Source organism: Phaeocystidibacter marisrubri, from assembly GCF_008933165.1.
Taxonomy (GTDB): Bacteria; Bacteroidota; Bacteroidia; order Flavobacteriales; family Schleiferiaceae; genus Phaeocystidibacter; species Phaeocystidibacter marisrubri.
In genome coordinates this window covers 1-57,671 of record NZ_WBVQ01000003.1, presented here as the reverse complement: position 1 = coordinate 57,671, position 57,671 = coordinate 1, and the positions used below count along the sequence as shown (strand labels likewise).

The following is a 57,671-nucleotide window of genomic DNA, read 5'->3' as shown; positions in this document are numbered from 1 at the left end:
ATTACCGAATCCATAAAACACGAAACGGGGAGAAAGAGATGCACATTTTTGTGGTCGAATCTGAAGACAATACCCAAGCGCGTTTGGGCATTCACTACGACGATGACTATAAAATGGGGGTACTTCTCAATGTAACCGTGAGAAATGCCTTAGTGAAGAACTCCAAATTTTCACTTGATTTTGTCTTGAGTGAAAATCCGAGAGGCGAATTGAGCTACATCTTTGAGCGCGGGTTTATTCCAGCCTTTGGATTCAAATCCGACTTCCATCAATTCAATGCCAACGTGTACGAAAACGGAAGTCCCATTTCTGAATACACCTACACCGATTTTGGAACCGAAATCTTCCTCCACTCTACACTTTGGGATCTCTACACGATCGGCGGCGGTGTTCGCTTTGAGAATATTGATATCAGTGAACCCATTTTGCGTTCGGAAATTCAAGAGTCAAATACGACATATCTCAACTACTTTGGGTTTATCGATTTCGATTCCTTCGACCGCACGTATAAGCCTACCTCTGGATTTCAACTCAATGGAGAATTCAAATTGATTTCGGAACAGATCGATTTCAAAACATACGCCGAACCCATCTCCATTCTTCACATACAATACGATCAAGCTTTCTGCTTCAGTGACCGTGTTGGGGCTAGAACTCGAATTTTGGGAGCCACCACCATTGGACCTAATGCTCCCTATCCCTATTCCATCTTTTTGGGAAGTATGGGGGAAAATTACACCCAACACATTTTTCCATTTGTGGGTTACCGATACATGGAACTATTCGGTAGAAATGCCCTCACCTTCCGTGCAGATGTTTGGTATGAAGCATTCCCGAATCACTTCTTTACGGCCATTGCCAACGTGGGAACATTGGAAGCGACCGTGGACGAGCTCTTCAACAGTAGTGTAATCTTGGACGGTTATGGCATTTCCTACGGCTACAAGAGTCCACTCGGCCCATTAGAAATCACGCTTTCCAAATCGTCCAACCACTCTAGAATAGACACCTACGTGCGTTTGGGGTTTTGGTTCTAAATTCCCTTTTTGAAGTAGTATCTTTCAGCTTCAAAATCACTCCGCATGAAAAGGGCATGTCTCATCTTCTCTCTGCTATTTTCAATTTGCACATTTGCTCAAGATCGTCCCAAAATAGGCATTGTACTGTCGGGTGGAGGGGCCAAGGGCTTTGCACACATTGGCGTTCTTGAAGTGCTAGATTCTTTAGGCATCCCCGTTGACGCTATTGGCGGAACCAGTATGGGCTCGATCATTGGCGGATTGTACGCCATTGGCCATACGCCAGAAGATCTATCGCAAATCGCCACGACCACAGAATGGGACTTCGTGACCAACCCTAGGCCAGAGAGAAAGTACCTCGCTCCTTACGAAAAGAATTCAGACGAACGCTATGTTCTCACTTTGGACGTCACTGAAGAAGGTCTACAAATACCAGGCGGTTTAAACCCTGGTGAACGAATCCTCAACATTCTCTCTAGGGAAACCATTGGATACCACGACCCGCTGGACTTCCGCAAAGACCTCCCTATTCCCTTTGTCTGCGTAGCTACGGAACTCAACACCGGACGGGAAAAGGTGATGTACGAGGGCATACTTCCTCTGTGCTTGCGCTCAAGCATGAGTATTCCCTCTCTCTTTAGTCCGTTCTATTATGACGATACCTACTTAATTGATGGAGGAACCGTCAACAACTTCCCCGCAGATCACCTGAGAGAATTAGGGGTTGACATCCTCATTGGCGTGGATGTTCAAACCACTTTCAAAGACTCCATTGCCGATCCTACCTTCTTAAAGGTTTTAGAGAAGACCGGGATGTACATGAACGCTTTCACCACCAAAGAGCGGGAGTCACTGTGCGATCTTATCCTAAACCCTGACATGAATGATTTCGGGGTCACCACCTTCGATAAAGCCGCTGAAATCATAGAATCCGGACGAAGGGTTGCAAGAGCCAATATGGACGAGTTGCTTCGCATTCGTGAGCTGTTGGGCGGACCACAGCCAAGGACTGTTCGCAGAAGGCTCCCCCCCAATAGAATTCGAATTGATGAAATTCGAGTAAAGGGCTTGGCTAACGCCTCGAGAAGAAATGTGATTGGTAACCTCGGGTTCAGCGAAGGTGATACGGTATCCTTTGACGATATCGAACAAGGCATGCTCAAAATCCATGGAACCAATCAATTCAGCTTGGCCAATTACCTCACCTATCCCTTCAATGGGAAAACGGTACTAGAAGTTCGAGTATTAGAGAAACCCTCCGGAGTAAAAGCTCGTGTAGGTATCAGATATGACAGTGATTTTGAAAGCGCCGCCCTGCTCAACCTAACCAGTAGAAACGAAATTTTCACCGGTTCCTACATGTCACTCGATCTTGGCATTAGTGCCAATCCACGCGCCAACATCGTGGTGATGAAAGACAATGGTGTACTACCCGGACTAGGGGGTGACTTCAGGTATTGGAATTATCAGAGTGACTTCCACTATGGAGGCGTAAATTTTGGCGAAATGCGCACCGAAGATATCCGAGCGCGACTCTTTCTCACCTCTTCTATCGCCAAATCTACCGCCATCAAACTCGGCGTAGCGTATCACAACACTTCCCAATACAGTGATGGTGCCTTTATTCAATCAATTTTTGGTGAAGTGCGACTCCGATCTGAAAACGTGGAGCTCTTCCTCAACTCTGAAATTGATATTCGAAATCGGAACACCTATGCAACCAAAGGGATATTGATGGAGTTGAACGTCATGTTCATCGGTTCCTTGAATGAGCTATACGGTGGACTTCCGTTTTCTACAGACATCAACTTTGAGAGCAACATTCCCCTTTCAAAAGACTGGACCTTTCGATCCAATTTGTACGGTTTGGTTAATATAGGTTCGTCTGAAATCACACCTCCTTACATCGTCAACTATGGAGGCGTTGGTAAAAATTACATCAACAACAATGTACCTCTTTACGGCTACTCCTTTGCCTATGGTAATTTTGGCTACGCCACCTCTACGTTTGATCCCGTATATGGGCTAAACTCGGCTATGGTAGGATTCGAGCTACAGTACGAGATTTTCAAAAACAACTTTGTTCTAGGAGGAATAAATGGAGCGGCAATTATTGACGACATCTATACACCGTTTGACAAGCAATCATCGTTGTTGCTTACGGGTTTTAAGTTTGAATATGGCATCAACACCTTCATTGGCCCTATCTCAGCTATCCTTCACAAATCTTTTGAATCTTCTGGAATGATGGCGTATCTGAACATAGGATATTGGTTCTAAAGCAGGGGAGCTACCAAGCGAGCAAAACTCTCGCTAACCCGTCTTCGCAAGACCCTTTTATCCCAACGTTCCAAAGTGATTTCTGAACACGACTCCAGGTCTTTCTTGAAGTCTGATTTGAGCGCTTTGGCCATTTCGTTATCGTACACAAAAGCGTTGATCTCAAAGTTGATATCGAACGAGCGATAGTCCATGTTCGATGTGCCCACCGTGCACAAACTTTCATCAACAACCATCGTTTTGGCGTGGATGAATCCCTTCTCATACAGATATACCTTCACACCTGCTTCGAGCATTTCCTTCACATAACTCATCATTGCCGCTTGAACCAGACGTGAATCCGATTTCTTTGGAAGGATGATTTTTACTTGAATACCACTTAATGCAGCAGTTTGCAAGGCAAAGAGTATTTCATCATTGGGAATAAAATACGGCGTAGTAATGAGGATTTCCCTCTGGGCCGTATTGATGGCCGTGAATATCGCCGAGAGAATATTGGCCCAATCCGAATCGGGTCCAGAAGCGGCAACTTGAACGAGAGTAATTTCATCCACCTCAATATCTGGGAAGTAATCAGGAGAAACCTGTGGCGCACTTTCATTCACAAAACGCCACATCAGCAAAAAGTGCATTTGTAGTGATTTCACTGCATCTCCTTCCAATCGAAGATGGGTATCACGCCAATAGCGTCCCTCCGATTTCACATTGGTGTAACGAGAAGACAAATTCACTCCCCCAGTAAACCCCACTTTACCATCCACTATCACCACCTTTCGGTGATCGCGGTAATTTGCTCTTGAGGTGAGCAGTGGAAAAAGTACAGGCATAAAGGGCTTCACTTCAATTCCCGCTTCACGCATGGGGCGCAAAAACCGTCGTTTGAGACTCATACTTCCCACATCGTCGTAGATGAAACGAACCTCTACACCAGACTTGGCCTTTTCGATCAGAGCATCGCGAAATTGACGTCCAACCCCATCGTCTTCTACAATGTAATACTCAATGTGAATGTGATGTTCAGCCTGTTCAATAGCTTCCAGTAGTGCCCCAAAAGTCTCTTCGCCATTACGCAGTAACCTCCATGTGTTTTGGGTTGTCAAAACAGCTCTATCACTGTTAAAAAGTGAATTCACCACCTTCCATTTGTCTTGTAGAAAATGCTTGGTCACCTCTTCGGCCGACTTGACCTGCGAGATATTCTCAAGTTCCCACGTTCGAATGTGTTCATTGTCTCGGATGCCCTTTCTCGAAAAGAGCTTTCGCTTGCGATGGTTCTGTCCGAATAGAAAGTAAATAATCAATCCTCCTATCGGAATGAGATACAGCACCATAATGAAACCCATTGTCTTCATCGGGTTTCGGTTCTCCATCAAAATCCCAATGGCAACCGTTGTGACGAAGAGATAATAGCCCAGTACCAAAAGAGAGTCCCATGTCATAGCAGAAAGATAGCGAGTTTTCAGTCCAAATGCTGGGAGGATACAAGGGTTTTCCGAAATTCGGGGAATGTTGAAGAAGAGCATCCTAAATTCTCTTGCCAAATGGAAAGCGAAATTGAAGCCCGACCCCTATTCAGGTCAGGATACCAAACAGCGCTTTGAAACCATCTTCGCTCAAAATGATTGGAAAGATGCTGAAAGCATTTCAGGTCCTGGCTCTAATTCAGAACAGACGAAAGAGGTCATTTCTACGGTTGAAAATGTCATTGAAACCTATGGCATTTCTTCGCTCCTAGATGTGCCCTGTGGTGATTTTGGCTGGATGAGCAAAGTCGATCTCAAAGGCGCCCGCTACACTGGAGGCGACATTGTTGATGAACTCATTGAGACCAATAAAGTTCGATATGCCGATCGAAAAGAGGTGCAGTTTGAAGCTATTGACCTCATTACTGATACGTTGCCCAAAGCGGACTTGCTTTTGGTTCGCGATTGTTTGGTGCATCTCCATTCCGATTTAATTCACTCGGCACTCAACAACATTAAACGTTCTGGCATTCGCTATGTATTGATGACGACCTTCACTGAACGGAAATACAATACCGATATTCACACTGGCGATTGGCGTCCTCTCAACCTTCAAATCGAACCGTTTAACCTCCCTCCTCCTCTTGCGATTTTCAATGAAAACTGCACGGAAAACAACGGAGCTTACCGCGATAAGTGCCTTGCGTTATGGGATGTAAAAACACTTTGAATGAAACCTTTCAAGACCATTCCGTTCACCCCCTTAGAGCTAGATGTTGCGACACTTTCTTCCCGCGTAGAAGCTCATCGAAAGATGATGGATGCTCGGAGGAGCGTACGACACATGAGCGACCAAACCGTCCCTCAAGACGTGATAGAAAACCTGATTCGCGTTGGGAGTTCCGCACCTTCTGGTGCCCATAAACAACCGTGGCATTTCGTGGCAATTTCTGATCCCAATGTGAAAGCTCAAATCCGTGCTGCAGCTGAAGAGGAAGAAAAAGCCTTTTACAGCGAAAGAGCCCCACAGGAATGGCTGGAGGACTTGGCTCCGCTCGGAACCGATTGGGAAAAAGAGTTTCTCACCACAGCTCCTTGGCTCATAGTGGTCTTTAAAAAAGTGTACGACCATCATCCAGATGGCAGAAAGAAGAACTACTACGTACAGGAAAGCGTAGGCATCGCGTGTGGATTTCTCCTGCAAGCAATTCACAATGCGGGATTGGTGAGCCTCACCCACACCCCAAGCCCCATGAACTTCCTATCCGAAATACTCCATCGTCCAGAAAATGAAAAGCCCTTTCTGCTTATTCCAGTGGGGTATCCAGCTAAAGATGCTGAAGTCCCGGACATACACAGAAAGGACCTTTCAGAAGTCAGTACGTTTATTTAATCACTCCACGGTGATCTTCAAAGATTGCTCGCCCATTCGAACGATGTAAAGACCTGCCGGCAAATCAGCCACACGGATTAGAAGCTGGCCATTGTTCCATTGACTTTTTGTGAGATGTGCCACTCGGGCGCCTGACATGTTAATCACATCCACATCCGCTGGACTGTCTGTCATCAATCGCAACTCCTCCTTTGCTGGGTTTGGAAATGCAATGAAGACACTCGCATCACTCCATTCGCCCGTAGAAATATCTTCAGATCGATTGAAATACGGTTGTCCCATATTTCCATCTACAACGGAGTATTCGTACATCGGCGAATTCAACCTGTGCGTGTAGAACGAATAGGTTTCAAAGCGGATGGTATCATTCTGAGTGAACCCAAATTGTTGAGCCAAAATGGGATCCATCGGAGCGCCATTCATCATCACTGAATCCACTCGAACACGGCTTGAATGTACCATAAGGACCTGAGCACTTCTACCTGTAGGAAGAATCATGTTCCCCCAACCGACTACCGTATCGTGAGAAAAAACATCCTGTCGCAAAGAAATCTGCTCATCATACCATCCTACAGATTCGATGGTAATCTCCATAGGAATCCAAATGTGGAAAGAACCCGACCAATTGCTTCCCATGCTGAGGGGAAATTGTAGATGAGGGAAGGCATAATGTTGAGCCGTATCCAAAGTGTAAAGAGAGTCGGCTCCATCGCCTGTCATAGCTGCCAAGCTGTATCCCTTGCCAACAATCTCGAATCCATCTTCATAGAAGCCGTTTGCATCCTTGCTGTAATAGGAAAAGAAATCGGTAAGAATGAGTCCTCCACCCAAATCAACCGGATTCTCAGATTGCGCCATTGAGGTTGGGAAATTAGAACTCGTCACTGCGTCGTACGACAATTCTATATTGGCTCCCGAGAACACTCCGGACAAATCCCATGTTGCATTAGTACCAGGAGCAAGAGTAGACGCTCCTGCAGCTACCACTTTCAAGTGTGCGGTATCTGGATATACTGGAATTGAATAATCCGAGCTATTGATTGTAATTTGAGCGGATAACCCGGTTACGGTTAACATCGCTAAGCTAGTTAAGGCAGTTTTCATGTGGATTGGTTTTGTTAATTCCATGATTCAAAGGTTAAAAGATCAATTCGAAATACCTTAGACATTATAGTGAACAGCCTTTCTAACAGAGTGAATGTGGAATTCACATTGATGAATAGAAATCATTAAAAGATCTAATCATGTCGTTGCAGACCCTCAAGTTAAGCAATAAGAATCTAGTTCAAACCAACAGCTTTATCAATGGACGTTGGAAAAGCTCCGTCAATACTTTCCCCATCACCAACCCAGCAACGGGTGAAACCCTAGCTGAAGTTGCCGACGTGGGCGTTGAGGAAGCTGAACTAGCCGTACAAGCTGCTCATGCGGCCCTATCTGGTTGGAGTGGACGCTCAGCGCAAGAGCGACAAAAAACCATGGAGAAATGGCATTCGCTCATCCTTCAGAATTCCTCCGATTTGGCTCAACTCATGACCGCCGAAATGGGAAAACCCATTGTTGAAAGCAGAGGCGAAGTGCAGTATGGAGCTTCCTTTATCAAGTGGTTTGGCGAAGAGGGTAAACGAGTTTATGGCGATATCATTCCATCCCCTAAATCCGATAGGAAGATTGTAACCCTCAAACAACCCATTGGTGTTTGTGTGGCAATCACACCATGGAATTTTCCATTGGCCATGATTACTAGAAAAATTGCACCCGCCCTGGCAGCAGGATGCACCGTAGTGATTAAACCCGCGGAAGACACTCCGCTTACCGCGCTTGCTCTCGCTGAATTATCTCGAGAAGCAGGTTTTCCTGATGGAGTGATCAACATCATTACCTGCTCCAAAGCAGAAAGTGTGGGCACCCACTTGACCACTCATCCATTAGTGCGAAAAATATCCTTCACGGGATCTACCGAGGTGGGGCGTATACTTATGAAAAACGCTGCAGAAAACATTGCCAAGATTAGCTTGGAGCTAGGTGGGAACGCCCCTTTCATTGTGTTTGACGATGCAGATATTCCCAGCGCTGTTGAAGGAGCCATTGCCTCGAAATACAGGAATGCTGGTCAAACCTGTGTTTGTGCCAACCGGATCCTGGTACAGTCGGGTGTGTACGACGCCTTTATAGAAGCCTTTACTGAAAAAGTTCGTGCATTGAATGTGGGAAACGGAATGGATGAAGGCGTTCAAATTGGTCCACTAATCAATGCTGCAGGAATTGAAAAAGTAGAATCGCTTTTAGCCGACGCCACCTCCAAAGGTGCCAAAGTGACCACAGGAGGAAGTCGAAACTCATCGGGTGATTTGTTCTTTCAACCTACCGTAATTGAAGGGGTAAAAGAGGATATGAAAATGAGTTCTGAAGAGATTTTTGGTCCTGTATCTCCGATCTACAAATTTGAAACCGAGGAAGAAGCCATAGAGATGGCGAACAACACCATCTACGGTCTTGCCTCTTACTTCTACGCCAGGGACATTGGAAGAATTTGGCGCGTTTCCGAAGCTTTGGAGTACGGTATGGTAGGTGTAAACACCGGACTTATTTCAACAGAAGTTGCTCCATTTGGAGGCATCAAGCAAAGTGGAATGGGACGAGAGGGTTCAAAGTACGGCATTGAAGACTACATTGAGGTGAAGTATGTAGCCATGGACTACTAAAAGCTCCACTTTACACGTCCAAATATCGTCGTGTTGAACAGGGCAGGATTGTCCTCCGCATCTCGAGCCGTGAACATCTGAGCGAGAATCATAGCGTCCCAGTTATTCGATATGCTGTAAGTGACACCCGGCACCACTGCAGCTTGGTCAAAATTGTGCGACTGGAACCACGAGAAGTTCAGCGCCCAAAGCGACGTTAGATTGTAACTAGCGGTGAGCATCAAGGTATGTCGGTAAGGAAAAATATTTTTGCTAGACAGTCGCGTGTTTCTCAGGGCTAGTTGCTCAATCAATGTGGGGTTCAGGCTGCCCAAACCATTGTACAAGTACGATAACGAGGCATAGATCCCATTCCCAAACATGTAATCTCCGCCAATGGTCGCAGTGAAATTACTTTCACTTTCAACCTCATCGGTGCTGATATATTGAGCGAATTCTCCCTTGAAGCCCACACCACCGATAGCCCCTGCCCATCCACCGCCAATCACTACGTCGTGGTAGGTATATCCCACCAAAACCTGATAATCATACAATCGATAATTACTCTTGTACAAAGCTGCCAACGTACTTTCTTCCAACCCATTTGTAGAGGGTGAATAGGCCAGTGAAACCGATGAATATCCATCCCCTAAATTGTACTGGAAGTTCACGGCATCCGTACCGGGACGCTCTTCGTAGTCAAAATCAAAGTAATTGTATTGATTGAAGATATCGTTGGGATTAAACACATTGTGAATACCCCAATTGATACGCTGTCTACCCACTGTTAACGCGATGCGATTCGTTTCATAATGGAAGAACAATCGATCAATTTCAGAGAGAAAGACAACATCTCCATCGTCGTTCCAAACGTGCTTCAAATCCACCAATCCCGGATCTGAATCTACACTTTCACGAAAGCCCACCACCGAAGATTGGTAACCGTAAAAGATTCTATTTCTAACCCCCATTTCAACCGACCACCACGGGGGACCTGCGCTGTACTGGGTTCCGAACGAAAAATTCAGTCGGTTATGAATCAGGTGATCATCATATGAGGCGGGAATCGCATCTTGCAAAAAGGGAGGGATCAAGCCCTTGTTCACCCAAGTTTGAGATGGGAGATACTTGAGATATCCGCCTACAGTAAACTCCCTTTGTGCGAATGCACTAACCCCCATGAGGATGAGAAGTATGGAAAGTGACTTTTTCATTTTAATTCGACAATCCAAATCGCCCTAAGAACTTGCTCTTTGGCATGTTGATACGATATCCAATATTCACTCGTACATAAGTGTGAATATTGTTGAATAGATCACCATTGATGGGTTTTGTAAGCATATATCCGTTGGCTGACACACCTCCAAACCAGCGATCTGCGTGGTAGGACAACATGGCTCTACCTTCTACCATTCCACCGAGCTCCAGCTCAATGTTATTCCGAACATCGTTCACCTCTTCAACCACCCCTACCGAGGTGGCAATCCCCGGAGCCAGCATCAAGCCCAAAGACCACCGTTCAGAGAAGACGAATGAATACGTATATCCGATATTGATTCCGGTGGTGAGGGTTTCGTAGCCTGTTACATTCCGTAAATCATAGAAGAAAACTTCCGCGTCATCGGGAACAATAACCGTATCTGAAAATATGTGATCGTATCCCGCAGAGAGACCTAGTATCCAGCTTCCGGCCGACTTCTTCTGAGCCTGACTTTGCCATAACAGCGCGCGATGAGAATACGTCTCCTCGTTGAATCCATAATACGCATTTGCATAAAAAGTGCGCGATTGCAGTCCAGGAACCAAAGGCAGTGTAGCATTGTCATCAAACCAATTGGGGTTGAAAACTTCGGGATTGGAAATGTGATATCCTGAGTAGTGTTCATAGAACCCACGAATCCACCAGTGATCTCCGGTGTACCCAAGCGCCAATCCGAAGTTATCGGTCTCTCCTTTGATAGGGTCCGTGTAGTTAAAATGCCCCAATGGCGTGGTGAACCACACGTTGAGCCACTTGTAACTAAACATCAAACCGAAGGTGGGAAAACCGTTGTTTGTAGCCAGCCGCAACACGTTACCATAGCTACTAAAAGCCGCGAGATTATTGGCTTTTTGTTCCATCGCAAGGCTTAAATTCCCAAACTGCCGAAAGTCGCGCACATAGTTTGTGTCCTGTTGTGAGTACAAGAACAAACTAGAGAGCGTGAGGACAATCGACAGGAGGAATCTGGTCATTTAAGATCGTGTTTCGTCGTTAATGACTTTACCGTCTTCCAAAGTTATCACTCTTCTTGCCTTATCAATGACCCGTTGATCATGCGTTGCAAACAAAAACGTAATGTTCTCTTTTGCATTGAGTTCTGCCATGATATCCAACAAATTAGACGTAGAATGACTGTCCAAGTTAGCTGTAGGCTCATCGGCAATTACAAAGGTTGGTCGACTTGCTAAGGCTCTAGCTACAGCAACCCGTTGTTGTTGTCCTCCGGACAATGCGGAAGGCTTATCTCCTTCTCTCCCCTCCAAACCGACAGCACTCAGTAGTTCTTTCGCCCGCTTTGACCTTTCGGCCTTAGGAATTCCCTGCAACTGCATAATGAAGGAAGTATTCTCTTCAGCGGTTAAGACCGGAAGCAAATTGTAGGCTTGAAAAACGAAGCCGATGTGCTTCAATCGGAAATCGATCAGTGCATTCTCCGAAAGGTCGTTGATCACCTCTCCTGAAACCACAACTTGGCCACTAGTTGGCTGATCTAGTCCACCAATCATATTGAGCAAGGTCGTTTTACCACATCCAGAGGGACCTACAATGGCTGTAAACTCTCCTTGTGAAATCTTCAAACTCACACCGTCAACCGCATTCACAGCAACCGCGTCTGCATCGTATGTTTTGTGCAAATCTATCAGCTCTACAACCGTATTCGACTGACTCATAATCCAATGATATTAAGGGATTCTTCTACTTTCTTGGGAAGGGTAAATCGGTACCCGAGATATAGTCTGTTGTAACTGTTGAAATTGGAAACGGGACTTACTTCCGCACCTGCGGCAAACGATGAATATCCGATACTGGAAACCCCGAAATACCATTGGTCTCCATTGTAACCTACAATAAATCGGCCCTCTGTAAGGAACACGGCCCGAGTGGGTAAGTCCACATAGTCGTCTTCAGATTCATCAAAGGCATTGCTCCAATTCATCCCCAATCCAGGGGTGAGACCTATGTGCAGGAACCACTTGCGGCTATCACTCAACACAAAGGTGTATTGGTAACCCACATTCGCCGCAATGGAGCGACTACTCACTTCCCTCCAATTGGAGGCTTGTTCAAAATTCGGTTTCTGAATAGCCGGAATGAAGGCGCTATCACCAATAGCGCTTCCATACGAATACGTTCCTCCTGCCACCCAAGATCCGGCGCTCTTCTCTTGACGTTCCAACTGCCACAAACTGGCCATGCTCGAGTAATTCTCGTCATTGAAAACCCAATTCCAAGAGGCGTAATAGCGTACCGAACTGATATCGGGTCTGTACGGATATCCACCTGTACTATCTAGGTAATTGAAATCGATGAAATCAGGGTTGGTAAGATGATAGCCACTGTAAATCTCAAAGAAGTTTCGGAAATACCACTTGGGCATGGTAAAACCAAAGCCAATTCCAAAATTCTCCGTGTGACCATATACTTCATCCGAACCTTTTGAGCTCAGTCGTTTGGTAAATTCAAACGTCAGCCATTTATAATCTACACCAAAGCCAAAGCCGGTAATATCTGCCGTGCTGTATTCCAAACTCTGATCCGTCGAACTGGTAAAATCGAAAGATTCACTTTTGGTATTCAAGACGGAAGTCACCACCAACTTATCTCGAAAAGAAACAATATGATCTCTTTGTCCAACTGCCACTAGCGGCAGAAACAGAACTACGAAAACTACAACCCTCATACGCTTCGAATAGCTTCAACAGGATTCAACTTCAACGCTTTAAAAGCCGGATATAAAGAAGCCAAAAGCGTCATAACAACCACCATAAGAGCAATGCCAAAGTAATAATCCGGCACGGGAACAGGGTACACAATACTATCCATACCATAGGCATTCAAGCCCTCACCCACACTGCTCAAATCCATACCCGTAGAAGCCGTTGAAACAATGGTCAGGTGCCCCAACAGAATCCCAACCGGGGCTCCAACGGTACCAAGAAACAGTGTTTCCAATACAATCATTCCAAAGGTTCTACGCTTATTCATTCCAATGGCCATCAACATTCCCAGTTCGCGCTTGCGCTCTAAGATCGCCATCAACATCGTATTCAAGATACCAAAGGTGATGGCGAAAAGAATGATGCCAATGAAAATGTACAGACTCACAGCCATCATATCATCCGCGTACCCCAATTCGGGTGAAACCTCTTGCCAAGATTCCACTTCCAAATCTGGAAATTCCGCGCTTAACTTCTCCGCCCATTCTCGCGACGACTCTTTGTCGGCCAATTTGTAAATAATCTCATGAGCCACCCCTTCCTGCGCTTCAATATCTCGAGTTAAATCAGAGCGTAGAACCTGTACTGTACTCTTGTCGTACGCACTGGAAACCGTCTTGAACATCCCTGCGATATAGTATCGGCTACCCGCGCTATATCCATCAACATTCTGGAAATCGAACGTGATCCAATCTCCCAATTGCAGTTTCAATTTTTCCGCCAATGCAGTTCCAACATAGGCATAACTCACGCGTTCTGACGGTGGGAAATACTCTCCTTCCACCAAGCGTGTATTCAAATCACAAACCAATGTATCTCGAGCGGGATCAATCCCAGAAATCATCACTCCAGCAGAGCCTCTGGCGGAGGAAGCCATTCCTGTGATATTGAGTCTAGAAGTATGCGCAACATAATCTGGAATCTGTTTACTCGCTTCTTCAACTTCCTTCAAATTGGGGATAAACAAATTGACAAGTGGCTCTTCCGACCAGCCATTGGGGTGTACTTGAGCGTAACCGAGATAGGTAGAAAGGGCACTATCCGTTCTTTGCTCATTCATCCCCAAACTAAAGCCACTTAGAAAAATACCGGCCCAAATTCCAACGGCCATTGCAAGAACCACAACTGCACTTCTCACCTTACTTCGCCACAGATTTCTCCAGGCAATAACGATGGTCATTTTTAGCGTATTCATAGCAGAAAGATTAAGAGCGCATGGCGGTTACCGGTTTTAATCTCGATATGACAATAAGTCCGTAGCAACTGATCAACAATGTGAGGAAAAGTAAGCCCATACTGTGAACCAGAGGGATGGACCAATCTATACTGGATTGCATCGCTGCATCCATCCCCATATCCCTCATTGCATCCATGGCCTTTCCGGTTAGTTGAATGGGGTGATTGTGGTAATAGACACCGATAGGTCGGGTAATGACAATGGCAGCAACGCTTCCCAAAAGTGCCATGAAGAAGGCCTCCATGAAAGCAACCACCATCAATTGCCGCCTGCGCATACCAAGTCCAATCAACATCCCGTATTCACGCTTTCTTTCGGCGGCAAGCATGATAAAGGTTCCCAACAAACTAAAAGAAATCACAATGTATAAGATCCCTGCCATCAATATTCCTCCGGCAGAATCAGCTTGAATGGTTTGCACGAGTTCGGGCATCATTTCTCGCCAGTTCATCACCTCATAAACCGATGTATCCACCTTTGACCGTATGGCCTCCGTGAGCTCGGTGAGGTCCTCGTCAGGGGCAATATCGATAGCCAAAGCAGTGATTCGATGATCGGCCGCGTAGATATACTGGCTCATGGCCAAATCCATGAAAACCGTACCCTTGTTCAGGATGGGGTTAGAAAGAGTGGCGATTCCAGTAACGGGTTGTAAGGCTGGTGCACTCTGCCCGTGATATCCCTGTCCGATGAAAACGATGGAATCACCTATTCCTACCTTTAGAAAATCGGCGAGTTCAGAGCCTATAATCACTCCATCTCCTGGATAGCCAAATCCTTCCGGAGTTTGATTTGAAAATACTCCCTTGTCAAAGTGCATCACCGATTCGCGATCGATATCAAAACCCTCCACCTGAACGGGGCGAGAATGAAGACCTTCGCTTGAGAGGCTAAAGCTGGACAAACGGGGAGAAACGCCTACTACCCCTGAAACGCCTTCCACGGTTTCGATGAGGGATTCATCCATTTCAAAGCTGTTGTCTAAAGTCTGCTCCTCCCAATATCCCTTCTTGTGAATTTGAATGAAGCCCTCGTGCGATCCCACCACATTGCGGACCATTAAATCATAGGTGCCCAATTGAAGCATGCGCATGCTAATCACCGCAAATCCGGCAAAGAAAACCGCAGAAGCTGTAATGATCGTGCGTCTTCTATTTCGCCACAAATTTCTCCAAGCCAATCGTAAATAGAGCATAGAAGGTGATTTAACGTACGCGTCTCATGTTCTGAACCGAAAAGAAATTCTCTGGAAAAGTCACATCAAAATCCAATTCGATGTACTTCAGCTCTGTGTAATATCCATCCTCCTCGTCAAGAGGAGTCATTCGCATCCTGGAAGGAAGCGTTCGTCCATCAAATTCAACGACATCAAAACCCTCCATGCGTTGAACCAACTCATCGCGCTGATCGTAAAACTCCGTTTGCCATTGAAGATTTTCATCCACCGTAATCCAGGAGACCAATTTTCCCCAAACTACAGGCGCCTCGGGTTTAGGCTTGCTTTCAATCACATAGCACTCTTTCCCCCTTATGGTTTCTCGGCGAAGTAAGGTATGCGTATAATCCACCACCAGTGAGGATTCTCGCACTAGATCATCATTGTTGAAGTCACTGCCCATCCAACTTTGCGCCATCATACTCGGCGGCATTTTCACCTGGCGATTGATGGTCGGAATGTAGTTCCAAATCTCTTTATCGCGCTTTAAGAACACCGTGCCCTTATCTCTAGCTGGAGCATTGATCAGCACAAGACTGGAATCGCTTCCCGCACTCCATGATGTGGCGGTAATCGTTCTCTCCCACGTTGGACGAACTATCTTTATTTCCATCACTCCTTTGCTGGTTGATCCCCGGAGTTTGTCCTCGCTTTTCTTCACGATTTCATCGGCCGACTGACCATAGGAGAAAACAGAAATGACGAGGACGAGCAAGGTCAATAGTCTTTTCATCTTTATTGAGTCTTGAGGTTATATTCTGATTTGAGGCGGTTCACCATTTTTTCGAGAGGGTAGTCTTCTTTCATGCTTAGCAAACCCAAAGCAATTCCATCAAACTTGGCACCGATGTACAGTACTTCAGCTTCTGGATCGTCGTATCCCAGCTCTTCAAAGAGAGGAATCATCAACTGCAACTTGTTGGAGCGAATTGCGGAGATGTGATCGTGCAAACTTTCCACCACATCCTCTTGAAGTGCAAGTTGAATAAGCAAACGCACCCATTCCGGATTTCCCTTTGTGAAGAGTATGCTGATATCAATCATCTTCAACAATCGATCGTGTGCGGATTCATCTTCGCCAAAAACATCCCACACTTCAGACGACTGCTCCATGAGATTATCGAAAACGGCAATGAGGACATCCACCTTATTGTCGAAGTGATGATAAATCAACCCCTTTGACACACCTGCTTCTTTCGCAATGGTCGCCATGCTCGTCTTGTCAAACCCATGCTTGGAAAACAATGGAAAAGCCGCATCCAAGATCGCTTTTCGGGATTGCGCTTTTATCGATTTATTCTGTTCTGGAGTCCGAGGCATTTTTAATTGACTTAACGGTCAGTCAAAAGTAAGACAAATTTCTAAACCTAGAATAATCACCCGGTTAAATTTTCATTTTGACCAGAGGGGCATACGTCGTGTTCAGAATAGAAAAAACGAAATCGTATGAACCAATGGGTGATGAATGTGGTTGAACATTGTACTTTTGTACAAAATAATTCAGCTATGTATCCAGAAGACCTCATCGCGCCAATGCGTCAGGAGCTTACCAGCATCGGATTTAACGAAGCTCGTACCGCCGCAGAGGTAGATCAATATCTCGCAAACGAAGGAACCACACTTGTTGTCATCAACTCTGTATGTGGTTGCGCTGCCGGAAGTGCTCGCCCTGCCGTTCGTATTGCACTAGAGAACACCGACAAAAAGCCAACTCAATTGGTTACTGCTTTTGCAGGAAACGATGTAGATGGCGTGAATAGAGCACGTGCTGCTATGGCACCATTCCCACCATCATCACCTTCTATGGCCTTGTTCAAGAACGGTGAATTGGTTCACATGATTGAGAGACATCACATTGAAGGAAGAACAGCCGACATGATTGCTGAGAACCTAAAAATGGCTTTCGACGAGCATTGCTAATCGGACAAATAAAAGCCTAGAGTTTCCTCTAGGCTTTTTTTGGCTCCAGACGCAAAGCGTGATTAGATAAAATACAAAAGCCCCCAGAGGAAGAACCTCTGGGGGCTTTTTAATGTAACCCTTGGTCTCTCTTGGCTTACTGAATCACAAATTTCGTTGTGTTCACTTCGCCAGACTCATTAGTGAGAACAAGCATGTATACGCCTCCGTTCAATTCAGCGCGATCGATAACGAGCTCTTGAGAAGCTCCGTTGTATGTACGCAATGTGCGACCAGCAAGATCCAATACACGTGCATTGTAAACTCCTTCTGGAAGAGCAACTACTGCGCGTTCTGTCATTGGATTTGGAGTAAGGAAGATGTTTTCTTTAGAGAACTCATCTACGCTGATGCCCCCATCAATACCATTACAAGTATTGAATTCGTAACGAACAATGCTATTGTTTCCGTCGGTTGGACGCGCGAAGTAACGGTTATCAGAGAATGAACCGTTGTCCACACCACAACCACCGATTGAAGAGAAGTCAGCCGACTCTTCCACGGCACCGCTACCACCTTGTGCGTCAGGAGTACCGTTGATAAACTTCCACTGAACATCAGCTGGACAGAAATTAGGAACCGTTACAGAGTAAACTCCGTCACCGTCGTTGTCTAACATTTCCAATGCATTGGTTTGCCAGTTGGTGAAATCACCTGCGATAAAGATCTTACCGTCACCAGCAGGAACTTCGTTGTTCATGTCCACTTCAAAAGTGATATCAGCCGCTGGTGGATTCGGCACACAAGTACCATAGGCAATAGAATTGTAACAACGAACCGGAAGTACGGTATCTGTACCGAACTCAATCACACGGTTGGAACCACCTTCTGAGGTTCCCCAGTTGCTATTGATACGACACTTGCCTTGGAATGAAGCCAATCCTGTAGCGTTATCTACTTGCACGTTCAAATCTGTGTACGTAATCGTGTAAATCAAGTCACCATCTGAATCGTCCAATGTATCACCAGCCCATGCATTTGGTTCGCCTGCAAAATCAACAATGTCAGTTGCAGGATCGAATGAACATACATTGCTCATGTCAATTTGGATAGTTACATCCAAAATAGCAGGAGTTGTTGTAGGACAAATACCTGGATTCGGGTTGTCATAACAAAAAGTATCCAATTGAACCGCAGCACCACTTACCGTGAACGTACGGTTTCCTGAAAAACCAGACTCCCATCCGCCAACACCGTTGAGGAACTTGTATTCGTAATTACCATCTGGAAGGTTTGCAGTGAATGTCCAAATGCCGTCCATATCTGGATCCGCCATATAAACAGCACTATCTGGATTAGACGAAGCGTCATTCCAATCCGTGTAAAGGCCCGATGCATCAGCTGATGCAAAGTTACCTGCAGCAATCACAGTATCCTGATTGGGATTTGCTGCGTTAAGATCTACGGCAAAGTTAACAGCGTAAGTCTGAGCACCTGCTCCGAGTGAACCGCCAACCAACAATGCCAATGCGTAAAGTTTCTTCATAGCTATTCTGTTGTAAGTGTACTTTTTACAATTACTGCTAATTTAAGAAAAAACCTTTCACACGTAACTTGTATTTGAGAAAGTTGACAGGTGTCAAAAGAATTCGTGTAATTTGGACACTTATTACATGACCTGTTATGCGCCGAATCACAACATTCATCATCCTTTTCGCCCTTTTCTCACAATTTGGCATGGCCCAAAATTTTTCTATCGAACGAATGGATCCCCCTTCTTGGCGACCCGATTCGGATGGAGATCGATTGGAAATATTGGTAAAAGGTATCGACTTGAATCATGTTCAAGATGTTATATCTGACAATAGGAATGTCACTATCGCATCGTTTTCACTGGCAGACAATCCGCATTATATCTTCATCCGAGTTAACGTAAGTCCCGTTTCCCAGGAACAAGATGTAACGTTCACATTTACAGGAGGTAGAATATCTGAGTCCGTAAAATGGACCGTTAAACCAAAGGAAGCACACCATCATGGTTTATCGGCCTCCGACTATCTCTACCTCATTACCGCCGACCGTTTCGCGAATGGAAACCCGAAGAACGACGTGGTGGCGAGCATGAACGAAGACTCCATTGCCCGTTCAGAACCCTATGCACGTCATGGCGGAGACGTTGAAGGCATAACAGATCATCTTGATTACATTCAGAGTTTGGGTATCACAGGCCTTTGGATTAGTCCACTTGTGGAAAACAACGAGTATCAATCGTCTTATCACGGTTATGCCATCACCGATCATTACCAGCTAGATCCCCGAAATGGAACTAATGAAGAATACCGAGACTTGATCGATGAACTTCACGATAGAGATATGAAGATTGTAATGGACATGGTTTACAATCACTTTGGAGATCAGCATTACCTATTTCGCGACCCACCTTCTACATCCTGGTTCAACCAATGGAAAGAATATACGGGAACCAACTATAGAGCAACCGCTCTGATGGATCCATATGCATCCGACTTTGACCAAAAGAAGATGAGCGACGGCTGGTTTGACCATCACATGCCCGATGTGAATCAGCGCGACCCTCACATGGCTACCTGGCTTATTCAAAACAGCATTTGGTGGATTGATGAGTTTCATATTGATGCTTTCCGAATTGACACCTATGCTTATCCCGATCAAAAATTCATGGCGATCCTAGATAGCACCTTGCTTCATCGCTATCCTGATTTCTTCATTTTCGCTGAAACATGGGTCCATCACGAACCCACACAATACTGGTTTGTGCGTGATAATGTTGATCGCGCCTTCAATTCACACCTTCAAAGCGTAACGGACTTCCAACTCTACTTTGCCATCAAAGAAGCACTGACATCCGATCCGGGATGGAGTTCAGGCATTGCGAAAATGTACTACGTATTGGCCCACGACTACCTCTATTCTGACCCCAACCGATTGGTAACTTTTGTCGATAACCACGACGAGGGGCGCTTCTTCGGAATGATTGGTGAAGACATACGCAAGTACAAGATGGGTATAGGATTTATGCTAACTACCCGCGGTATTCCTTGCCTTTACTACGGCACAGAAATCTTGATGAAAGAAACCGATGGTCACGGTAAAATGCGTCAGGATTTTCCGGGTGGCTGGAAAGAAGATACGATCAACAAATTTGAAGTAGATAACCTGAGTGATCTAGAGCGAGAGGCTTTTGAATTCACGCAACACTTGGGTCAACTGCGAAGAGACGTTCCTGCTCTTTCTGTCGGCACCTTAAAACAGTGGGCTGTTACAGATGATGTATACGCCTACACTCGTCAGGCAGATGATAGAACTTTTATCATCTTGATGAATGGCGGAAGCAAAGAACGCGTGATTGACTTTGGCAAGTACGATGAAGTCCTTTGGGGTCACCGCCAATTTGAAGTGCACGGATCAACGGATTTCCCTACAGGCGAAGTCATCCATTTGGAGAACTCATTCAAACTCCTTCCCTACACCATTCACATTCTAGAAGTAAGCAATGAGCCATTTGAATGATGCTTAAAGCTAAATTCCTCAACTTTGCGGTGTGAAGAGAATTCTAACAAACGGCCCTGCATTAATTACAGCTGGAATTTGTGTTCTACTTATCCTCCCTCTATTGGTGATGGATGGTATGTTCATGGACGCTGTCATCTATTCTGCGGTAGGTAGAAACCTAGCCGAGGGCACAGGCACTTTTTGGTTCCCCTATTTTTCGGAAGCGCACATGGCAAGCCCGACTTTCCATGAGCACCCGCCATTGGCCTTTGGCTTTATGGCATTGTTCTACAAACTGTTTGGTTCCGGAATTCACACGGAACGCATCTACACTGGAGTTACGTTCATCATCACTGCCGTTCTTATTGTAAAATTTTGGCGGATGATTTGGCCAACGCATTACAAAATGGCTTGGCTTCCCGTGCTTCTTTGGGTCATCACTCCCTTGGTGATGTGGTCTTTCCGCAACAACATGCTCGAGAACACCATGGGCTTATTTGTGTTAGGTGGAACGATGGCAGCCTACAGAGGATTCAAGGCTGACACTCGACATTTCTACTGGGCCGCTTGGGCAGGACTCCTTGTAGTTTGCGGCTTCATGGTGAAAGGTTTACCTGCACTTTTTGTGTGGACTACACCGGTTGCCTTCGCTCTTGCTGAAAGAAAGAATTTTTGGAAGAGCATTCTTCAAGTTGTGATTATGATGGTAGTTGCGGGCATTGCAACCTTTGCCCTTTACATGTACGAACCCGCTCGAGAAAGTTTGGACATCTACCTCTTTGAGCGGACTGCCAACCGTCTGAATAGCGTTGGAACCACCGACAACTCCTTCACAATTGTAAAAGTCCTTCTGGAGAACCTCATCGTACCATTTGGACTTACAATTCTGGTGGGCACAATCTTCTCTCGTATCAACAAAGAGAGATTGCAATGGAGTCCAAGTATCTCCGCCTTGCTCTTTATGGGACTTGCTGGAAGTGTTCCCTTCATGCTCACTACGTATCAATACGGTCACTATCTCGTTCCAGTCATTCCTTTCTTTGCACTGGCCTTTGCAAGTATGCTGCGTCCGATCATCGAAAAGACAACCAGCAAATGGCGCAGGAATGTGGTTCTTCAAATCTCTGGATGGGTGCTTATCGGGGTGGGGATTGGAATCTCTGTTTATACGGCTGGGAAAGTTGGTCGAGACAGCGATCAACTGCACGATGTGCGCATTCTACGCGACAATCTTGAGTCGGGTACCATTCTTGAAACAGACGCGGCCACCAATTCTTACTGGTCATTTAAAGCTTACCTAGAGCGTTACGCTCATATTCGACTATCAGATAGAATTCAGTCGACCGAATCAGCCTATCAACTCGTGCCAAAAGGCGCTGCACCCAACAGTGCGCACCCCATTCAGTCCGACATCAGTGTTCAGTTGATTGAATTTGATCTGTACGAAGCAGATCATGGGGAATGACATTGCTGTTTGCAAACGATTGTATTCGGTTAAAAATGGCTTATCAGGTGAAAATCTGGTAGATTGGCATCACGGGGAGGTGGGCAAATTATTTTTACCCACGAAGCATCCCACAGCATTATTCGCCTTTTTTCAAGCAGACATTTTACGGACAATTCTGCATTCGCCGAAGAACGCGGCTTAGCGCTTTAAACTTCACGAAGAACTAGACCATTGGTCGTTATTTTGTCCAATAAAAAAAGCGACGAATTCCCTCGTCGCCTTTCCTTCATTTCGCAAAGTTTACTCAACCAAAGGTTCATTTGGATGGCTGAATAAGGGTTCACGTATACGCAGGGTAAATAGAGCTGCCAGAACCATGAATACTCCTCCAAACATCAAGTAATTGATGCTGTAGTCATTGAAGAAGGAATGAATAATCGGGCCTCCGATAAATCCATTGATGATTTGAGGAATCACAATGAAGAAGTTGAATATTCCCATGTACACCCCCATCTTATTGGCAGGTAATGAATCTATCAACAGAGCGTAAGGCATCGCCAAAATACTTGCCCAAGCAATCCCCACTCCTATCATGCTTACCCATAAGTAGTCTGCATTGTGAACAAATAAAAGACTGATCAATCCAACGCCGCCCAACATCAGAGACGCAAAGTGTACAAACTTTCTACTCGTCGCCTTGGCGAGTGGATTCAAGAGAAAGGCAAAAATGAGTGCTATAAAATTGTAGATCCCGAACATCACTCCAGTTTGATCCCCTGCGGTTTGATGTTCCTTCGCCAGGCTCTTTAGCTTACTTATTAGTTCGAGCCCTTCAATACTTCCATGTTCCATTACTGCTGAAGTAAGAGCACTTCCAACAACGATATCATCTCCCTTGTCTATGGAGCTTTGAACCAATTCATATCTTTCTTCAAGTATACCCTTAAAGAGTTCAGGTTTCGAATCTTTAAGCTGAACCACTTCTTCCCAAATCTTCGATTCATCCATCAATATTCCTTGACTTACAAACGATGAAATGGAACTGTTAATGAAGTACCTATCTTCCGAACTCGGATTCAAATTGACCAATCCTTCTACCGCCTTGTGATAACTTTTGAGCTTGTCCTTATCAAATGAAGATGTATCAACCTCCAACAAGCGTTCTTTCAAATCCATATAATCGGCAGCCCCTAATTCTACATCGTACACATTCTGTGCGATAGAATTGGTCGTATAAACCCACATGGTAAACAATCCGAACCATGAAAAGAATTGAACGAGAGCAAGTCGCCTCATTCTCAATGGCATCTTAAGCGTGTCTCTAAAGATGTCAGCAAACATGTTGGTCTTTTCTTTCTTCTCTGTAGTTCCCTGAAATTTCGCAAAATCTTCAGGCGGATACTCCTTAATCGTCACGATGGTATACAGAATGGTAGCAATTAAAATAATGGCGCCTACATAGAATGACCAGACCACATTTGGAGCTACAGAACCAGCAATAGGCTCATTGGATATACCGAAAACAGTGTTCAAAATCTTAGGAAGCAATGAACCCAGAATTGCCCCTACACTTATCAGAATAGTCTGAACACTAAACCCGAGAGTGCCTTGACGCTTTGGAAGCATATCACCAACTAGCGCCCTAAATGGCTCCATACTTATGTTAAAGCTGGCGTCCATGAGTGCTAGAAAAATCACTCCCATCCATAAGATCGCCGAAAGCCCTAAGAATTCAGTAGCCTTGAGTGATTCTCCGGCGAGGACATCTGAATTGGGAAGGAAGATGAGACCCAACGCTGCGAGTATCGCACCCACTAAAAAATAAGGCTTCCGTCGCCCAAGCTTCCCCCAAGTATTATCACCCATATGTCCAATAATCGGCTGGACGATCAGACCAGTGAACGGAGCAACTAACCAGAACATACTCAACTCGTGGACATCGGCACCAAAGTCAGTTAAAATCCTACTGGCATTTCCATTCTGTAGGCCAAAACCCATCTGAATTCCTAAGAATCCCATACTGAGGTTAATTACAGAGCCAAGTGAAAGGGAGGGCTTCTTCACTTTGGAAGAGTCAGCGTGCATAGGTTGATTCGCTGCCATTTCTTGTTGAATTAGGTTCTTACTCCGCCAACAAGCCTGCAAAAACTAGTTCTGCCGTTGCTGGGTTAGTTGCCAAGGGTATATTGTGAACATCGCATAAACGCATGAGCATTGCGATATCCGGCTCATGTGGATGCTTGTCTAAGGGATCTCGAAAGAAGAAGACTGCATCAATCTCGCCCACTGCCAATCGCGCGGCAATCTGCGCATCACCACCTCTAGGACCACTGAGCACTTTTTGTACGGTTAACCCCGCTTGCTCTACATGTCCACCTGTGGTGCCCGTAGCCACCAAGGCAATGTCAGCTCTCTTGAATAAAGTGAGATTGTTTCGAAGAAAAGTGACCATATCCGCCTTCTTTCCATCGTGCGCTATTAAGGCAATGGTCCTCATTATTCTACTCCAGTTATCTGTGAAGAAAATACCATGTACTCATACGGACCTAGATCCATGGCTCCGGTAGATTCCAAGTTGAGTAGGTTTCCGGTAAACACTTCCTCATAGGTGTTGGTTTCGATGTTGCCATTGTAGGTGAAACTTGTAGGTACATTGGACAAGTTGATGAATACAATCACCGTATTGTCTCCTTTCTTACGAGTGAAGGCGTATACATTCGCATCGTTCGTGGTAGTGATTTTCTCCTGCTCTCCTCCATCGGGAGCGTTCCAAAGTGCAGGGTTAGCCGTTTTGGTTTTGATGGCGATGGCGTAGAAGGCCTCCAAATTTGGATTCTTCCAAGTGACAGTGTCTTTGTAGAAGAACTCTAGACGGTGATCAAGACCTGCTTCCTGACCACTGTAGATCAGCGGCATGCCATGCTCATAGGTAGCACACAATACAAAGAACGCCTTATGACCATCACCATAACGCTCGTAAACAGTACCATTCCAAGAGTTCTCATCGTGGTTGGTGGTAAAGAGCATTTTCATAGCATCGGCAGGATATGCCGTATCGAGATGACGTTTGTAATCGTCAAAGGTGGTTGCATAAGCTTTGCCCTTGGCCACTTCATTTGTGCGGTGATGGAAATCCCATCCATACGTCATGTCGAATACATCGTGCAAGTAAGGCTCATCCCACTCTGCCAACATGAAAATATCGTCTTTTACATCGTGTAATTGTGGAATGGCAGATTGCCAAAATTCATGTGGAACATATCCCGCAACGTCACAACGGAATCCATCAATATCAAATTGACTAATCCACCAACTCATCTCTTCCACCATGGCCTTGTGTAACCCTGGCTCGTCATAGTTTAAATCCGCCACATCAGTCCAATCCGTTAGCGTTCCGTCATTGTTTCTCGCTACACTGATGTCACCATTTTCATCGTGATTGTAAAACTCAGGGTGCTCTGATGCCCAATGGTGATCAAATGCGGTGTGATTGGCCACCCAATCTAGAATCACTTTCATCCCCAATTCATGGGCCTTATCTACCATGGCCTTGAAATCCGCTTCGGTTCCAAACTCTGGATTAACGGCGGTATAATCAGAGATAGAATAGTAACTACCCAAAGATTTACCGTTGTCTTTAGGATCCTTACGCCCTTGCATGCCAATTGGCTGCACAGGCATTATCCAAAGGATACCCACTCCCATTCTCGATATCCGATCTAGGTCTTGCGTGAAGGCAGCAATCGTCCCTTCTGGTGTATGCTGACGGATATTGACCTCGTAGATAGATGCGGTCGACTTCCAACCTATGTTAGATGCAAACTCGGATGAGGTTTCCGTCGAAGTAGACTTAGACTTATTATCGCATGCAACGAGTAAGGTTACCGCTGCCAAACCAGCAATGAAATGCTTCTTCATGGAGCAATTGTTTTAAGGATTAGGGCTGATGTTCCTCCCAATTGACCATCTATTGAGCGAGAACCGAACAGCGTGATGGCATTGGATGGGATGGATGGAAGATCAATAGGTTCTTTGCTTCTGTTTATGTAGATATCTATCTGAGTGTTCAAGTATCTACGAGTGATGTGTATGACTCTGTCGTCCATGGCTTCAATTTCCGCAGTACCGTATACCAATGCCATTTCGGAAGAACGAAGTCGCTCTAACTCGCTCACCCATTCCCGCAAACGCACTTCATCAGCATCCAAATCGTCAAACTTCATCAAACGGCGATTATCTGGATCATTCGCTCCGGGAGATCCGTATTCATCTCCGTAATAGATTACAGGAATTCCGGGAATGCTATGATTGAACACCTGTAGTAAGGCGAGTTTCTCATATCCTTCCTTCGAGGGTTTTCCAATGTGCCGCGTGTATCCCGCCAACTTCTGATCTTCACTGAGGGAAACGTCGCCGGAGGCAATGGAAATGAAGCGAGAGCGATCTTGATTGCCAGAAATGTAACCCATGGTGTTGTGCTGACCGTAGTAGTTCCAGCTGTTGTTCATTACATCTACAATCCGCTCGATTGGAATGGCTGAATCTGTTAGCACACCCACAATAGCATCGTAAGCGTTGAAATCGAATTGAGCGTCTAACATCCCCGTTGAAAGGTAGCTAGCAATGAGTTCTGGCGAACCGTAGGTTTCACCAATCTGGTAAATCTCTTTGCCGGTTACATCCGTCACGCGGTGCTTCACCTTCTTGGTTAACGTGCGCCAAAAGAGCAGATCGATGTGTTTGGTTGCATCGTGACGGAATCCGTCAAAGTCGTAGTCGGTAACCCAAGTGATGGCAGAATCGGTCATTGGGTCAACCACTTCCCACTTTCGCAAATCTAGCGTGGGCAGGTGATTGTCGAACCAAGTAGTGAGTCTGTGATCGTCCCATCTCTCTGTATTCAAACTTCCGTCGGGCAAATACAAGCTGGTGGCCCAATCTGGATGTTGTTCGTAAAGGGGATGATTTTGATGAATGTGATTGGCTACATAATCCAGCACTACATTGTAGCCTTTCGCATGTGCTTCATCCAATAGTTGATGAACGAGTTCAGGGTTGCCAAAATGCGAATCAATGAGCGTATTACTGGTTGGCCAATATCCGTGATAAGCCGAAAACTTAGTGGTCACACCCCCTTTATTCCATAGCCCCCACGCATCCCTTGGACCGCGAGTAATAGGCGACAACCAGATGGTGTTTACGCCTAATTGATCGAAATAACCCTCGCGCAATTTTTGGAGAATTCCTGCAATATCGCCTCCTCTAAAGTCGGCTTGTGGCAATACTTCTCGACTGTTGATGGGATCGTCATTGGTCGAATCTCCATTGGCGAATCGATCGACCATCATAAAGTACATACGTGCTGAATTCCAATCGCCCCTATCGAGCTTCGCCGCATCCATAATGGGCTTGCCATCTAACAATGGCACTCTCAATTCACGGGTCCAACCCGCTTCATTGGCTGAGAAAAAGCGCAGAGTAGAACGCCCAGCTGTTTTGGCAGCAACCGGAATATTCACGGCAATCTTTTCCTCTTCATAGGAGATGCTTTCCTCTGGTAGTCTATAATTCTCCCAAAGAACAATCAGCTTTTGATCAGGACCTAGATTGTTTTCTAGGTTGATTACTCCTTCTTCTAAATCTCCAGCTGTTTGCAATTCAACGGGCATTTCTCCTTTGGGCTTCACTTCAATAATGGAATTGAAGCCCCCCATACCATTACTTACTCGATCGGCCGTTGGATTCTCATATTCCGTTTCGTTGTGGAAGAGCTTGTACTCGTGGATGCCAGGTTCTAGTTCAAGTACCGCTGTCCAAGAATCTCCTTTTAACACCATAGTATCTGCTGTGCGATTCCAGGCATTAAAGGTTCCAAAAAGAGTAGGAGCTGAATCGAACATATCGGCCGGAACGGAAATCTCCACCTCCATTCTGCGCGAACGATGCATGATGATATCATATCCAAATCCACCTGAATACAGGGTAATCACGGATTCCATCGGTAGATTCTTCTCTGGTTCTACGTATGAAAAACCGAGGGTGTCTGGCAGACTTACTCTAACTCCTTCTGGATACTTTACTGAATCCGCAGGCTTTCCGAGGTAATCGAATTCATTGATCTCCGCACCATCATTTCCAAGCTGAATAGCCGTTGCTAGTTTCGTAATTACCGGATTTTCCGGATAGCTCACGCTGGGTTCGTTTTGAGACTGACAAGCAATGAGCGGAATAAAAACGAGAAGGGCTAGATGCTTTTTCATGACGAGTTACTTCGTTAATTCGAGTTTGATTTCACCATTGGCCGCCACTCTGTGAACGTGCGGACCATAGTGGAACTCCGCTTCCACATCGGATACATTCTCCACTTTCAAGGTGGAGTGGGTGACATTCACTTTTAGCACAGCTCCACGCCAGCGCAACATAAAGTGAAGGGCTTTCCATCCTTCAGGAAGCAGCGGTTCAAACACCAACTTCTCCTTTATGATCTTCATTCCTCCAAATCCTTGCACTACCGACATCCAAGTTCCAGCCATACTGGTGATGTGTAGTCCTTCGTGAACCTCGCGGTTGTAATCGTCAAGATCGAGACGAGCAGTGCGGAGATACAGTTCATAAGCCTTTTCACCATAGCCAATTCGACTCGCTAAAATCACATGTACACAAGGCGAAAGCGAGCTCTCGTGAACCGTCATCGGTTCATAGAAATCGAAGTTTCTGCGAATGGTGGCCTTGTCGTATTGATGCTCGAAGAAGTACAATCCTTGCAATACATCTGCTTGCTTGATAAAGCATGAACGCAGAATTCTATCCCAGCTCCAATGCTGGTTAATCGGACGTTCTTCTACCGCGAGTGATGAAGCTGGACGCAAATCTTTGTCTAAAAATCCATCTTGCTGTAGGTAAACTTGCTGCTTGTCATCAAACGGAATGGCAATATTGGCAATGATTTCATGCCACTCTTTGGTCTCCGTTTCTTCGTCAAAATGAGTCTTTTCTACCAACTTGGCATAAGCGTCAGGATGGTTTTCCTTTAGCTCGTCAATGACCTCCAAGGTATACGCCATGGTCCATGTGGCCATTTTGTTGGTGTAGAAGTTATTGTTGACGTTGTTCTCGTATTCGTTGGGTCCTGTCACACCGAGCATCACGTACTTACCACGCGCTTCGCTCCAATTCACGCGCTGTGCCCAGAATCGGCTAATGGCCAAAAGAACTTCAAAGCCGTATTCGTGAAGATAATCGCGATCTAGTGTATGACGAACATAGTTGAAGATACCGTAAGCAATGGCGCCATTTCGGTGAATTTCTTCAAAGGTGATTTCCCACTCGTTGTGACACTCCTCCCCGTTCATTGTCACCATTGGATACAGAGCAGCTCCATTGGTAAAGCCCAATTTCTCTGCGTTCTCTATCGCTTTTTGAAGGTGATTGTAACGATAAATCAAGAGGTTTCTAGCCACAGATTGATCGGTTGTAGAGAGGTAGAATGGCAAACAATACGCTTCGGTATCCCAATAGGTAGACCCACCATATTTCTCTCCGGTAAACCCTTTTGGTCCGATGTTCAATCGAGGATCTACTCCGGTGAAGGTTTGGAAGAGATGGAAGATATTAAAGCGAATAGCCTGTTGTGCTGCAGGGTCGCCATCAATGATGATATCACTGGTAGACCACTTCTCCAACCATGCATTTGCGTGTTCTTCGTACAAGGCATCAAAACCATCGCGCATTGCTTCACTGGCCAATGTATCGGCAGCAAGTGCGAGGTCTTTGGTTTTGTAATTCATGCTCGACGTGATACCAGCATACTTGTAAATGGTATACGTCTTCCCTTGTTCTACACGGAGCTCAACAGTGTTTGAAACGAATTTCTCACGTTGATCCGTGTTCGGGTAAAGTGTAATGTGCTGATCGCCTTCTGCAACTTCGAATCGCATGGCGGCGCTCACCTGGAAATCGAGCTTCTTCGTTTTGGCGGTAACCGTGCCCTTTTGAGCCGCTACGCGTTCTTCAACGCTATCCCAAAACTTCTCTTCCCAGTTGGCGTCATGGTTTTCAACGTCAAAATCTAGGTAAGGAGTGACGACAACCGCCCCCTCAAAATTCACAGGAGTAAAGGAATACGCAATGGCACCTACCTCATCTCTCACCAAGCTCAAGAAGCGCTTAGAATCTATACGAAGGGTTTTGCCATTGGTAAATTTCACATCAAAAGAACGAGACAACAATCCGTGCTGCATGTCAAGTTCTCTGCGGAAATTTGATACTGCGCAGGCATTCAAATCGAGCTGCTCACCATCTACAGAAATATTGATTCCAATCCAGTTCACGGAGTTGAGAACCTTGGCGAAGTATTCAGGATATCCATTCTTCCACCAACCCACTTTCGTTTTGTCGGGATAATAAACTCCCGCCACATAACTACCCTGAAGGGTGTTGCCCGAATAGGTCTCTTCAAAGTTGGCGCGTTGCCCCATTCTGCCGTTACCAATACTGAAGATACTCTCACTCTTCATGTGGTTCGCTGGGTCCCAGCCTTCTTCAACGATCTTCCACTCGTCTATTTCGAGATAGCGCTTCTCCATGGATGCACTTATATTTTATTGATAATGTCTTCTTGAAGTCGGATTCCCTCTAAGTTAGGAATCACAATGTGAGCCTTGCCCAAGATGTCTGGTGAACCCACACCCACCACTTTCATGTGGCCGTTGATGGCCGCTTCAACGCCAGCCTGAGCATCTTCAAACACCAAACAATCTTCAGGAGGTAAGCCCAGTTGTGCTGCACCCGTGAGAAACACTTCAGGGTCTGGTTTTGATGCAGAAACGACCGTTCCGTCAACGATGGCATCGAACTCATCAATGAGCTTTACTCGCTCTAAAATCACGCGAGAATTCTTGCTGGCCGAACCCAACGAAATGGACAGTCCAGCATCTTTTGCCTGACGAATGATATCACTTGCACCGGGAAGAATTTCACCTTCATCCATGGTTGCAATGTGCTCTAAATACCACTCGTTCTTGATGGCCATCCATCTTTCTATCTCTGCCTCGGAGAGCTGAATATTTCCCCAACGCATGATTTTCTCGATCGATCCGCGGCGACTCACACCTTTGAGCTGCTCATTCTCCTCTTCGGTGAAGTTTACCCCTAGCTCCTTTGCCATACGGCGCCAAGCTAAGAAGTGATACTTTGCTGTATCGACGATTACTCCGTCTAAATCGAAGATTATTCCCCTAATCATACTTTCTTGAGTAGCTCGAGAACGCCCAAGCGCTCTATGTGGTAATTGACCAACAGGTTCACCGGTTTAGCCTGAGTTCTTCCGTATTGCAATCCGGCCTTCTTGACTTCCTTCTTCAGGATGTCTTCAAATTGCTTCGCCACAGAACCGACAAAGTTCACCTCGGCAGATTCTGCTTCTGGATAGCATTTCACATGAATGTCCAAGAACTTGGCAAAGCCATTTGCTACCATGGCTCTAATCCAACTGTGGCCCGCATGATCTCCAGCAAATCGGGAGAACTCAGCCAGATAAACATTGGCGTGAGGTTCATTATAAACACGTTGAATGATCTGATCTTTTGACGTCTTGTAGGTATCTACAAATGCTTCATGAAGATCTTGCGGTAATCGTTTGTACAAGAAATCTGCTACCAAACGCTTTCCAATCCAACTGGCGGAGCCCTCATCACCTAAAATATAGGCCAGTGCTGGAACCTCTTCACGAACGTTAATGCCATCGAAGTAGCAACTGTTGGAGCCTGTTCCGAGAATACAAGCAATTTCTGGCCTGCCTTGATATAAGGCAAACGCGGCTGCATTGAGATCGTGATCTACATGGATTTCCGCATTGGGAAACACCTGTTGTAAACCGTCAATGACAATGGCTTTCAATTGAGCTGTGGAACAACCCGCGCCATAGAACCAGATATTCTGCACCTCTAGTAAATAGGGCGCCATACCGCGTTCCTGACTCATTTTGTGACGAATCAAATCCGACGAATGAAAGTAAGGGTTGAAGCCCATTGTGCTCCAACGCCCCACCTCTTTACCACCCTTATCAATAAGGACCCAATCGCACTTCGTCGATCCGCTTTCAGCGATAAATATCATGCGGTCAGAATTAAGTTAGGCCGACTTACAAATTAGCAGCTCTCTCAACCATATCGGCCATTCGAGCTGAGTATCCGGCTTCGTTATCGTACCATCCCAGTACCTTAACCATGTTCCCATTTACCGAAGTAATGTCACTGTCAAAGATGCAAGAATGCTTATTACCAATAATGTCGGTAGACACAATCGGCTCATCGGTATATTCGAGAACTCCTTTGAGCTCTCCTTCTGCAGCCTCTTTCATAGCTGCATTGATTTCTTCTGCGGTAACCGCTTTCTCCAACTCCACAGTTAAGTCTGTGGCAGAACCTGTAATGGTAGGAACGCGCATGGCGTATCCATCCAATTTTCCATCCAACTTTGGAAGGACCAATCCCACCGCTACGGCGGCACCCGTTGAAGTTGGAATCATACTTTGAGCTGCCGCACGCGCTCTGCGAAGATCCTTGTGAGGACCATCTTGCAAATTCTGGTCGGCGGTGTAGGCGTGAATAGTGGTCATGAACCCCTTCACAATGCCAAACTTCTCATCCAAAACTTTGGCCATTGGAGCTAAACAATTGGTGGTGCAGCTTGCGTTAGAGAACAGCGTTTCTTCTGAAGTGAGTTGTTCGTCGTTCACTCCTTTCACGATGGTTAGGAGCTTACCACTTGCCGGTGCACTTAGCGCAACTCGCTTTGCTCCAGCTTTGAGGTGCTTCGACATTTTCTCAGCATCGCGGAAAATACCGGTAGATTCGAGAACTACATCGATTCCTAATTCTCCCCATGGAAGAGCTTCAGGATCACGCTCAGCGTAAACGCGAATGGTTTTGCCATTCACAATTAAGCTGTCTTCCGAATGACTGATGGTTCCGTCAAATTTGCCGTGAGCCGTGTCGTACTTGAGCAGGTGAGCCAAGGTCTTGGTATCGGTAAGATCATTGATAGCCACTACTTCAAGTCCACCTTTTTCTAAAAGGTTTCGGAAAGTCAGTCGTCCAATACGACCGAACCCATTGATTGCAATCTTTCTCATCAGATAGCGAGGATTTTAGAGATTCGTAACATTTCTGGATCGAGCTGAGCCTTATTCATCACTGCTTGTTGCAGGAATGTATAGGTGAGTTCTTCGTCTACCATACCCGCCATTACATCAAATCGTCCGTTGAGCAGGCCTTCAACTGCTGCAACGCCCAATTTACTAGCGGTGACACGGTCAAAGCAACTAGGTGCTCCGCCGCGTTGTAGGTGTCCGAGGATGGTCACTTTTGTATCGAGTTGAGGGAAGTGCTCTCGCACTTTATTGGCAATAGAAAAACTGTCACCCAGCTTGTTCCCTTCTGCAACCACCACAATGTTGGATGTTTTCTTGTTGCTTGCCCCCTTTTCTATTTCCACAAATAAGTCTTCGTACGACTTATTCTGTTCGGGTAAAATCACATCTAGCGCCCCAATGGCAACAGCCGTATTCATGGCGATGAAACCGGAATCACGCCCCATCACCTCCACAAAGAAGAGGCGATTGTGCGAAGACGCTGTATCGCGGATTTTATCGATGCAATCTACCACTGTGTTAGTTGCTGTGTCGTACCCTATGGTGTAATCTGTCCCAAATAAGTCATTGTCGATGGTTCCAGGAATGCCAATTACTGGAACACCGTGGGCCTCGAAAAAGCGATGCGCCCCTGTAAAGGTGCCATTCCCTCCAATGACAATCAAACCATCAACCCCGTGCTTTTGAAGTTGCTCGTAAGCTTTCATCTGTCCAGCCTCGGTTTTAAATTCTTCACTTCGGGCCGACTTCAGAATTGTCCCCCCTAAGTTCAAGATATTTTTCACCGATTTTGAGTTCAATTCTTCAAAATCTCCTTCAATTAAACCGTCGTACCCACGCTTGATGCCAAAAATGCGTTTCTCATAAAAAACGGCAGTTCTAACCACGGCGCGAATGGCAGCATTCATACCCGGAGCATCCCCTCCAGAAGTCAATACAGCTAAAGTCTTGATGGCTTTCGACATATTCGGTTGTAATTCGAGAAAGACAAACTTAGTGTAAAATTGACACTTATTACGTAACTTGGTCGAAATTTGATGAGTTTGGACCTCTACGAGCCACGGAACTGCAAGTTGTTATCTTTGCCAGATAAGTCCGACTTTTTATGAAAAATAGAGTGATAAATCCCAATGTTTCTGTCGACTGCGTCGTTTTCGGCTTTGACACTCAATCACTAAAAGTGTTATTGATTGAACAAAAGGCTGTTGAAGGCATGTCTGGACATCAGGCGCTACCTGGCGACCTCGTGTTGAACGACGAGAGTTTAGACGATGCGGCAGCACGCGTTCTAAAAGAACTAACGGGAATTGAAGGGATTTTCCTCCGTCAGTTTCACGCCTTTGGCGATCCTAATCGCGTGAAGCAAGTTCAGGATTTGGATTGGTTGAAGAGTTATCGCGATCAACCGGAAGCCCGAGTAATCACGATTGGTTACTATGCCCTTGTCAAGATGGACGAATTCCAAACGGAAGCTTCCAGCTTTGCCGAAAGGGTTTTCTGGCAAGACATTCATGAAATTCCAGAATTGGCGTTCGACCACAACAGCATCATGCAACGAGCATTAGACCGTTTGCGTGAAGAGTTTGAAAATCGCCAAGTGGGATTCGAATTGCTTCCAGAAAAATTCACGTTGAGCCAACTTCAATCACTCTATGAAGCGATTGAGGACCGCGAACTCGACAAGCGAAACTTCCGCAAGAAAGTACTCAAAGAGAAACTCGTCACGGCACTCGATGAAAAACAAACAGGCGTGGTACACAAACCGGCTCGCCTGTATAAACTCAACCTCGAAGTTCGGAGTAAATCTCCTGTTCACGGCAGCTTTGTGACCGTGAAATTTTGAGTCGGACCCACTATACACATGAACAGACTTCTCACATCCATCTTCGCACTTTGCCTTGGCATTAGCTCACTTGGACAAGTTTCCATCACCCCAACTTTTGCCACTCAAAACGATACGGTAATTGTCACTTTTGACGCCTCACAGGGAAACGGAGCATTAGTGGGTGTGAACACAGTATATGCCCACACAGGGGTAATCACCAATGTTAGTACTTCTCTAGCAGATTGGCGCCATGTGCAAGGAAACTGGGGCACCGATGATGCGAGACTAAAAATGACATCACTGGGCAACAATGTCCACGAGATCAAATACCACATCAATACCTTTTACAGTGTTCCCACGAGCGAAACCGTAACGCATCTCGCTTTTGTGTTTCGCGATGTGACGGGAAACACCGTAGGTAGAGCTTCGGATGGATCAGATATTTACGTTCCCATTTACGCGGGAACATTCGCCGCAGCCATCACTTCCCCTGCGGGAGGTGTGGGAACAATCGCAGACGCCAGCGACAGCGTGATTCTGGCCGGACAATCGTCCTTGCCCGCCGATTTAGAATTTAGTGTGGATGGAACTCCCATTGCTTCGGCGACAAACACCACCACATTAAGTCACAAGTTGTATTTCAACACGCTTTCTCCAGGACTTCACAGTATTGTTTTTACTGCCGATAACGGTAACACCATAGTGGGAGACACCCTCGAAATCACAACTCGCACAACAACTCCCGTTGCGGCAAAACCGAGTTGGGGAAAACCGGGGTACCAATGGAGAAACGACTCCTTGTATCTAGAATTGACAGCTCCAGGAAAGGATTACGTTTATGTAATAGGTTCTTTTAATGATTGGAAGTTGGATGAACCGTACCAGATGAACGTCACTTCCAACGATTCTACTTTCTGGATTGCACTCGATAACTTAACGCCAGGAGCACCTGTATCCTTTCAGTATTACGTAGGCCCAGATGCCATTCGAATTGCTGATCCCTACAGCACTATGGTACTCGATCCGTGGAACGACCAATGGATTCCCGATTCAACCTACCCCAATTTGCCAGACTATCCCACAGGATTGACCACGGAACCGGTGACCTACACCGATCCAAATGCGGCAGAATACAACTGGGACAATAGCTACACCTACACTCGCCCCGATCGTGAAGAGCTCATCATCTACGAAATGCTCATCCGAGATTGGTCGGCAGCTCACACCTATGCCGAAGTCATCAATCGATTGGACTACTTAGATACGATGGGTGTAAATGCGATTGAACTGATGCCCATCATGGAGTTTGAAGGCAATGAATCTTGGGGGTACAACCCGAGCTTTTTCTTCGCAGTTGATAAATACTACGGTCCATCAAATGAGCTGAAACGCTTCGTTGACACTTGCCACAAGCGCGGTATAGCCGTTATTCTCGACCTCGCCATCAATCATGCCTTTGGTCAAAACCCACTGGTACGGATGTATTGGGACGGCGCGAATAATCGTCCTGCTGCAAATTCTCCGTGGTTCAATCCCGTTGCAAAACACGACTTTAACGTGGGGTACGACTTCAACCATGAAAGCCGTGAAACCGAGTACTTCACCAAGCGCGTATTGTCCTATTGGATTGAAGAATTCCGAGTGGACGGCTACCGAATGGACTTGTCGAAAGGATTCACCCAAAAGAACACGTTGGGAGATGTGAACGCATGGGGACAGTACGATCAAAGTCGAGTTGATATCCTCACTAACTACGCCAACACCGTTTGGGCCCTCGATTCGACGAACTACATGATTCTTGAGCACTTTGCCGACAATTCCGAAGAGAGCGTCCTCAGTGCTAACGGTATGATGCTTTGGGCGAACATGAACCATGAGTACAGCGAGGGAGCGATGGCTTGGTCGTCTAATTTTTACGGCGTAACACACAAGAGCAGAGGCTGGTCAGACATGCATGCCGTTGGATTCATGGAAAGTCATGATGAGGAGCGCATGGTGTACCGTAACAACAATTTCGGAAATGCGAACACCGCCTATAGCACTCGACCGTTAGACACAGCCTTGAATCGTGTCGCCTTGGCAGCCACCTTCTTTTTCACTGTACCCGGCCCTAAAATGCTGTGGCAATTTGGCGAAGTAGGGTATGATTACTCCATCGACTTCAACGGCAGAGTTGGCAACAAACCGATACGTTGGGATTACATTGCCAACCCAAAGCGCAGAGCATTGTATGCTCATTTCGCTGAACTCAACCGACTCAGAGCCCAACACGACATCTTCAGAAAGGATGGAAATTGGGAACTCAGCATGGGTGGATATACCAAGCGAATTGGACTTTCGAATGACACCATGAATGTGATCGTTCTAGGAAATTTCAACATCATCACTAGCACTATTGACCCCGACTTTGACCACACAGGAATGTGGTACGAATACTTCAGCAACGACAGTTTAATGATAGAAGATGTGGACAGCGTCCTCACTTTCCAACCGGGGGAATACCGCATTTACAGTGATATTCGACTCAAAGCTGCACCGTTTGTAGAAGAACCCGTTGACACCCTTCCAGAACCTCCAACAGGTAATCGTGTAGAAGTATATCCAACGGTAGTAAGCCATTCTGATGTCCTCTTTAACATCGGCACCACCAAGGCGAATTACTTGGAAATCTACATTTACGATGTGGCGGGAAATCAAGTGTGGAGTTATGAAGAATACGGCATGGACCCTGGAGGAAGCGTCGTGTATTGGAACACTCTCACCAATTCTGGTCGCCCAGTATCCAACGGGATGTACATCTATCGAATCAACCGATTAGGCACTACGGAGAGCGGTAAAATTGTGATTGCTAGATAGAGATTCGAGAGTGAGCATGGACTTACTCTTCTATTTCCATATCATCAGCAGGTGGAGACATATTCACTTCCACTGTGGTTATTCTACCCACTTTAGCCACCACCTTTATTTCTTCAGATATACCATACCGAACGTGGTCCACCACTAGCATGTATTCCCCTGGCGTTACGTCTGGGAATTCAAATTTACCATCGTAATCAGTTCGGGTGGAGTACGTCAATTCACCGTCATAGAGCAAATACACTTTGCCATTGATGACCGCATCCACAAAGGGACCCTCTTTTACTAGTGCTTCTCCCTTTACCGAAGCAATCTGAGCATATCCAGTAAAACTCATCAGAGAGAGAAGTAGTAAAAAGACGTGACGATTCATGTTTCGAAATATTAGTATTTGGGCTGTAAAGTAAAACGAAAGCTCTTCGAAAATATTGACCACACTCCTATTCTAGGAAGAGATCGTTCATCTGATCTAGATGGATCTGAAAAGCACACTCATAAATCGAATCAATTCCCACGTTACCGTTCCACCTGAAGTCTGACGCTCCCTCACCATAACAAAACACCCTTAATTTAATAAGTGTAAAAAGTACACTTAACAAATATTTTGCTACTTTTGAGATTCGACAAACCCTCAACAACTGCAGTATGAAGCAACTGTACTCCGCCGTATTGGCCGTGTTTTTCAGCTTGTTAGCCACACCGCTCGTCGCACAAACGATCTCTGGTGTTGTTACTGATGAGACCAATGAAACGCTGCCATCTGTGGCCGTTGTCGTGCAAGGCACGAGCGTTGCCGTCACCAGTGATTTCGACGGCAAATACACCATTACAGGTCTCCAACCGGGAGATTACGTCCTAGAATTCCAAGTTCTGGGATATGGTAAAAAAGAAATGCCAGTTACATTGGCAGCTGGACAAAACCTCACGTTGAACGTTCAACTTAACCCTGAAACGAGCGAGCTCGACGAGGTGGTAATTGTTGGTTACGGTGTTCAACGTAAAAGAGATGTTACGGGTTCCATCGTTAAACTCGATTCTCGACAGTTGACCGATATGCCAGCACCGAGTTTTGAGACGGCCATGCAAGGTAAAGCTCCAGGTGTGCAAGTGGTAACAGGATCAGGTATTGCTGGTTCAGGCTCCGTTGTACGCGTAAGGGGTATTGCATCTATTTCAGCGGGCGGTGATCCGCTTTACGTGGTAGATGGAATTCCTATCACACAAGATTATTTCCTCAAGGGGAACTCTGGGGGTATGAACAACAACCCTCTTGCCTCGCTCAATCCAGAAGATATCGAGAGTATCGAAATCCTCAAAGATGCGGCAGCCACTGCTATCTACGGTTCCAGAGGTTCTAACGGGGTAATTCTAATCACAACAAAGAGAGGAGCCAATACCCGTCCGGGTGAAATGGTATACGAGTTCAACGCTCGCATTGGCGTTTCGCAACCTACGGCTCTTCCTAACATGTTGAACAATGAAGAATACCTCCAAATGTTTGAGGAGGCTTGGTACAACGACCAAGCACTTTACTTGACAAATCCAGAGTTGTTCTCGTCCGCTCCTCCCGCAGGTAGTCCAGTTCTTCCAGGCGGTATTTCGCTTGAAGACGCTAGAAAAACTAACACCAATTGGGTAGATGAAGTAACCCGACTTGGCATCAAACAACAATATGATTTTGCCGTAGGTCAGAATGAAGAACAGTACAACTACCGCGTTGGCTTGACCTACGACAACAATCAGAGTTACTTGACAAAGAACGATTACAGCCGACTAGGTGTACGTGCCAACGGTGATGTGAACCTTTCGAAACGAGTACGCCTAGGTGTTACCACTTCCATTATGCAAGGTTTGAACAACCGCGTAGATGAGGGATGGTCCGGTGGCCTCGGTGCTGCAATGTCAACAGCCCTTCCTATCTATCCGGTTTACAATCCAGATGGATCTTACTGGAGCGGTGGAAACAACCCCGTTCGTCTCCGCGAATTGAAGGATTGGCAACAACGCGAACTTCGAAGCATCAACAGCTTGAGCCTTACCTATAAAGCCACTGACGCCCTTACATTCACGGCAACGGGTTCATACGACTTCATGCAATTGGTAGAAGACATCTACGAACCGCAAGAGCTTCTCGGCTCAACTCACTCTGGCACTGCTCAGCGCTATCCGCTTCAAGTGAGAAACTGGAACATGAATGCTACGGGTACTTACATGTTCAGTGCAGCAGATGGACACGATTTCACCGTTCTACTCGGTACAGAATTCCAAGAGCGCCGTCAGAAAAACGGGAACTACTTTAACCCAGCAGACAGCACCTACACCAACTCGGTTATTGACGCTGATGGGTCCTTCCGAAGCAACCCAGAGTTGCTAAATGATTTGGAATTGACCTACGACAACAACCCTGGTTCTGGCAACACCTTCGCGAGCTTCTTTGGTCGTGTGAACTATACCATCCACGACAAATACCTCTTGCAAGGGGTAGTTCGTACCGATGCTTCGTCGAACTTCGGTCCAGAAAACCGATGGGGTGTTTTCCCTTCATTGGGTGCCGGTTGGATTCTTTCAGAAGAGAGCTTCTTGAGAAACAGCAAGGCACTTAGCTTCTTGAAATTGAAAATGAGCTATGGTATCAGCGGTAACGCCGCTATTCCAGACAACCAGTGGCGAGCTACTTACGGACAGAATGGTAGCTACAACGGCGAGCCTATCACCTACCAAACCATCCGTGAGAATCCTACCCTAAAGTGGGAAGAGTCGAACATCTTTGACGCTGGTTTAGAATTCGGATTCTTGAATGATAGAATCACTGGTGAATTGGCGTACTACTACAAATACACAACCGATGCGCTTCTTCAAGTATCTCTTCCACGTTACCAAGGTTTCGATACCTACTGGGACAACTTAGGTGAGATCTTGAACACAGGGGTTGAATTCAACATCACAGCGCGTCCGGTGGTAACGAACAACTTCTCTTGGAAAATCGACTTCAACATTGCCTACAACTACAACGAAATCACCAGTATTGGCGGATACAGTGAAGACGCTGTTTCAGGCGGCACTAATGATACACGTGTAGTAGTTGGCGCTCCGGTGGGTACCAACTTCCTCGTTCGCTATGCGGGAATTGATGCTTCTAATGGTCGCCCGATGTATTACGACAAAGAAGGAAACATCACCTACGACTGGACTCCAGACGATCGTGTAGCCGTAGGTAAAGTACTTCCTGACGCGATTGGCGGTATCACCAACTCCTTCCGTTATCACAACTGGGATTTGAGTTTCTTGTTTGTATACAGCATTGGTGGTCAGGTTTACGACTCATCTTCTAAGCGCCAACTTGGAGTTGTAACCGACTGGAATATGCGCACAGAGATTTACGATCGTTGGACCGGGCCAGGCGACGATGACGCAGCATATCCACGTCTAACTCGCGATCCTGAAGTATACGGTTCTAACACACCTTGGATCAACACCGACCTATGGTTGCACGACGCAGATTACATCCGTCTTCGTAACTTCACTATCGGTTATAACCTTCCAAAAGCAACCGTTGAAAAATGGGGATTGGATCGTTTCCGTGTGAGCTTCATCGCAACCAATGTGTTCCTCATTACCAACTATCCTGGATTGGATCCTGAGATTGCACGTGACTTTGAAAACGCAACAGACCGCAACATGAGCGTAAACGTAATGTTCCTCACTCCTCCGCAGGAACGTACATTCAGTCTCGCTTTAAACGTTAACTTCTAATTCCGCAATAGCATGAAAAAGCAGATCTTACACATCGCAGTGATCGGCACCCTGCTCGTAGGCGGGACTAGCTGTGAAGACTTTCTAGATGTCAAGCCAGAGGGAGTTCTACTCGAAGGCGAAGCCATCTCCAACCAAGCAGACATTGAGCGCGTACTCAATTCCATTTACGATGTAACAGCAAACGTTTACAACGGTAGAATGCAGGCTTGGGGAACCTTGTTGGGCGACAATGTTGCTCGTCCGCGCACCAGTACCTTTATGCAAGAGGTGTACGGTAGAAACACCAATATCTTCAACTCAGATGTAAGTGCCGTTTACCTCGATGCTTATCGTACGGTTTATCGCGCAAACTGGTTGATTGAAAACATCGACCTCGTTGACGTAGAAGCTAATCGCAGACGAGAAATCCTCGACGAAGCTCGCTACCTCCGTGCTTTGATGCACTTTGAATTGGTACGTTACTTTGGTCAGCCTTACGGATACACCACAGACAATAGTCACTTGGGAATCGTGATCAAAACGCGTACAGAGCGTGAGTTGATTCCACGCAATACCGTTGCTGAAGTTTACGACTTCGTGATTTCAGAATTGAAAGATGTAACCAAGCGTCTACCTACTTCAAACGGTGTTTACGCCACCAAGTATGCCGCACAAGGCACATTGGCAGATGTGTACTTCCAAATGAACAGCTTTGCGACCGCTGCAGCCTATGCAGATAGCGTTATTGAAAGTGGAAGCTATTCCATGATCAACACCTTTGATCGGTACGAATCAGGCACCAACACCGAAATCGTGTTTGGAGGAAGAAGTTACCCTTCTACCAACGACAACCGAGGAGGTTCTTTCAGCGGTTTCTACCGTTGGGATAATGTGGCAAACCCGAATCCAGAATTCACCATGTCACAAGACTTCTACGATCTTGTTGCATCTAACCCAGACGATCTTCGCGACAGCATTTGGATGGCAGTTTTAAACGAGAATGCTCCGAACCAGCTCGTTGTTCAGAGTAAATTCAACTACGATTTTATGGATGTACCAATTGTACACCTTACCAAGCTCAAGTTGATTCGTGCAGAAGCATTGGCTATGACGGGATCGGATCTTCCTACGGCGATTCAAGACATCAACGACATTCGTACAAGAGCGTACGGAGGTACCACACAAAACCTAGATGGCTCTGAATCCGTATCTGAGATCCTTACGGCGGTTCGCTACGAGCGTAGAGTGGAATTGATGTGCGAAGGAGACCGCGGACACGAACTCAAGCGTTTAGGCGTATTGGGAGAAATCAACACCATTCGTGGTGCAGATTGGGATTGTCCGGGTCAAGTTCTACAATTCCCATCAGTGGAGCGTTCCAATGTGTTTGTATTGAATGATGAAGGAGGTTGCTAAATCAAATAGATTATGAAAGCACTTAAGAATATTATCGCCATTGCCCTACCCATCTTGGTAATGGCCTCTTGTCGACCAGACCAGCCTACCGATCCAGGTCCGGCTTATGGAGCTGGCGGTGGTGTAGTGGGAACATGGGTACAAACGGGAAGCACAGTCTACGACCTCACCCTTCCTGTTCCAGAGTCGAGAGACCTCACCAGCTACTATGCCAAAACAGGCAACAACTGGATTGTTACCTTCTCTGAAGATGGTAGTTATACCATTGAACAAACTGGAAAAGGACCAAATCCATTTGGAACCGCTGGAACATGGGCTTTTGACACCGCTTACTATCCAACTGAGATGATGATCACTCCGTCTGGAGAGACCGGTAAAACCTTTACAATGTTGAACGCTCCACGCGAGAACGACATCAACTTTGGATTAGGCTTTGAGGTTGAGAAATGTGGCTCTCCTGTTTCACGCTATGAATTTGTATTCACCCGTCAACAGTAAAAATGATGAAAAGAATTGCTTCACTTTTTGCGCTTGTATGGGGTGGACTCACTCTTCAAGCTCAAGTAACCACCCTTCCTGCGGAGAATATCAATCCAGAAGACACTTTGGTGATCTATGTTGATATCAATGCACTCGACATGAGCCTTGGCCACAACCAGCTCTTGAAAGACGCTGTGGACGCAGGGGAAGACATGTACATTTGGACGTGGAGTCCAGCCGAACACGCCGCAGGTCACCCTTTGGCAAACGGCATTGGGAGTCAGGCTTGGAAAAACTCCAACGACACCTTGAGAATGACTCCCGAAGGAGGTTATGTCTTTAGCTATACCCTCGTTCCAACTGATTTCTATGAAGTAGATGCTGCCACTTGCTACGCCAACGATCTAGAATTCCTCGTAAAACCAAAAGATGGTGGCGGTTACGGAGATCCGGACATCAAGTCCTCCGACTTTCTCGTAGCCATCGATCCACCGAGTACACAACAGCCACCTGTATCACAATTTCCAGCTTTTGTTTCGGAAAGTGATGTGGTAACCGTGGTATATGACAACAACCGCGAACCAAAATCCACCATGCAAAATCTCCAAGAAGGAGAAGTTTATGTGTATATTGGGTATTGGCTTGATGGAGAGGACGTTGAGATTGCAGAACCTCATCGCTATTGTAGTTTTGCTCAAGTGGGAACCGCATTCCCAGAACTGGCTATGGACGAAGTTGAACCGGGAATTTTCCAGTTCTCCATGCAAACCAACGACTTCCTCGATGGCCAAGGTCAGTCCATCATCCAAGTTCGTATCGTTGTGAAAAAAGGAAACACTGGAATTAGTGTGGATGGAAGAAACGATCAGGACTTACTTATCGACCTAGAAGCTTGTCCATAATACAGTTTCTTCAGAGCCACTACTAGGTAGTGCGAACAATGTCCGATATAGCTCTGAGCCGCGACATCATCGGACAATCCACCTAATGAACTCTGAGGAAGAGCCCCTGCGATGCGGGGGCTTTTTTTATTGAATAAAGTTCGAATTTATGGAGTCTCCCCTAAAAATGAAGACCTTCCCGAGCCTCCTAAAGAATGATATAGTGATTACAATAAAAGGATATAATATTCTGAGAATCTAAAGAAATTCATGCACGACGCCTGTAATGAAGGCGTTTAAAATAGAGATTAACGCTAACCTATAAGGGAGGCATACATCTAATAGTCATTATCTATTCCCTCACACAACTCAATCTTTCCGAAACTAGTCTTTAGACATTCTCATCTATACCTATCATCTTTTTCGTTTGTTCGCAGACTAAAAGGGGAACCCTTCAAAGACGATTCCACATTGCACAAGTATTGATTAAATTCAACTTCGTTCTCTGGCCTCACATTTAAGTAACCATACCTTAATTGTCCTCGAAAGAGTCCAACTTCCTTCCATATCAATTCATGCTTATCATGACCAGACTGTACAATCGTATCCATTATACTCATTGAAGGGTACGGTACTTCATTATATTCAGACTCCCGAACCATGTATTCCAGTTGATTAAAATTCAATGTATTAGAAGTTAATTCAGTTGTGATGTAGAACACAGAAGAATCTGAGAACCAATATTGATATTCTTTCCCATGTCCTATTGCGATCAATTCCTTCGCGTCCTTTGGCTTTGGAAACTCAACACTAACATCCTGATAGACAGTGTCTGATAAAGCTATGCTCTCTTCAAAATGTAGTTTTCTTGCTACACATCCTGAAAGCATACAACTTACCATTATTAGAGGTACTACTGATTCTATTTTCATCTCAGCTTCCAATTATTCCACGTTGGTCGAACAGCAGATCCGCTGGTTCCATTGCTTAGCATATAGGGTTGTAGTGGTCCAACAGCTCTTGTATTAGGATCATACGAAGACCTATGACTGATTCGTAACGGAAGGCTTAATTGTCCCCTAATTATATTCTCCCTATAAACTGCCTGCCACTCACTCCTGGTACTTTGTGGTGCTACTCCATGCATTCGGCTATCAAGCAAGCCCATATTTGCGTCAGCCGCATGCGACATTTCATAAGCTAAATCCATGGAAGCGTTTACCCCACTTCCACCTACTAGTGGCAGTCTTCTTCCACTCGGGTCCCATGGAATGATTCCACCTGAACCACCAGATCCGTCTCTGCCATGAGTGATAAGTCCAGACTGTACATCTTCAGAGTACGTATCCAATGCGCCCCTATTTCGCTACTCTCACGAAATTCACTTTCGCCTTTCACAATAGTAAATCTATTATCCGAATTTTCTAAATCTGCTATCATCTTGAAGCCTTCATCTGATCCACTAATAGTATTCAGCGCATCCGTAACATCACCAAGAAATCCGTTGACCTTCCCTGTATACGCTGATCCATCTGTGTTAAATAAACTTCCTTCATCATACATCACAGTATGTGTCTCACGGTTTCCGAGCAACCAACATCCAGATCTCCATGATAACATCAAACTATCCCCATTCGGATCAACAAAAGTTACAGGATCATTCCCACTAAACGCATACGGCGAACTATGAGGGTATTTTGCCGCAAGCCGATCTACGGATAACCACATACTGATCTTATTGTCGTAGTATCTCGCCCCGTAATACGCCAATCCTGTCTCCTCATCTAGCTCAGCGCTTCTCACTCCGTCGTCATTAAACCAATACTCCGAATTAAAACTCGAAGTATTGGCGTTGTTATACGTATGCAACTCCTCGCCCCAAGCGTTGGTTAAAAAGAACTGATGCACCACGCCTTCATCGTTAGTTACCGTTGCTACACCGCCTAGATAGTCCGGGTGGGACCAGTAGCGATCGCCGAAGAAGCAACACTCATTGACAGGATCGCTGTAGCCTGTTTTATTGGTAGAGTTGAAATCCTCTACAAATTCTGGATAGAGGGTTTTAAGGGTGTTGTAATCGAATAGCGTTGCACTGTTGTAATCAGTGCCATCCACTAACCCAAGCTCCTTCATTCGGTTGTTGAAATCATCCATCACAGGATCAGAAGAGGTTCCTTGTGTGCTAGAACCGTTCCTTCCGAGACCTTCTTGTGGTTCTATTATAGAAGTGTTGCTTCCCAGAAATTCAAAGAACGATTTAGAAACTTGAGTTTTTATCAGTCATATTCCATATCCTCAGAAGATTCGCCTTTTGCAAAACACCCACTTCGCAATTTCGAAGATGTTCATTAAGAAAGGAATACGTTTTCGAAGCTAGTATTTATGCGGGTTCATCGATTTCAATCTTCTTATCATCTATTGGCGAACTACAAGTGGAAGCCAAGTCCTCTAATGAACGATATAGTGATTACAATAAGAGTATATAATATTCTGAGAATCTAATGAGAACGAAAAGATATAGTATTCACCATTATTCCAATAGCCGTTTCTCTCTTCGTGTGCATAGATTCGTATACAGAATTGGTTAAATCTCACATCACTGATAACGCCTATGTATTCTGTTGAACAATGTTCTAAGCCTGATTTACCTGTAGCTTCGATTGCCGATGTGTTCGAAACGAATTCAAAGCAATAAGCGTACATTGAGTCTTTTCCAAACAAATATTCTATGCTATCCAAAACACCTTGGCAGATATCTCCATTACTCATTTTGTATGATGAGTCTAAATAGCAAATGTTCTTAGGCAATACTCTTTCAACAATTGATTTTGCAGAATCCAAATAGCTTTCATTACGTTGACCAGAACATGTCAACGTAATCATAGATAATATACTTATGAATAAAAACTTAGTCATCAACGGTAATAATTTTCGTGGGTTCTGATGTATTCAGTATATGGAAGACCCCCTCGCTCAATAGCTGACTTTGAACTGCTGCTAAATGGAACAAAATACACGTTTTCATTACCACCAATACTCAACATGTCATACGATAATCGCTGTCCCCATTGATTGTCTTCAGTACTCATCTGACCTCGTATTTTATTCATTCTGTCAACAACAGGCCCAGTTTCAAAAGCACCATGTTCATCTTCTACACCTTGTCCTAAAGCTGTATGATCAAGCTCGTGTAGAAATATCATACCATACCCCATTGTTCTATCATCCAGCCCGGCCGTACCTTTTATGAAATCAGTGATTTGTTCTTCCAATAAAAATATTCCATATCCACCCAGACTTGCTTTTGAAGTTTTATCAAACTCAGGTTTCAGTCTAGTAACCTCAACAGTTTCAGTAGAATTTATTGCTCCCAACAATAATTCTCTAGCTTCTTCACTGTAGTGTACCCCTTCAATTTCACCTTTCGAGATTAGAACACCATTCTCATCAAACTCCAAATTTAATCCTGTTAAATCTTGTAAGTCTTGAAGGATGTTATTGCCTACATTTCTATTAAGATGTTTATCCCAAGCTAATAATCTACTGAAGTCTATTTCCCTACCATCTGGGTCTACCAAATTTATTGGATTGTTATCTGTGAATTGATATGGTGACATCGTTCGGTTATGCTCTGACATCGCCAACGGATCCACACTCAACCACATGCTTATCTTATTGTCATAGTACCTCGCCCCGTAATACGCCAATCCTGTTTCTTCATCCAGCTCAGCGCTTCGCGCGCAACGTTCGATCGAAGCAGCGCTTCTCACTCCGTCGTCATTAAACCTATACTCCGAATTAAAACTCGAAGTATTGGCGTTGTTATACGTATGCAACTCCTCGCCCCAAGCGTTGGTTAAAAAGAACTGATGCACCACGCCTTCATCGTTAGTCACCATTGCTACGCTGCCTAGATAGTCCGGGTGGTACCAGTAACGATCGCCGAAGAAGCAACACTCATTGACAGGGTCGCTATAGCCCGTTTTATTCGTAGAATTAAAATCCTCTACAAATTCTGGATAGAGGGTTTCAAGGGTGTTGTAATCGAATAGCGTTGCACTGTTGTAATCCGTGCCATCCACTAACCCAGCTCCTCCATTCGGTTTTTGAAGTCATCCATCACAGGGTCAGAAGAGGTTCCTTGTGCGCTCGAACTGTTCTTTCCAATTCAAAGTACTTTCGTTCTAAAGCAACCCGCATCTCTGTTCTTCATCTCCCCAGTTACTCTATATTCAAAATGAAATGCACATCTCATTCTCAACTCACTCATTTCCAGAACTGTCCAAATATTTGAACACTTTTGTTGCGGATTTGAGTGGAATGTGCCATACACAACCCATTCCAGTTAATCATAAATCTGAACTCTTATAAGAGTTTAACATCCAAGATCCTCGTAGATACCAGATGGTGCAGTCTGTCTTGGTATTCTACCCTTAATGTGGGAAGAATGCGCATGATGACGTGTAATTGGTCTTCAGATTTTGAATATGGAGTATTTGCCAGAGGTGTAATGAATAGGATCATTTGAACTGTTCCATGTGGTTGGATATAATACGAACCTTCCTCTCTGGAAACATCTGGAATAAGAGAGACACTTATAATTGAATGCTCCTCTCGATTAAATAAATAGCTGATGAAAAAATTATGAGAGGAAACGTCCAATTCAATTGAATCATTAGTGAGGTTATTAAGGACACATTCAATCCTCAATTCGGGACCATCTTCACTTATTTCCTCAACAAAAATAGAATCTGTATTCGTAATTAATTTATTTACTACCAGTTGACTTATCTCTAAATTTATCCCATTCTGAGCAAACAAATTAAGTGAACAAAAGAAAAGTGAACAAAACAAAATCTTCATAATTCAGCTTGTGTAAATTTTAATCAATTGATTAGTTTAATTCTACTTCTGGAAAAACCACCCCTTTCCTAGGTAAAATTATTGGTAAATGAAATCCAAAAGGCACTGCATTTGTAAGAACATTTCTTTGGAATTCCGAACGAGTATTATTCCATGATTCATGAGTCGTCTGTGAATTATATGCTCTGACCTCTCTGAAATTTTTCGGTAGCCTAAAATAGTCAACCGCTCCCATTTCGACATAATCAGAATAATGCTGCTTTTCATGGATGAGACCACTAATAATCTCACTCGAGTGATCAATCAGCTTTAAAGTTGAATTCGTTTCGACATGTACTCTCAAATATGGATCATTACCGTTAAAACTAGGAATAAACTCAAATCCTCCTTTTGTAATGTTTTTTGAATCTGCTAATAATAGATCGGTTGGATTATAGTGTTGATAAATGGAGAGTATAGCATCAGTTGAAAGGTCACTTTCCGATGCTAGAAGTGAAGCACTTAACCCACTAGCTTTATCAATATACTCATTTCCTTCTTCATCCTCTTGGGACAATGTATTCCAAGCTTCAGTCGACAAGATTCGGATACCATCATCCTTACTATCGTCTGACCCCAAAAAAACTCCATCTTCAGAAAAATAATCGTTTAGCCCATCTGGGTCAATTCTCATAACCGGGTTGTTAGAAGTGAAGTGATATGGAGTTAAACTCATATTTTTCCCTTCCATCGCCAACGGATCCACACTCAACCACATACTAATCTTATTGTCGTAATACCTCGCGCCGTAATACGCCAATCCAGTCTCCTCATCCAGCTCAGCGCTTCGCGCGCAACGTTCGATCGAAGCAGTGCTTCTCACTCCGTCGTCATTAAATCGATACTCCGAATTAAACTCGAAGTATTAGCGTTGTTATACGTATGCAACTCCTCGCCCCAAGCGTTGGTTAAAAAGAACTGATGCACCACGCCTTCATCGTTAGTTACCATTGCTACGCTGCCTAGATAGTCCGGGTGGTACCAGTAGCGATCGCCGAAGAAGCAACACTCATTGACAGGGTCGCTATAGCCCGTTTTATTCGTAGAATTAAAATCCTCTACAAATTCTGGATAGAGGGTTTCAAGGGTGTTGTAATCGAATAGCGTTGCACTGTTGTAGTCCGTGCCATCTACCGAACCTAATTCCTCCATTCGGTTCTTGAAATCGTACTGACTTCTCTTGATCATATTCGCTTTTGACAAAGTAAACACTTCATCGTGAATCTAGCGTTTAGAGTCGATTTAAGGCATGTTCGGAAACAAGAGCAGGGGATAACTCATTTGAATTACTCCCTGTCCCGAAATTTTCGCTGAAACTATAATTTGATTTTCAAGAGGTTAAGATCCTGAATGGTCGTCACCTCCTAAATGACCACATTACCAGAGCATTTCAAATATAAATTTTCACAAAATTATCAGCGTCAGTTTTTTAGTTAAAAAAAACGATTATCCTCATCAAATACTGCTATGAGTCTCGTTGGCCTTTAGCGGCCGTGACACTTTTTGTAGTCTGAAGACTAAAGTCTGTATCCTAGCCCTTCTACCTGCGAAGCCCTTGCACCAGCCCTTGCGAAGCCCTTGCACTAGCCCTTGCGAAGCCCCTGCACCAGCCCCTGCAAAGCCAATGCACCAGCCCCTACGAAACCCTTGCGCCAGCCCCAAAAATGTTGCACTTTTGCAGGCATAACACACGGTTTTCAACAAGATGCAAAAAGCAACGGTAAAAGAGTGCTTGACCAAACTTCCAGTAGGGTCAGAACTAGAAGTTAGAGGATGGGTTAGAACCTTTCGCTCCAATCGTTTCATCGCGCTTAACGACGGTGGAACGGCCGCTAACCTGCAATGTGTGGTAGACTTTGAGAATGCTTCAGAAGAAGATCTCAAACGGATTACTACGGGCTCTTGTATTGTTGTACGCGGTGACCTCGTGAGCTCTCAAGGTAAAGGCCAAACGGTGGAAGTTCAGGCAAAGTCATTTGAGATTTTAGGCGATGCCGACCCAGATGAATACCCTCTTCAACCGAAGAAACACTCCTTAGAGTTCCTTCGCGAAAAGGCTCACTTGAGAATGCGCACTACCACTTTTGGTGCAATCATGCGTATTCGCCATGCGGCGACTTTTGCCGTACACAAGTACTTCAACGACCGTGGATTCTTCAACATTCACACCCCTATCATTACGGGTTCTGATGCGGAAGGAGCAGGCGAAATGTTCCGAGTATCTACACTCGACCCCGCCAATCCTCCAATGACCGAAGATGGAAAAGTGGACTTTGCGCAAGATTTCTTTGAACGCGAAACGAACTTGACCGTGAGCGGCCAGCTTGAAGCAGAATTGGCGGCCATGGGACTCTCCAAGGTGTACACTTTTGGACCGACTTTCCGCGCTGAAAACTCCAACACTTCTCGTCACCTTGCCGAGTTTTGGATGATTGAGCCTGAGGTTGCCTTTAACGACCTTGACGACAACATGGATTTGGCGGAAGATTTCCTCAAGTCTGTCATTAAATACATCCTCCAAAATTGCGAAGAAGACCTAGCTGTTCTCGATGCGCGATTGGCAGAGGAAGAAAAAGTGAAGCCCCAAGCAGAGCGCTCTGAGCAAGGCCTGATTGAGCGCTTGAATTTTGTAGTGGACAACAATTTTGTTCGATTGAGCTACACCGAGGCCATTGAAATCCTTCGCAATTCTAAACCGAACAAAAAGGGCAAATTCAAATACAGAATTGACGAATGGGGTGCCGACCTTCAAAGCGAACACGAGCGCTACTTGGTGGAAAAGCACTTTAAAAGTCCTGTCATTTTATTCGATTACCCAGCTTCCATCAAAGCCTTCTACATGCGCTTGAACGAAGACGAAAAAACCGTGCGCGCCATGGATGTTCTCTTCCCTGGCATCGGTGAAATTGTGGGAGGTTCACAACGTGAAGAACGTCTGGATGTCCTTGTTAGCAAAATGCAAAAATTGGGAATCGAAGAAGAAGATCTTTGGTGGTACCTCGAAACACGCAAGTTTGGAACCTGTACACACAGTGGATTTGGCCTTGGCTTTGAGCGTATGGTTCAGTTCATTACGGGTATGGGCAACATTCGTGATGTCATTCCTTTCCCTCGTACACCAGGACGCGCTGAATTCTGAGTCATTTTTTGCACCTTTGACAATGACCGCTGCACTTTGGCGCGGGTTTTGTTAATCGGCGATCATGCTCAAACAATCACTTCAGCAAAAACTTCAACAGAAGCTGTCTCCTCAACAGATTCAGCTGATGAAACTCATCCAATTGCCAACTCAGGCTTTGGAAGAACGCATTCAAGAAGAACTCGAAGCCAATCCCGCTCTGGATGAAGGTCGGGAAGAGGAAGACGTGCGCGACGACCTCGATCGCAACGAAGATGATTACAACGATCAAAACGACGACCAAAGGGATGACGATTTCGACATTGATCAATATTTGAGCGATGACGAAATTCCGGAGTACCGATTGCATGCGAATAATTACAGTGCAGACGACGATGACGAACGCATCCCACTAGCAGGAGGCACTTCCTTCGTGGAAACCCTACGCACCCAATTGGGTATGCGCAGCTTGAGCGAGGAAGATTTTAAAATCGCCTTTTATCTCGTTGGAAATATTGACGACGACGGTTATCTCCGAAGAGAACTTCAAGACGTTGTGGACGATCTAGCCTTCACCCAAGGAATTTATACCGACCTAGAACACCTAGAGGTCCTTCTCAAGGTGATTCAAGACCTTGACCCTCCAGGCGTGGGAGCTCGTTCCCTTCAAGAATGCCTTTCCCTTCAATTGAGAAAGCGGACTTCCACTGAATCCGTTCAACTCGCCCAAAGCATCATCGATCATCACTTTGACGAATTCGTAAAGAAGCACTTTGAAAAGCTGATGGACCGATTGGACATTGTTGAAGATCAACTGAGAAGTGCCCTTAACGAGATTAGCCGACTCAATCCAAAACCCGGCAACTCCGTTTCTGATGGCTCTAAGCCTACAGAAAACATCACTCCTGATTTTCTCATTTCTATTGAAGACGGCGAGCTTCGACTCAAGTTGAACGGTAAAAATGCTCCCGAATTGAATATCAGTCGAGAATATAAAACCATGCTCGAGCACTATCGCGACAGCAAGGGGCAAGCCACCAAAAGCGAGAAGGATGCGTTGATGTTTGTCAAGCAAAAGATCGATGCGGCCAAATGGTTTATTGATGCCATTCGCCAACGTCAACAAACACTGCTTCTCACCATGTCTACCATTATGGAGTTCCAAGAGGAATACTTCCTTACTGGAGATGAACGCAAACTCAAACCGATGATCTTAAAAGACATCGCGGAGAAAATTGACATGGACATTTCCACCGTTAGTCGGGTGGCCAGCAACAAATATGTACAAACGCCGTATGGCACTCATATCATCAAGAGCTTCTTCTCAGAATCCATGAAAAACAGTGAGGGTGAAGATGTATCTACTCGCGAAATCAAAAAAATTCTGGAAGACAGCATTGGCGAAGAGAACAAGAAAAAGCCTCTAACAGATGAAGCGTTGGCCAAACTACTCAAGGAGAAGGGGTATCCCATCGCTCGTAGAACAGTTGCCAAGTATCGCGAACAATTGGGCATCCCTGTAGCAAGACTCCGCAAGGAACTCTAAGATGAGCAGACGGTTCGCCCAAATATTGAGCTATGCCCTTCACCCGGCATTCATTCCAACACTTGCTACCTTCTTTGTACTCTGGGCACACCCCAGCATGTTTGCTGAATATCAGGTGATGCAAATTGTGGGATTCATGTTCATTGCTACTTACTTGCTACCTGCCTTGTTCTCCCTCTTGTTGAAACAGCTAGGCGTTATCCAGTCCTTGCACATGAGCGAGCCAAAGGATAGACGTTATCCCTTCTTAATCAGCATTACTTTTTTCCTATTTGCCGCTAACTCCCTCCAACCGTGGCAAGGTGTCCCGATGGAACTACCACTCCTTCTCATCTCAAGTGCCATTACCATCTTCATATTCTATATTCTACTTAGATGGACCAAGCTGAGTGTCCATCTTGCAGGCATGGGCGGACTTCTCGCCGTTTTGCTTTTCACAGCTCACCGGTATGAAGTTCAAATACTGCCACTGCTCGCTTTGGTATTTGTCCTTACAGGGATGTTGGCATCCGCCCGACTCATGCTCAAAGCCCACACTCCCCTCCAAGTCTATGTGGGGTTCAGCGTTGGCTTCGGAATCACCTTGCTTTGCCTGAACGCACTTTCGCTAGCTGGGATTTAATTGGATAAGGGAGAGTGTTCTCATTGAGGGAACGATGAAATCTGCACGTGCTCTAAAATTGCCCGTTTGAATAAACGACTCCATTCACTGAGCGAACGTTGACACATCATTTTTATCCATTCACGAGATAAAAACCACACCCCTCTAATCACCTATTGCTGAGCGAGATGAAGTATGATAGATTCCCTCTTCAAGGATTTATCCAACAATTCTCTCAGCTATGAAAACACTGCGCAACCTCATCGGACTCACGGCACTGCTACTGAGTTTCAACATGACCGCCTCGCATATTATTGGCGGTGATGTGTACTACGAATATGTCGGCAACCAACCCGGTCGACAAGTAGGTGATTACAAGATCACCATGGTTATTTACCGAGAATCGACGGGTATACCTCTTAATAGCCCACTCTCAACTTCCGCCATCGCCTTGCGAATTGAAGCCGTGAATTGCAATTACTCCTTCAACTTGACCATGCCTCGCGTTGGAAACGAATTCTCAGCAGGTGCTTTGGGAGCCTTTGATTGTATTGACAGTACCGATTTGAGTCCTACACAACGCATTCCAAAACCAACGGTGAACAAGTTTGAGCAAATCGTCAACTTGGCCGGAACATCGTGTAATAATTTCATCATGTATTTCCACGGGAATGCTCGTCCAAACAACTATACAAATGTTCCCAATGGAGATGATTTCTATTTTGAAGCGGGTCTAGACAAACGCAACGGCCACAACACATCTCCAATCTTCCTGAATAGCCCTGTGAACTATGCGTGCTCTGGATCTTATCAAATTTACCAACAGTATGCTATCGAACCCGATGGCGACTCCATTCGCTATGAGTTAATTCAGCCTAGAAACACAGCAGCTCGAACCATTAACTACCTTCCAAGCTGGTCTCACACCCGCCCTGTATCTGTAGACGATACAAACGGCCCTTTCACCCTTGATCCGAACACTGGAACCCTCACTTTCCTCCCTATGCTTCCTCCGGGGGTACAGTATGAAGTTTCTACTTTCGCCATTGGCGTTTACGAATACCGTTTTGACTCTACTTATCAAGTGTGGGACGAAGTGGGATATACTACTCGAGAGATTCAAATCGTGGTACGCGCCCAATGTCTGCCCATTGTAAACCAAGGAGTGAAGTTAGACGCCTCCATGCAAGGGACGTATCTCGACTCTTTAGGAAGACAAGTGAGAGACTACAATTGTGGTGACACTTCCGTGACCTTGAGTTTTACTCTTCCTATCGAATGTTTCTCAGTTTCCCCAGATGGTACCGATTTCAGGATTACCGCGCCAAATGGGCAACCTCTCCCTGTAAAAACTGCCCGAACATATTGCGATAACAACGCAGAGACGGACTCGATAACCGTGGTACTCTACAAACCTCTAGTGTTTAATGGTGATTACTACCTGTACACCAAGTTTGGTAGCGACGGCAACACCCTACTAAACAAGTGTGGTAAAGCCATGAACGAATTCGACACCATTATATTAAGGGTAGAAGGTTGTATCGACCCCGTTTACGACATGGAAAACGTATCGGTAAACAACGACCAAGTCACGCAAGTGGAGTGGAGCGTTGATACGAACACGATTGCCGGTTCATACATCGACTTTGTTCGCGTTCAGCGATCAGACGACAATGGACTCACCTTTAACCAAGTAGGTGTAACGGGATATAATGCTTCTCCATTTATTGATTTTGGTGTAAATGGAAACTTAGTAGATGCTCAGTCCTTCGATTATCGCCTAGAATTTGTTATTCTCGGACAAGCTGTGCCAGTAACTCGTTCTATCGCGAGCATCCATCTGGTGGGAGCCTACAATGCCCCAATGGCTCAAGTACCAATGAGATGGACTCATTACGATGGATGGGGAGCTCCTTCTTACACCGTAGAGCTCGGTGAGCCAACCGGAACCCCAGGACAATACAACTGGTCTTTGGTGAATGATGCTAGCCTACCGACAACCGACACCTTCTACACCTACAACACTTCAAGCTTAAACGCTGGACAAACGTATGCATTGCGCGTCCAAACAACAGACGGAAATTATGTTTCAGAATCCAACTGGATTGTGTTTAGTACGCCAACCGACCCTCCTGTTCAGGGTGTTTCGCTTACCGTTCCGAATGTCTTCACACCAGACATGGATGCCATCAACCAAAGATGGACGATTGCGGGAATTGATTCCTATGAACAAGTAGAGGTTTCCATCTTTGATAGATGGGGACACCAAGTGTACAGCTCCAACAACTATTCAAACGATCGTGCTTGGGATGGTAAAACAAGCAATGGTAGAGATGTGAGCGAAGGAACTTATTTCTATGTTGTTCACGCGATCAATGGTCCCGACGGGTCTAGCGTGGAAGAACACGGATCAATTACTGTAATGCGCGGCGACCAGTAAACCCGTTCACTAACTCATGCTGAGCGGACACATCTAATGAGGAGTGTATGACTTATAGACACGGAATCTATACGAGTTGTACACTCCTCATTTCGTAACTTGACAGAACATCCTTTAAAGATTCTGCCATGAAATCTACCTTGAAATTACTCGCCGTGATGCTTCTTGGAATCTTCAGTTTCCAAGCACACTCTTCTCATGTTATTGGGGGAGACATCCAATACGAGTACCTCGGAAACAATAGGTATTACATCAAGTTGGTGATTTACCGACAATCCAATGGTGGAATTCAGTTACCAGCAAATACGGCAGTGAATGTAGTTTCTTCAACCTGTGGTGTGAACACATCCATTGGGGTTACCCGAACCGCCCAATACTTGGCACAAGGCGCATGGGATTGTATTACTCCAAATGCAACCATCTTCGCTCCTGAAGTGAATGTTTACGAAACTACTACGAACAACCCTCTTGTTTTGACGAACCGTTGCTCCGACTATAAGCTCTCATGGAACTTGTGTTGTCGCCCTCCGGGAATTACAAACATTGGCACAGGTGGTGCAAGTAGTGCC

44 protein-coding genes (1 of these 44 running past the window's edge) are annotated in these 57,671 nt (G+C 45.4%); 19 read left to right on the top strand and 25 right to left on the bottom strand.

The genetic code is table 11. From position 1 onward, the window contains the following. Positions 1-1,037, top strand: the final stretch of a protein-coding gene (locus F8C82_RS13420; RefSeq protein WP_170266270.1) for a patatin-like phospholipase family protein. Its footprint begins 1,123 nt before the window's first position; the window shows 1,037 of its 2,160 coding nt (coding positions 1,124-2,160); its start codon lies off the left edge, out of view; the stop codon is at positions 1,035-1,037. 45 nt (positions 1,038-1,082) lie between these two features. Further along, a complete protein-coding gene (locus F8C82_RS13415; protein WP_151694135.1) occupies positions 1,083-3,299 on the top strand; it encodes a patatin-like phospholipase family protein in 2,217 nt (738 codons plus the stop codon). Here F8C82_RS13415 and cls read toward each other — a convergent pair. Continuing rightward, entirely contained in the window at positions 3,296-4,738 is a 1,443-nt protein-coding gene (cls, locus tag F8C82_RS13410; protein ID WP_170266269.1) for a cardiolipin synthase, read from the bottom strand. The two genes, F8C82_RS13415 and cls, sit on opposite strands and share 4 nt — an antisense overlap. Positions 4,739-4,805: 67 nt before the next feature. Here cls and F8C82_RS13405 point away from each other — a divergent pair, with 67 nt between their 5' ends. Together F8C82_RS13405 and F8C82_RS13400 are read left to right on the top strand one after the other, a co-directional pair. After that, positions 4,806-5,492, top strand: a complete 687-nt coding sequence (locus F8C82_RS13405; RefSeq protein ID WP_151694133.1) for a class I SAM-dependent methyltransferase — start codon at positions 4,806-4,808, stop codon at positions 5,490-5,492. Beyond that, positions 5,493-6,155 carry a nitroreductase family protein gene (locus F8C82_RS13400; RefSeq protein WP_151694132.1) on the top strand — a complete coding sequence of 221 codons (663 nt, stop codon included), beginning with the start codon at positions 5,493-5,495 and terminating at the stop codon, positions 6,153-6,155. On the opposite strand, the gene F8C82_RS13395 is transcribed toward F8C82_RS13400, so the two are convergent. Then, a complete protein-coding gene (locus tag F8C82_RS13395) occupies positions 6,156-7,259 on the bottom strand; it encodes a T9SS type A sorting domain-containing protein (RefSeq protein ID WP_170266268.1) in 1,104 nt (367 codons plus the stop codon). It lies immediately after the preceding gene. A gap of 140 nt (positions 7,260-7,399) precedes the next feature. On the opposite strand from F8C82_RS13395, the gene F8C82_RS13390 reads away from it, so the two are divergent. After that, positions 7,400-8,860, top strand: a complete 1,461-nt coding sequence (locus F8C82_RS13390) for an NAD-dependent succinate-semialdehyde dehydrogenase (RefSeq protein WP_151694130.1) — start codon at positions 7,400-7,402, stop codon at positions 8,858-8,860. On the opposite strand, the gene F8C82_RS13385 is transcribed toward F8C82_RS13390, so the two are convergent. The 8 genes from F8C82_RS13385 to F8C82_RS13350 are packed head-to-tail and all read right to left on the bottom strand — an operon-like array spanning position 8,857 to position 16,593. Beyond that, on the bottom strand, positions 8,857-10,053 hold the full coding sequence (locus F8C82_RS13385) for a hypothetical protein (RefSeq protein WP_151694129.1): 1,197 nt from the start codon (positions 10,051-10,053) through the stop codon (positions 8,857-8,859). The genes F8C82_RS13390 and F8C82_RS13385 overlap by 4 nt on opposite strands. 1 nt (position 10,054) lies before the next feature. Continuing rightward, positions 10,055-11,074: a DUF4421 family protein gene (locus F8C82_RS13380; protein ID WP_151694128.1), complete on the bottom strand. Its 1,020-nt coding sequence runs from the start codon at positions 11,072-11,074 to the stop codon at positions 10,055-10,057. Further along, positions 11,075-11,773, bottom strand: coding sequence for an ABC transporter ATP-binding protein (locus F8C82_RS13375; RefSeq protein ID WP_151694127.1), 699 nt, complete (start codon positions 11,771-11,773; stop codon positions 11,075-11,077). It abuts the gene before it with no gap. Further along, a complete protein-coding gene (locus F8C82_RS13370; RefSeq protein WP_151694126.1) occupies positions 11,770-12,783 on the bottom strand; it encodes a DUF4421 family protein in 1,014 nt (337 codons plus the stop codon). Before F8C82_RS13370 ends, F8C82_RS13375 begins: the two co-directional genes overlap by 4 nt. Continuing rightward, positions 12,780-14,015 (bottom strand): ABC transporter permease, encoded by a 1,236-nt coding sequence (locus F8C82_RS13365; protein WP_151694125.1) that lies wholly within the window; start codon positions 14,013-14,015, stop codon positions 12,780-12,782. Before F8C82_RS13365 ends, F8C82_RS13370 begins: the two co-directional genes overlap by 4 nt. A 10-nt stretch (positions 14,016-14,025) precedes the next feature. Beyond that, on the bottom strand, positions 14,026-15,252 hold the full coding sequence (locus F8C82_RS13360; protein WP_151694124.1) for an ABC transporter permease: 1,227 nt from the start codon (positions 15,250-15,252) through the stop codon (positions 14,026-14,028). A 10-nt stretch (positions 15,253-15,262) separates the two neighbouring features. Continuing rightward, entirely contained in the window at positions 15,263-16,006 is a 744-nt protein-coding gene (locus tag F8C82_RS13355; protein ID WP_151694123.1) for an outer membrane lipoprotein-sorting protein, read from the bottom strand. Between the two features lie 2 nt (positions 16,007-16,008). Beyond that, entirely contained in the window at positions 16,009-16,593 is a 585-nt protein-coding gene (locus F8C82_RS13350) for a TetR/AcrR family transcriptional regulator (RefSeq protein ID WP_151694122.1), read from the bottom strand. Between the two features lie 186 nt (positions 16,594-16,779). Between F8C82_RS13350 and F8C82_RS13345 the strand changes: the two genes are divergently transcribed. Beyond that, complete coding sequence (locus tag F8C82_RS13345) at positions 16,780-17,193, top strand: BrxA/BrxB family bacilliredoxin (RefSeq protein WP_151694121.1); 414 nt, start codon at positions 16,780-16,782, stop codon at positions 17,191-17,193. Positions 17,194-17,329: 136 nt separating this feature from the next. On the opposite strand, the gene F8C82_RS13340 is transcribed toward F8C82_RS13345, so the two are convergent. Beyond that, positions 17,330-18,718, bottom strand: a complete 1,389-nt coding sequence (locus tag F8C82_RS13340) for a T9SS type A sorting domain-containing protein (RefSeq protein ID WP_151694120.1) — start codon at positions 18,716-18,718, stop codon at positions 17,330-17,332. A 218-nt stretch (positions 18,719-18,936) separates the two neighbouring features. Between F8C82_RS13340 and F8C82_RS13335 the strand changes: the two genes are divergently transcribed. Both F8C82_RS13335 and F8C82_RS13330 read left to right on the top strand, forming a co-directional pair. After that, a complete protein-coding gene (locus tag F8C82_RS13335) occupies positions 18,937-20,721 on the top strand; it encodes an alpha-amylase family glycosyl hydrolase (protein WP_170266267.1) in 1,785 nt (594 codons plus the stop codon). Positions 20,722-20,752: 31 nt separating this feature from the next. Further along, positions 20,753-22,168: an ArnT family glycosyltransferase gene (locus F8C82_RS13330; RefSeq protein ID WP_151694118.1), complete on the top strand. Its 1,416-nt coding sequence runs from the start codon at positions 20,753-20,755 to the stop codon at positions 22,166-22,168. Between the two features lie 282 nt (positions 22,169-22,450). Here the strand turns inward: F8C82_RS13330 and F8C82_RS14780 are convergent, their stop codons facing one another. From F8C82_RS14780 to pfkA, 9 genes are read right to left on the bottom strand one after another with little or no spacing between them, the layout of a single operon-like run. Next, positions 22,451-24,253: an MFS transporter gene (locus F8C82_RS14780; protein WP_170266266.1), complete on the bottom strand. Its 1,803-nt coding sequence runs from the start codon at positions 24,251-24,253 to the stop codon at positions 22,451-22,453. 19 nt (positions 24,254-24,272) lie between these two features. Further along, positions 24,273-24,647 (bottom strand): methylglyoxal synthase, encoded by a 375-nt coding sequence (locus tag F8C82_RS13320; RefSeq protein WP_151694117.1) that lies wholly within the window; start codon positions 24,645-24,647, stop codon positions 24,273-24,275. Beyond that, the gene (locus tag F8C82_RS13315) at positions 24,647-26,068 is read right to left on the bottom strand and encodes an alpha-amylase family glycosyl hydrolase (RefSeq protein ID WP_151694116.1); all 1,422 of its coding nucleotides are present in this window, start codon (positions 26,066-26,068) and stop codon (positions 24,647-24,649) included. The genes F8C82_RS13320 and F8C82_RS13315 overlap by 1 nt, the downstream gene beginning before the upstream one ends. Next, complete coding sequence (locus F8C82_RS13310; RefSeq protein WP_151694115.1) at positions 26,065-28,410, bottom strand: alpha-amylase family glycosyl hydrolase; 2,346 nt, start codon at positions 28,408-28,410, stop codon at positions 26,065-26,067. The genes F8C82_RS13315 and F8C82_RS13310 overlap by 4 nt, the downstream gene beginning before the upstream one ends. Positions 28,411-28,416: 6 nt before the next feature. Further along, positions 28,417-30,735, bottom strand: a complete 2,319-nt coding sequence (locus tag F8C82_RS13305) for a family 65 glycosyl hydrolase domain-containing protein (RefSeq protein ID WP_151694114.1) — start codon at positions 30,733-30,735, stop codon at positions 28,417-28,419. A gap of 8 nt (positions 30,736-30,743) precedes the next feature. Next, complete coding sequence (pgmB, locus tag F8C82_RS13300; protein ID WP_151694113.1) at positions 30,744-31,394, bottom strand: beta-phosphoglucomutase; 651 nt, start codon at positions 31,392-31,394, stop codon at positions 30,744-30,746. Next, positions 31,391-32,266: an ATPase gene (locus F8C82_RS13295; RefSeq protein ID WP_151694112.1), complete on the bottom strand. Its 876-nt coding sequence runs from the start codon at positions 32,264-32,266 to the stop codon at positions 31,391-31,393. Before F8C82_RS13295 ends, pgmB begins: the two co-directional genes overlap by 4 nt. A gap of 25 nt (positions 32,267-32,291) precedes the next feature. Then, on the bottom strand, positions 32,292-33,284 hold the full coding sequence (gap, locus tag F8C82_RS13290) for a type I glyceraldehyde-3-phosphate dehydrogenase (protein WP_151694111.1): 993 nt from the start codon (positions 33,282-33,284) through the stop codon (positions 32,292-32,294). Then, positions 33,284-34,267 (bottom strand): 6-phosphofructokinase, encoded by a 984-nt coding sequence (pfkA, locus tag F8C82_RS13285; RefSeq protein ID WP_151694110.1) that lies wholly within the window; start codon positions 34,265-34,267, stop codon positions 33,284-33,286. Before pfkA ends, gap begins: the two co-directional genes overlap by 1 nt. Positions 34,268-34,407: 140 nt before the next feature. Between pfkA and F8C82_RS13280 the strand changes: the two genes are divergently transcribed. Both F8C82_RS13280 and F8C82_RS13275 read left to right on the top strand, forming a co-directional pair. Continuing rightward, positions 34,408-35,145 carry an NUDIX hydrolase gene (locus tag F8C82_RS13280; protein ID WP_151694109.1) on the top strand — a complete coding sequence of 246 codons (738 nt, stop codon included), beginning with the start codon at positions 34,408-34,410 and terminating at the stop codon, positions 35,143-35,145. 18 nt (positions 35,146-35,163) lie between these two features. Further along, entirely contained in the window at positions 35,164-37,983 is a 2,820-nt protein-coding gene (locus F8C82_RS13275; protein WP_151694108.1) for a DUF4961 domain-containing protein, read from the top strand. Between the two features lie 22 nt (positions 37,984-38,005). On the opposite strand, the gene F8C82_RS13270 is transcribed toward F8C82_RS13275, so the two are convergent. Further along, entirely contained in the window at positions 38,006-38,356 is a 351-nt protein-coding gene (locus F8C82_RS13270; RefSeq protein WP_151694107.1) for a carboxypeptidase-like regulatory domain-containing protein, read from the bottom strand. Positions 38,357-38,628: 272 nt separating this feature from the next. Here F8C82_RS13270 and F8C82_RS13265 point away from each other — a divergent pair, with 272 nt between their 5' ends. Genes F8C82_RS13265 through F8C82_RS13250 form a run of 4 tightly spaced genes read left to right on the top strand, consistent with a single transcriptional unit; the run spans position 38,629 to position 44,516 of the window. Next, positions 38,629-41,736, top strand: coding sequence for a SusC/RagA family TonB-linked outer membrane protein (locus tag F8C82_RS13265; protein ID WP_151694106.1), 3,108 nt, complete (start codon positions 38,629-38,631; stop codon positions 41,734-41,736). Between the two features lie 12 nt (positions 41,737-41,748). Continuing rightward, positions 41,749-43,134, top strand: a complete 1,386-nt coding sequence (locus F8C82_RS13260) for a RagB/SusD family nutrient uptake outer membrane protein (protein WP_151694105.1) — start codon at positions 41,749-41,751, stop codon at positions 43,132-43,134. Between the two features lie 12 nt (positions 43,135-43,146). Further along, entirely contained in the window at positions 43,147-43,632 is a 486-nt protein-coding gene (locus tag F8C82_RS13255) for a DUF5004 domain-containing protein (protein ID WP_151694104.1), read from the top strand. A gap of 5 nt (positions 43,633-43,637) precedes the next feature. Beyond that, positions 43,638-44,516: a hypothetical protein gene (locus F8C82_RS13250; RefSeq protein ID WP_151694103.1), complete on the top strand. Its 879-nt coding sequence runs from the start codon at positions 43,638-43,640 to the stop codon at positions 44,514-44,516. Positions 44,517-45,731: 1,215 nt separating this feature from the next. Here F8C82_RS13250 and F8C82_RS13245 read toward each other — a convergent pair. The 4 genes from F8C82_RS13245 to F8C82_RS13230 form a co-directional block, all read right to left on the bottom strand. Then, positions 45,732-46,649 (bottom strand): RHS repeat protein, encoded by a 918-nt coding sequence (locus tag F8C82_RS13245; RefSeq protein WP_151694102.1) that lies wholly within the window; start codon positions 46,647-46,649, stop codon positions 45,732-45,734. Positions 46,650-47,410: 761 nt separating this feature from the next. Then, entirely contained in the window at positions 47,411-48,577 is a 1,167-nt protein-coding gene (locus F8C82_RS13240) for an RHS repeat domain-containing protein (RefSeq protein WP_151694101.1), read from the bottom strand. 812 nt (positions 48,578-49,389) lie between these two features. Continuing rightward, on the bottom strand, positions 49,390-50,220 hold the full coding sequence (locus tag F8C82_RS13235) for an RHS repeat domain-containing protein (RefSeq protein ID WP_151694100.1): 831 nt from the start codon (positions 50,218-50,220) through the stop codon (positions 49,390-49,392). Further along, positions 50,217-50,585: a hypothetical protein gene (locus F8C82_RS13230; RefSeq protein ID WP_151694099.1), complete on the bottom strand. Its 369-nt coding sequence runs from the start codon at positions 50,583-50,585 to the stop codon at positions 50,217-50,219. Before F8C82_RS13230 ends, F8C82_RS13235 begins: the two co-directional genes overlap by 4 nt. 517 nt (positions 50,586-51,102) lie before the next feature. Here F8C82_RS13230 and asnS point away from each other — a divergent pair. From asnS to F8C82_RS13205, 5 genes are all read left to right on the top strand, one after another. After that, entirely contained in the window at positions 51,103-52,536 is a 1,434-nt protein-coding gene (gene asnS, locus F8C82_RS13225; protein ID WP_151694098.1) for an asparagine--tRNA ligase, read from the top strand. Between the two features lie 64 nt (positions 52,537-52,600). Further along, positions 52,601-54,061, top strand: coding sequence for an RNA polymerase factor sigma-54 (rpoN, locus tag F8C82_RS13220; RefSeq protein WP_151694097.1), 1,461 nt, complete (start codon positions 52,601-52,603; stop codon positions 54,059-54,061). A 1-nt stretch (position 54,062) separates the two neighbouring features. Then, a complete protein-coding gene (locus F8C82_RS13215; RefSeq protein WP_151694096.1) occupies positions 54,063-54,683 on the top strand; it encodes a hypothetical protein in 621 nt (206 codons plus the stop codon). Positions 54,684-54,903: 220 nt separating this feature from the next. Continuing rightward, a complete protein-coding gene (locus tag F8C82_RS13210; protein ID WP_151694095.1) occupies positions 54,904-57,102 on the top strand; it encodes a gliding motility-associated C-terminal domain-containing protein in 2,199 nt (732 codons plus the stop codon). Positions 57,103-57,230: 128 nt separating this feature from the next. Next, the coding region (locus F8C82_RS13205) for a hypothetical protein (RefSeq protein WP_151694094.1) at positions 57,231-57,671 on the top strand (441 nt) is incomplete at its 3' end.

Excerpts from the sequence above, each read along its gene's own strand:
- F8C82_RS13345 (WP_151694121.1), top strand. The coding sequence starts at position 16,780 with ATGTATCCAGAAGACCTCATCGCGCCAATGCGTCAGGAGCTTACCAGC.
- F8C82_RS13355 (WP_151694123.1), bottom strand. The coding sequence starts at position 16,006 with ATGAAAAGACTATTGACCTTGCTCGTCCTCGTCATTTCTGTTTTCTCC.
- F8C82_RS13360 (WP_151694124.1), bottom strand. The coding sequence starts at position 15,252 with ATGCTCTATTTACGATTGGCTTGGAGAAATTTGTGGCGAAATAGAAGA.
- F8C82_RS13250 (WP_151694103.1), top strand. The coding sequence starts at position 43,638 with ATGAAAAGAATTGCTTCACTTTTTGCGCTTGTATGGGGTGGACTCACT.
- F8C82_RS13265 (WP_151694106.1), top strand. The coding sequence starts at position 38,629 with ATGAAGCAACTGTACTCCGCCGTATTGGCCGTGTTTTTCAGCTTGTTA.
- F8C82_RS13315 (WP_151694116.1), bottom strand. The coding sequence starts at position 26,068 with ATGAAGAAGCATTTCATTGCTGGTTTGGCAGCGGTAACCTTACTCGTT.
- F8C82_RS13280 (WP_151694109.1), top strand. The coding sequence starts at position 34,408 with ATGAAAAATAGAGTGATAAATCCCAATGTTTCTGTCGACTGCGTCGTT.
- F8C82_RS13340 (WP_151694120.1), bottom strand. The coding sequence starts at position 18,718 with ATGAAGAAACTTTACGCATTGGCATTGTTGGTTGGCGGTTCACTCGGA.
- F8C82_RS13310 (WP_151694115.1), bottom strand. The coding sequence starts at position 28,410 with ATGAAAAAGCATCTAGCCCTTCTCGTTTTTATTCCGCTCATTGCTTGT.
- F8C82_RS13335 (WP_170266267.1), top strand. The coding sequence starts at position 18,937 with ATGGATCCCCCTTCTTGGCGACCCGATTCGGATGGAGATCGATTGGAA.
- cls (WP_170266269.1), bottom strand. The coding sequence starts at position 4,738 with ATGACATGGGACTCTCTTTTGGTACTGGGCTATTATCTCTTCGTCACA.
- F8C82_RS13230 (WP_151694099.1), bottom strand. The coding sequence starts at position 50,585 with ATGATCAAGAGAAGTCAGTACGATTTCAAGAACCGAATGGAGGAATTA.
- F8C82_RS13350 (WP_151694122.1), bottom strand. The coding sequence starts at position 16,593 with ATGCCTCGGACTCCAGAACAGAATAAATCGATAAAAGCGCAATCCCGA.
- F8C82_RS13210 (WP_151694095.1), top strand. The coding sequence starts at position 54,904 with ATGAAAACACTGCGCAACCTCATCGGACTCACGGCACTGCTACTGAGT.
- F8C82_RS13305 (WP_151694114.1), bottom strand. The coding sequence starts at position 30,735 with ATGGAGAAGCGCTATCTCGAAATAGACGAGTGGAAGATCGTTGAAGAA.
- F8C82_RS13270 (WP_151694107.1), bottom strand. The coding sequence starts at position 38,356 with ATGAATCGTCACGTCTTTTTACTACTTCTCTCTCTGATGAGTTTTACT.
- F8C82_RS13395 (WP_170266268.1), bottom strand. The coding sequence starts at position 7,259 with ATGAAAACTGCCTTAACTAGCTTAGCGATGTTAACCGTAACCGGGTTA.
- asnS (WP_151694098.1), top strand. The coding sequence starts at position 51,103 with ATGCAAAAAGCAACGGTAAAAGAGTGCTTGACCAAACTTCCAGTAGGG.
- F8C82_RS13215 (WP_151694096.1), top strand. The coding sequence starts at position 54,063 with ATGAGCAGACGGTTCGCCCAAATATTGAGCTATGCCCTTCACCCGGCA.
- F8C82_RS13275 (WP_151694108.1), top strand. The coding sequence starts at position 35,164 with ATGAACAGACTTCTCACATCCATCTTCGCACTTTGCCTTGGCATTAGC.
- F8C82_RS13405 (WP_151694133.1), top strand. The coding sequence starts at position 4,806 with ATGTTGAAGAAGAGCATCCTAAATTCTCTTGCCAAATGGAAAGCGAAA.
- F8C82_RS13295 (WP_151694112.1), bottom strand. The coding sequence starts at position 32,266 with ATGATATTTATCGCTGAAAGCGGATCGACGAAGTGCGATTGGGTCCTT.
- F8C82_RS13320 (WP_151694117.1), bottom strand. The coding sequence starts at position 24,647 with ATGAGGACCATTGCCTTAATAGCGCACGATGGAAAGAAGGCGGATATG.
- F8C82_RS13375 (WP_151694127.1), bottom strand. The coding sequence starts at position 11,773 with ATGAGTCAGTCGAATACGGTTGTAGAGCTGATAGATTTGCACAAAACA.
- F8C82_RS13415 (WP_151694135.1), top strand. The coding sequence starts at position 1,083 with ATGAAAAGGGCATGTCTCATCTTCTCTCTGCTATTTTCAATTTGCACA.
- F8C82_RS13380 (WP_151694128.1), bottom strand. The coding sequence starts at position 11,074 with ATGACCAGATTCCTCCTGTCGATTGTCCTCACGCTCTCTAGTTTGTTC.
- rpoN (WP_151694097.1), top strand. The coding sequence starts at position 52,601 with ATGCTCAAACAATCACTTCAGCAAAAACTTCAACAGAAGCTGTCTCCT.
- F8C82_RS13245 (WP_151694102.1), bottom strand. The coding sequence starts at position 46,649 with ATGGATGATTTCAACAACCGAATGAAGGAGCTTGGGTTAGTGGATGGC.
- F8C82_RS13370 (WP_151694126.1), bottom strand. The coding sequence starts at position 12,783 with ATGAGGGTTGTAGTTTTCGTAGTTCTGTTTCTGCCGCTAGTGGCAGTT.
- F8C82_RS13385 (WP_151694129.1), bottom strand. The coding sequence starts at position 10,053 with ATGAAAAAGTCACTTTCCATACTTCTCATCCTCATGGGGGTTAGTGCA.
- F8C82_RS14780 (WP_170266266.1), bottom strand. The coding sequence starts at position 24,253 with ATGGCAGCGAATCAACCTATGCACGCTGACTCTTCCAAAGTGAAGAAG.
- F8C82_RS13255 (WP_151694104.1), top strand. The coding sequence starts at position 43,147 with ATGAAAGCACTTAAGAATATTATCGCCATTGCCCTACCCATCTTGGTA.
- F8C82_RS13365 (WP_151694125.1), bottom strand. The coding sequence starts at position 14,015 with ATGAATACGCTAAAAATGACCATCGTTATTGCCTGGAGAAATCTGTGG.
- F8C82_RS13260 (WP_151694105.1), top strand. The coding sequence starts at position 41,749 with ATGAAAAAGCAGATCTTACACATCGCAGTGATCGGCACCCTGCTCGTA.
- gap (WP_151694111.1), bottom strand. The coding sequence starts at position 33,284 with ATGAGAAAGATTGCAATCAATGGGTTCGGTCGTATTGGACGACTGACT.
- pgmB (WP_151694113.1), bottom strand. The coding sequence starts at position 31,394 with ATGATTAGGGGAATAATCTTCGATTTAGACGGAGTAATCGTCGATACA.
- F8C82_RS13390 (WP_151694130.1), top strand. The coding sequence starts at position 7,400 with ATGTCGTTGCAGACCCTCAAGTTAAGCAATAAGAATCTAGTTCAAACC.
- F8C82_RS13400 (WP_151694132.1), top strand. The coding sequence starts at position 5,493 with ATGAAACCTTTCAAGACCATTCCGTTCACCCCCTTAGAGCTAGATGTT.
- pfkA (WP_151694110.1), bottom strand. The coding sequence starts at position 34,267 with ATGTCGAAAGCCATCAAGACTTTAGCTGTATTGACTTCTGGAGGGGAT.